49 protein-coding genes, 1 tRNA gene and 1 other RNA gene (2 of these 51 cut by a window edge) are annotated in these 57,671 nt (G+C 48.1%); 8 read left to right on the forward strand and 43 right to left on the reverse strand.

What is annotated here, in order from left to right; genetic code table 11:
- The 4 genes from WH45_RS20235 to WH45_RS20250 form a co-directional block, all read right to left on the reverse strand.
- A protein-coding gene (locus WH45_RS20235; protein ID WP_082097006.1) for a glycoside hydrolase family 3 protein crosses the window boundary here: on the reverse strand, positions 1–1,525 show its 5' portion. Its footprint begins 1,271 nt before the window's first position; 1,525 of the gene's 2,796 nt are visible here — the first part of the coding sequence; its start codon is at positions 1,523–1,525; the stop codon falls past the left edge of the window.
- A 723-nt stretch (positions 1,526–2,248) separates the two neighbouring features.
- Complete coding sequence (locus WH45_RS20240) at positions 2,249–4,630, reverse strand: polyprenyl synthetase family protein (RefSeq protein ID WP_046216237.1); 2,382 nt, start codon at positions 4,628–4,630, stop codon at positions 2,249–2,251.
- 320 nt (positions 4,631–4,950) lie between these two features.
- Positions 4,951–5,178, reverse strand: a complete 228-nt coding sequence (locus tag WH45_RS20245; protein WP_017814909.1) for a MerR family transcriptional regulator — start codon at positions 5,176–5,178, stop codon at positions 4,951–4,953.
- Between the two features lie 314 nt (positions 5,179–5,492).
- Complete coding sequence (locus WH45_RS20250) at positions 5,493–5,885, reverse strand: MerR family transcriptional regulator (RefSeq protein ID WP_046216238.1); 393 nt, start codon at positions 5,883–5,885, stop codon at positions 5,493–5,495.
- A 102-nt stretch (positions 5,886–5,987) separates the two neighbouring features.
- Here WH45_RS20250 and WH45_RS20255 point away from each other — a divergent pair, with 102 nt between their 5' ends.
- Entirely contained in the window at positions 5,988–6,875 is an 888-nt protein-coding gene (locus tag WH45_RS20255; protein ID WP_046216239.1) for an SDR family oxidoreductase, read from the forward strand.
- Positions 6,876–7,156: 281 nt separating this feature from the next.
- Here WH45_RS20255 and WH45_RS20260 read toward each other — a convergent pair whose 3' ends face one another.
- From WH45_RS20260 to WH45_RS20310, 11 genes are all read right to left on the reverse strand, one after another.
- On the reverse strand, positions 7,157–8,194 hold the full coding sequence (locus WH45_RS20260) for an SPFH domain-containing protein (RefSeq protein WP_046216240.1): 1,038 nt from the start codon (positions 8,192–8,194) through the stop codon (positions 7,157–7,159).
- 113 nt (positions 8,195–8,307) lie between these two features.
- The gene (locus WH45_RS20265) at positions 8,308–9,105 is read right to left on the reverse strand and encodes a TPM domain-containing protein (protein ID WP_407668043.1); all 798 of its coding nucleotides are present in this window, start codon (positions 9,103–9,105) and stop codon (positions 8,308–8,310) included.
- Positions 9,102–10,133 carry a TFIIB-type zinc ribbon-containing protein gene (locus tag WH45_RS20270; RefSeq protein ID WP_046216241.1) on the reverse strand — a complete coding sequence of 344 codons (1,032 nt, stop codon included), beginning with the start codon at positions 10,131–10,133 and terminating at the stop codon, positions 9,102–9,104. Before WH45_RS20270 ends, WH45_RS20265 begins: the two co-directional genes overlap by 4 nt.
- A 392-nt stretch (positions 10,134–10,525) precedes the next feature.
- Complete coding sequence (locus WH45_RS20275; RefSeq protein ID WP_046216242.1) at positions 10,526–11,227, reverse strand: PspA/IM30 family protein; 702 nt, start codon at positions 11,225–11,227, stop codon at positions 10,526–10,528.
- Between the two features lie 110 nt (positions 11,228–11,337).
- Positions 11,338–11,556 carry a hypothetical protein gene (locus WH45_RS20280; protein WP_046216243.1) on the reverse strand — a complete coding sequence of 73 codons (219 nt, stop codon included), beginning with the start codon at positions 11,554–11,556 and terminating at the stop codon, positions 11,338–11,340.
- A 332-nt stretch (positions 11,557–11,888) separates the two neighbouring features.
- Positions 11,889–12,974, reverse strand: a complete 1,086-nt coding sequence (locus tag WH45_RS20285; protein WP_046216244.1) for a winged helix DNA-binding domain-containing protein — start codon at positions 12,972–12,974, stop codon at positions 11,889–11,891.
- Positions 12,975–13,327: 353 nt separating this feature from the next.
- Positions 13,328–14,290, reverse strand: coding sequence for a helix-turn-helix transcriptional regulator (locus WH45_RS20290; RefSeq protein ID WP_046216245.1), 963 nt, complete (start codon positions 14,288–14,290; stop codon positions 13,328–13,330).
- 370 nt (positions 14,291–14,660) lie between these two features.
- Positions 14,661–15,905, reverse strand: a complete 1,245-nt coding sequence (locus WH45_RS20295) for a mechanosensitive ion channel family protein (RefSeq protein ID WP_046216246.1) — start codon at positions 15,903–15,905, stop codon at positions 14,661–14,663.
- A 203-nt stretch (positions 15,906–16,108) separates the two neighbouring features.
- Positions 16,109–16,687: a hypothetical protein gene (locus WH45_RS20300; RefSeq protein WP_046216247.1), complete on the reverse strand. Its 579-nt coding sequence runs from the start codon at positions 16,685–16,687 to the stop codon at positions 16,109–16,111.
- A gap of 33 nt (positions 16,688–16,720) precedes the next feature.
- A complete protein-coding gene (locus WH45_RS20305; RefSeq protein WP_046216248.1) occupies positions 16,721–16,912 on the reverse strand; it encodes a hypothetical protein in 192 nt (63 codons plus the stop codon).
- 35 nt (positions 16,913–16,947) lie between these two features.
- Positions 16,948–18,420, reverse strand: a complete 1,473-nt coding sequence (locus tag WH45_RS20310) for an amidase family protein (protein ID WP_046216249.1) — start codon at positions 18,418–18,420, stop codon at positions 16,948–16,950.
- A 440-nt stretch (positions 18,421–18,860) separates the two neighbouring features.
- On the opposite strand from WH45_RS20310, the gene WH45_RS20315 reads away from it, so the two are divergent.
- Positions 18,861–19,310: a hypothetical protein gene (locus WH45_RS20315; RefSeq protein WP_046216250.1), complete on the forward strand. Its 450-nt coding sequence runs from the start codon at positions 18,861–18,863 to the stop codon at positions 19,308–19,310.
- A gap of 31 nt (positions 19,311–19,341) precedes the next feature.
- On the opposite strand, the gene WH45_RS20320 is transcribed toward WH45_RS20315, so the two are convergent.
- From WH45_RS20320 to WH45_RS20385, 16 genes are all read right to left on the reverse strand, one after another.
- Positions 19,342–20,091, reverse strand: a complete 750-nt coding sequence (locus tag WH45_RS20320) for a phosphodiester glycosidase family protein (protein ID WP_046216251.1) — start codon at positions 20,089–20,091, stop codon at positions 19,342–19,344.
- Positions 20,092–20,543: 452 nt separating this feature from the next.
- Positions 20,544–21,704, reverse strand: a complete 1,161-nt coding sequence (locus WH45_RS20325; RefSeq protein ID WP_046216252.1) for a cobalamin-independent methionine synthase II family protein — start codon at positions 21,702–21,704, stop codon at positions 20,544–20,546.
- A gap of 359 nt (positions 21,705–22,063) precedes the next feature.
- On the reverse strand, positions 22,064–22,387 hold the full coding sequence (locus WH45_RS20330; RefSeq protein WP_046216253.1) for an RNA-binding domain-containing protein: 324 nt from the start codon (positions 22,385–22,387) through the stop codon (positions 22,064–22,066).
- A gap of 154 nt (positions 22,388–22,541) precedes the next feature.
- A complete protein-coding gene (locus WH45_RS20335) occupies positions 22,542–24,926 on the reverse strand; it encodes a S8 family peptidase (RefSeq protein ID WP_046216254.1) in 2,385 nt (794 codons plus the stop codon).
- Complete coding sequence (locus tag WH45_RS20340; RefSeq protein WP_046216255.1) at positions 24,916–26,034, reverse strand: AAA family ATPase; 1,119 nt, start codon at positions 26,032–26,034, stop codon at positions 24,916–24,918. The genes WH45_RS20335 and WH45_RS20340 overlap by 11 nt, the downstream gene beginning before the upstream one ends.
- A 359-nt stretch (positions 26,035–26,393) precedes the next feature.
- Positions 26,394–26,759: a transfer-messenger RNA gene (gene ssrA / locus WH45_RS23275) on the reverse strand.
- Positions 26,760–26,923: 164 nt separating this feature from the next.
- Positions 26,924–27,049: a hypothetical protein gene (locus WH45_RS24105; protein ID WP_268748581.1), complete on the reverse strand. Its 126-nt coding sequence runs from the start codon at positions 27,047–27,049 to the stop codon at positions 26,924–26,926.
- 102 nt (positions 27,050–27,151) lie between these two features.
- On the reverse strand, positions 27,152–27,634 hold the full coding sequence (gene smpB / locus WH45_RS20345) for an SsrA-binding protein SmpB (RefSeq protein ID WP_046216256.1): 483 nt from the start codon (positions 27,632–27,634) through the stop codon (positions 27,152–27,154).
- A gap of 309 nt (positions 27,635–27,943) precedes the next feature.
- A complete protein-coding gene (rnr, locus tag WH45_RS20350) occupies positions 27,944–30,607 on the reverse strand; it encodes a ribonuclease R (protein WP_046216257.1) in 2,664 nt (887 codons plus the stop codon).
- A gap of 628 nt (positions 30,608–31,235) precedes the next feature.
- On the reverse strand, positions 31,236–31,466 hold the full coding sequence (gene secG / locus WH45_RS20355) for a preprotein translocase subunit SecG (protein WP_046216258.1): 231 nt from the start codon (positions 31,464–31,466) through the stop codon (positions 31,236–31,238).
- Between the two features lie 334 nt (positions 31,467–31,800).
- Entirely contained in the window at positions 31,801–33,105 is a 1,305-nt protein-coding gene (eno, locus tag WH45_RS20360) for a phosphopyruvate hydratase (RefSeq protein ID WP_046216259.1), read from the reverse strand.
- A 291-nt stretch (positions 33,106–33,396) separates the two neighbouring features.
- Positions 33,397–34,938 (reverse strand): 2,3-bisphosphoglycerate-independent phosphoglycerate mutase, encoded by a 1,542-nt coding sequence (gene gpmI / locus WH45_RS20365; RefSeq protein ID WP_046216260.1) that lies wholly within the window; start codon positions 34,936–34,938, stop codon positions 33,397–33,399.
- Positions 34,939–35,691, reverse strand: a complete 753-nt coding sequence (gene tpiA / locus WH45_RS20370; RefSeq protein WP_046216261.1) for a triose-phosphate isomerase — start codon at positions 35,689–35,691, stop codon at positions 34,939–34,941.
- Positions 35,692–35,762: 71 nt separating this feature from the next.
- On the reverse strand, positions 35,763–36,944 hold the full coding sequence (locus tag WH45_RS20375) for a phosphoglycerate kinase (RefSeq protein WP_046216262.1): 1,182 nt from the start codon (positions 36,942–36,944) through the stop codon (positions 35,763–35,765).
- A gap of 268 nt (positions 36,945–37,212) precedes the next feature.
- Positions 37,213–38,217, reverse strand: a complete 1,005-nt coding sequence (gene gap / locus WH45_RS20380; protein ID WP_046216263.1) for a type I glyceraldehyde-3-phosphate dehydrogenase — start codon at positions 38,215–38,217, stop codon at positions 37,213–37,215.
- 170 nt (positions 38,218–38,387) lie between these two features.
- Complete coding sequence (locus WH45_RS20385) at positions 38,388–39,416, reverse strand: sugar-binding transcriptional regulator (RefSeq protein WP_046216264.1); 1,029 nt, start codon at positions 39,414–39,416, stop codon at positions 38,388–38,390.
- Positions 39,417–39,663: 247 nt separating this feature from the next.
- On the opposite strand from WH45_RS20385, the gene WH45_RS20390 reads away from it, so the two are divergent.
- Positions 39,664–39,738, forward strand: a tRNA-Arg gene (locus WH45_RS20390).
- Positions 39,739–40,111: 373 nt separating this feature from the next.
- Positions 40,112–40,708, forward strand: coding sequence for an ATP-dependent Clp endopeptidase proteolytic subunit ClpP (gene clpP, locus WH45_RS20395; protein ID WP_046216265.1), 597 nt, complete (start codon positions 40,112–40,114; stop codon positions 40,706–40,708).
- Between the two features lie 196 nt (positions 40,709–40,904).
- On the opposite strand, the gene WH45_RS20400 is transcribed toward clpP, so the two are convergent.
- Entirely contained in the window at positions 40,905–42,074 is a 1,170-nt protein-coding gene (locus WH45_RS20400; RefSeq protein WP_046216266.1) for a PdaC/SigV domain-containing protein, read from the reverse strand.
- A gap of 295 nt (positions 42,075–42,369) precedes the next feature.
- Positions 42,370–43,128 carry an SIMPL domain-containing protein gene (locus tag WH45_RS20405; protein ID WP_046216267.1) on the reverse strand — a complete coding sequence of 253 codons (759 nt, stop codon included), beginning with the start codon at positions 43,126–43,128 and terminating at the stop codon, positions 42,370–42,372.
- A 313-nt stretch (positions 43,129–43,441) separates the two neighbouring features.
- Here WH45_RS20405 and WH45_RS20410 point away from each other — a divergent pair, with 313 nt between their 5' ends.
- Entirely contained in the window at positions 43,442–43,909 is a 468-nt protein-coding gene (locus WH45_RS20410) for a stalk domain-containing protein (RefSeq protein WP_046216268.1), read from the forward strand.
- Positions 43,910–44,021: 112 nt separating this feature from the next.
- On the opposite strand, the gene WH45_RS20415 is transcribed toward WH45_RS20410, so the two are convergent.
- From WH45_RS20415 to WH45_RS20450, 8 genes are all read right to left on the reverse strand, one after another.
- Entirely contained in the window at positions 44,022–44,291 is a 270-nt protein-coding gene (locus WH45_RS20415) for an HPr family phosphocarrier protein (RefSeq protein WP_017814879.1), read from the reverse strand.
- 151 nt (positions 44,292–44,442) lie between these two features.
- Positions 44,443–45,381, reverse strand: coding sequence for a DNA-binding protein WhiA (gene whiA, locus WH45_RS20420; protein ID WP_046216269.1), 939 nt, complete (start codon positions 45,379–45,381; stop codon positions 44,443–44,445).
- 5 nt (positions 45,382–45,386) lie between these two features.
- The gene (locus WH45_RS20425; protein WP_046216270.1) at positions 45,387–46,379 is read right to left on the reverse strand and encodes a gluconeogenesis factor YvcK family protein; all 993 of its coding nucleotides are present in this window, start codon (positions 46,377–46,379) and stop codon (positions 45,387–45,389) included.
- 12 nt (positions 46,380–46,391) lie between these two features.
- Positions 46,392–47,285, reverse strand: coding sequence for an RNase adapter RapZ (gene rapZ / locus WH45_RS20430; RefSeq protein ID WP_017814876.1), 894 nt, complete (start codon positions 47,283–47,285; stop codon positions 46,392–46,394).
- A gap of 86 nt (positions 47,286–47,371) precedes the next feature.
- On the reverse strand, positions 47,372–48,322 hold the full coding sequence (locus WH45_RS20435; protein ID WP_046216271.1) for an ROK family glucokinase: 951 nt from the start codon (positions 48,320–48,322) through the stop codon (positions 47,372–47,374).
- Between the two features lie 404 nt (positions 48,323–48,726).
- On the reverse strand, positions 48,727–49,680 hold the full coding sequence (gene trxB / locus WH45_RS20440) for a thioredoxin-disulfide reductase (RefSeq protein WP_046216272.1): 954 nt from the start codon (positions 49,678–49,680) through the stop codon (positions 48,727–48,729).
- 52 nt (positions 49,681–49,732) lie between these two features.
- Positions 49,733–51,433 (reverse strand): tetratricopeptide repeat protein, encoded by a 1,701-nt coding sequence (locus WH45_RS20445; RefSeq protein WP_046216273.1) that lies wholly within the window; start codon positions 51,431–51,433, stop codon positions 49,733–49,735.
- 138 nt (positions 51,434–51,571) lie between these two features.
- Positions 51,572–52,519, reverse strand: coding sequence for a ribose-phosphate diphosphokinase (locus WH45_RS20450; protein ID WP_046216274.1), 948 nt, complete (start codon positions 52,517–52,519; stop codon positions 51,572–51,574).
- Between the two features lie 222 nt (positions 52,520–52,741).
- Here WH45_RS20450 and WH45_RS20455 point away from each other — a divergent pair, with 222 nt between their 5' ends.
- The 3 genes from WH45_RS20455 (at position 52,742) to WH45_RS20465 (ending at position 55,923) form a co-directional block, all read left to right on the forward strand.
- The gene (locus WH45_RS20455; RefSeq protein WP_052723886.1) at positions 52,742–53,263 is read left to right on the forward strand and encodes a MarR family winged helix-turn-helix transcriptional regulator; all 522 of its coding nucleotides are present in this window, start codon (positions 52,742–52,744) and stop codon (positions 53,261–53,263) included.
- Between the two features lie 115 nt (positions 53,264–53,378).
- Positions 53,379–54,689, forward strand: coding sequence for an HlyD family secretion protein (locus WH45_RS20460; protein ID WP_052723887.1), 1,311 nt, complete (start codon positions 53,379–53,381; stop codon positions 54,687–54,689).
- Entirely contained in the window at positions 54,673–55,923 is a 1,251-nt protein-coding gene (locus tag WH45_RS20465; protein WP_046216276.1) for an ABC transporter permease, read from the forward strand. The genes WH45_RS20460 and WH45_RS20465 overlap by 17 nt, the downstream gene beginning before the upstream one ends.
- Positions 55,924–56,151: 228 nt before the next feature.
- On the opposite strand, the gene hisJ is transcribed toward WH45_RS20465, so the two are convergent.
- Together hisJ and hisIE are read right to left on the reverse strand one after the other, a co-directional pair.
- Positions 56,152–56,976 carry a histidinol-phosphatase HisJ gene (hisJ, locus tag WH45_RS20470; protein WP_046216277.1) on the reverse strand — a complete coding sequence of 275 codons (825 nt, stop codon included), beginning with the start codon at positions 56,974–56,976 and terminating at the stop codon, positions 56,152–56,154.
- 24 nt (positions 56,977–57,000) lie between these two features.
- Positions 57,001–57,671, reverse strand: the 3' portion of a protein-coding gene (gene hisIE / locus WH45_RS20475; RefSeq protein ID WP_046216303.1) for a bifunctional phosphoribosyl-AMP cyclohydrolase/phosphoribosyl-ATP diphosphatase HisIE. Its footprint extends 37 nt past the window's final position; the window shows 671 of its 708 coding nt (coding positions 38–708); the start codon falls outside the window, past its right edge; the stop codon is at positions 57,001–57,003.

The raw sequence follows: 57,671 nt of genomic DNA on the forward strand, positions 1-57,671 counted from the left end.
GATCCTCGTCGCTCAGCTGGGCGATAAAGTCCTCCATGCTGACCTTTTGCTCCGCCACATCTCTCAGCTTGTAGCCCCGGTCTCCCGTCTGCTTCAACTGTACAGGCAGATTCTGCTGAACCCGTTCAGCCAGCGACACTTGCTGGCGCGGCACTTCGGTATATGTCACCTCATAGGTGCCATTGTCCAGACGGCGTCCCGGCTTGATCCGGTTAAAGGTCACGGTCGGCGCCATCGCTTCCTGCAGCTGCTCCACTACCTGCAGCTCGCTGAGCACATATCCGTCGCTATCGGCGAACGGAACAGCAACCAGCTCACGAATACTGGTGCCTGCATGGAAATGATAGGTACCTGCTTCCAGCACATACGCGTGCGTATGTCCGGTAATGCCGCTGTCGTCGTACGAAGCCATGCCATGCACCGGGAAAGCAATCACCAGCCGCTCCGATTCTCCCGGCTGCAGCAGCCCTGTTTTGCCAAAAGCAGCCAGCGAACGTACCGGCTGACCGAGCTGACCCTGTGGCGCTTCGTAGTAGATCTGCACGACTTCTTTGCCGACATAGGTCTGTCCGATATTAGTCACCTGTACCCCGATTTCGATAAATTCCTGTCCATCACGGCTAACCAGCTGCGCCTGCTCCGGCTGTACGTCAAACGACGTATATGACAATCCATAACCAAACGCATACTGTACCTTCTCCGGCGCAAATGTCTCAAAGTACCGGTAGCCCACATAGATGTCCTCTTCATATAGACTCTGGTGCTCGTTGCCATAGTTTTTCGTCGATGGATAATCATCGATGGAATACGCGATCGTATCCGGCAGTTTGCCGCTCGGCGTCACTTCCCCGACCAGCACGTCCGCGATCGCATTGCCGCCCTCCATACCCCCATGCCAGGAATAGATAACGGCTGAGATCGGATGGATATGACTCTTATCCTGTACCCAGCTCATGTCCACGATATTGGATACATTGAGTACGACAGCAGTCTGTTCAAAATGAGCCGTCACCTGCTTCAGCATATCCAGCTCTTCGTCCGTCAGACGGTAACTGCCCGGCGCATCCGCATTATCCTTGTCTTCCCCGGCGGTGCGTCCGATGACGATAATGGCTTTGGCCGACTGCTGTCTCGCCTGGGTGACTAGCTCCATGGTCAGCGGCATTTCCTTCTGGTGCCACGGCTCGGCTGCCCAGCCCCCACCACCGTTATCAAACGGATTCTCGCTAATCCACTGCTCGTATACCTGTGCCAGCTGCTCATTGACCGTGATGCCCGGCTTGCTGCGCAGCCCATCCAGCAGATTGGTCGTATACGCCACATTTACACTGCCACCTGATCCTGTACCACTGCGGTAATAATCGACCTGTACCCGGCCAAAAATCGAAACGCTTTCATCTTTCTGAATCGGCAGAGCCTGATTGTCATTTTGCAAAAGCACGGCGCCTTCGGCAGCAACCTTGCGGCTGAATTCAGCAAATCCCTCAAGTGGGACCCCGATTTGTGAAATGGTTGGTGTAGTCAATATATTCCCTCCTGAATCGTAAATGGTCTGGTGGCTGAGTGTCATGATGAGGATGATGTGCTGCATAATCTCTTCTACCATTATGTACGTAACGATTCGGAAAATGCAAAGGCTTACATGATAAATGGCTGGCTAGTTGTGGCTGATTTGTGAGCTGAATGGCAGTAGTTAGGGAAGGGGGCGGGTATAGCGACTCCCGCTCCGGGGAGGGATCATACCGGCGGCCTCCGGTTAAGAATGGATATTTTGAAATACCGCTGATCGCGGTGAATATCTATTCTTAAATGTCGGCCTATGGTATGATTCCCTCCCCTGCGCTCCGTGCGTTTTATTGCATGTCCTCTGTGTTCATACTTCGTATTTTATTGCCGTATACCGTATAAAATGATATACCACTTTGCACAGAATGCATACGCACAGAACGAAAGAAAGGAAATAAGGGAAATGGACGACCTTTAAGCCTGGAGATCTTCCTTCACTCCTACTATTCAAGATCTCCAGGCTTAACCGGAGGACATTCCCTTATTCCTTTCTGGAGTGGATGAAGCATCCCACCATACACATATTACTACACAGCACACTTTACTATTTCAGACTCAAAATAAAAAGGCACTGCAACAATAACAGTGCCTTTCATTCAAATACTTGGCTCCCATAACCATACAATTTACAGTATGCAGACAGTCTCCTGTTCAGCAGCAGACAGCCGTGGAAAATCATAATTTACCGATCGCGATGCACGATGTAATTGAGCAGATGCTTCAGGAAAGGTACTTCCTTCGGCAGGGTACGCAGCGCCTCGATAGCGCAGCAGTAGTGATTCCACATCTCTTTCTGGGCACCCTCTTCCCCGAGAATGGAGACGAAGGTGGAGTTGTTGTTCTGCGCGTCCTGACCGACCGGCTTGCCGATGACCCGTACATCGCCTCCGAGATCGAGCAGGTCGTCCTTGATCTGAAAGGCAATGCCGGCGTGGTAGGCGAATGTCTGGAGCACCTGAATCTCCTGGTCCCCGGCCCGGGCGAGCAGCGCAGGCATCACGAGCGAAGCTTCAAAGGCTACGCCGGTTTTGTAAAAGCAGATCGTATTCAGCTGCTCCAGCGTCAGCGCCTGACCGCGGGCTTCCAGGTCCATCGCCTGGCCGGTGCACAGTTGTTCCGCTTTTTCGGCAGAATATTGCATCAGATTCAGCACGGCTCTCGCGTCGAATCCATCCATCGAGGACTGCTCACGGATACTTTTCTGGATGAGGAACAGTCCGCTCAGCTCGGCAGTGGCGCTGTTGTGCACTTCATGCAGAGTTGCCCGGCCCCTGCGGGTCGGCGCATTATCCTGGGAAGGCAGATCGTCGAAGATCAGCGAAGCGGTATGCATATATTCGAGCGATCGCAGCAGCGGCATAAGCGCCTGTGCATCCAGTCCATAATGATGCACGCCCATCACCCAGGCGAGGATCGGGCGCAGCCTTTTGCCGGAGCCTTCGAGACTGTAGTTGGCTGCGTCGATGAGCCGTTCGTTCATCGGCAGCAGTCCCTGCTTTTTGTCCAGCAGCAGCGTGTCGTTGATCTGCTGCCTCACGGTCTGAAGAGTCTGCTGGAAGTGCTCCTGCTCTTCCCGATCCTGCTTGAGGCTGTTCAGCATCTGGTCGCGCAGCAGTTTGTCAAAGAAATCCACATCCTCTGCCTTGGACACCATCTGCTGGATCAGCCGGTTGAATGCCGGGATGCCTGCTGTCAGAATGCCCATGATCTCATCGTATTTGGCATCACCGAGACGAACGCGCGCACGCTTCAATCCATTAATCGCCCGGTCCAGAATCACTTCGCGGGTTCGATGGTCATTGCCGTATACATTGTGGATCAGATGGGCGATAACCGCCCAGTACAGTTCAAAAGGGTTGACCAGATCGCTGCGCTGGCTGTGGTATTTGAGATAATACGTATACGGCGTAACCGAGCCGGCTTCCATATCGTCGAACATATCGGCAAAATCATCGGCCAGCTGGTTATAAATGCCGTAGCAGAACGTCCGATAGTCGAATCCTTCATCTTCCGGGGCACCGATAATCGAACGGGCTACCAGCCGGGAGCAGGATGATTTAAGAATAACCGGGATGTACAGCTCTTCATTCGTATAGCGGTTATTATTCAGATCCCGTGTCCGATCGATATCCTGGGACTGGAAAAATACATACGATTGTTCAAAAAAGATCCGCTGCGTTCCCGGCTGCTGGCGGCTTTGGATATACTCAAATGCTTCCCGCAGCTCGGAATGGATATACCGGATCAGCTCCACATGATTGCCCGACCAGTCGCCCAGCTTGGGTACCGTGCCGGTCAGCAGCGCGGTGCGGATCAGGCGCGAATACTGCTCTTTCTCCTGCACGGTGAGCAGCGTGGAATCGAGAATATCATCCACAAAAGGATACGTCAGTCCGTACGAATAGCCGAGGCGCACCGCTTCATCCAGACGGCGGCTGCGCTCTGCCTGCGGCACGCTATCCTCCATCTCCTCGATCGCATGCAGCACGACGCCGACAATGATCTTGATCAGCTTGCGCTGCGCCTGCTCGGCACTCAGCTCTTCCGGAATATGAGCAGTGACATTCTTCAGCTTGTTCATCATCCAGATGATTGCCGGCTCAATGTTTTCCTTTTGCGCCCAGCGGTAGACGCCATCCATACTCATGAACATCATAATATCGCCCTGTGGACCGGCTTCGGGATTCACGAGCCGCTTGCGCAGGCTGGCGATCACTTCCTGAATCCGTGATTCCGTCTCCGGCGCATCCAGCGCACGGCCCAGATCGCGCATATAGATGTACGATACACTGCGGTTCAGATAGTTATCCAGTTTGCCGGTGATGTTCAGCCACTGGATGTACCGGTGGTAGTCTCTGGCATCCGGCGCTTTTTGGCGGGAAAAGCGGGACAGCCAGAAATTCAGCGGAATATGGTTCTTTTTCCAGAGGTGAAAATCATCGGTCAGGGACGATATATACGTCTTGGCATTCACCTGCTCGTACAATTGTGCAAAGTAGTCCGCAGCCTTCTGCTCAGCCAGCTGGTAACCGGTATCCGCGTAGTTTATAAATTTCTCATTCATCAGAAATCCCTCAAATTCTATTTAATAGTCATCCGGTACGTTTCCGAAGGGACATGTCAGTTAAGCGTTACTTGTTATATTTAATAATCAGGGATAATCGGGATGCAGAGGCCTGCTCCCATTCGGATGATTCGCATCATGTAGTGGAACATCGGCGTTCATATGTACAGGGTAATACGGGAAAACAGGAATGGGGTTACGAATTGCTCTCTTTCTCCCTCTATCGTCAGAAATGAGCCGGGAAATAAGCCGAAAATCAACAAAACCACCAACCGGACTGCGGCTGATGGTCTGATGGTGGTATGGGGTACCGATAACGGTTAGGCTTGCTTAACAATCTCATCTAATTCACTTTTGAGTAAAAGGTAGCGATGCACACTTCGCATGATCGGCACCTTGGTCAGCTTGTTTTTATCGACGTAGACCTTCATTTGATCTTTGGACATGCCCAGTAGAGCTCCCGCTTCCGAGACCGTTAATACTACTTCATTACTGGTCGCGTTAAAGGTTTCTTTCACTTTCAGATTCCAGTCCTTGAATACCTGCATAGATTGGCAACCCTTCCTATTCGCAGCCAAAAACGTTTCCTGACCGAATCATTCCATTATATCACATTTATGTTGTGTTTTTCTTCAAAATCTGCTGGATTTGAAGATTTTGTCGTTGATGCAGGAGGAATTTCGTTTCTATGTTTGCTTGGGTATGGGTAGCTTACACCGCTGCGAAAAGAGATTCTCCCACTTCCTCCGGTTAAGAATGGAGATCATGAATGACCGCCTGCAGCAGTCGATCTCCATTCTTAAATGTCGGGCGTTGGTAGAATTCTCTTTTCTTCGCTCTGTGCAGGGAGTGATCCCACATCTTAAACCCGGATCTGCTGTTCGTTCTCCATCCTTTCCCGATCTCTGAAAAATTCGATTTTATCATCCACTCTTCGCAGTGCGCGCTCCAGTTCCTTTTGCTGCTCCACGATCCGGGCGCGGTAAGTCTCCATAAATTCGCGGCGTACCCGGGCGGTGCTGGCCCCGCTGTCACCCATGGCGATGAACTGCTGCATTTCCTTAACCGGCAGTCCCATATCCCGAAAATACCTGATGATCTGAAACCATTTGATATCCGATTCCGTGTATTGGCGGTAGCCGTTGCCATCGCGCTGTATCCCGTGAACCAGACCCATCTGTTCGTAATAACGCAGCGTATGCACGCTCAGTCCTGTCTGCTCGGCAGCTTGTTTGCTTGAAAATATGGTCTCCATCTTTTTAGTATACTTCCGCAATTGGGGGATTGCTATAGAGTGAACTCTATACTTTATGCTGAACCGGTAAGCGAATTTCGATCCCCTAAGGAGGCTTTACCGATGAAAGTATTTGTGACAGGAGCAACAGGATTTGTAGGCACTGCGGTGCTGCAGGAATTGTTCAAGGCAGGGCATGAAGTGACCGGTCTCGCACGGTCGGACAAGGCCGCAGACCTGCTAAACGCAGCGGGCGTAGCCGTCCATAGAGGTTCACTTGAAGATACCGACAGTCTGCGCCAGGCGGCCAGGGAAGCGGACGGTATTATCCATCTCGGCTTTATCCATGACTTCTCCAATTATGCAGCGGCCAATGAGATTGACCGGCTGGCGATTGAAGCGATGGGCAGGGAGCTAGAAGGTACGGGCAAACCGATCATACTGACTTCGGGCGCGTTGATGCTCGCTCCAGGGCGTATCGGTACGGAAAAGGATGAGCCTTCTCCACATGCTATCCGGTATGCGGAAAAAGCCGTTCTCGCACTGGCTGAGCGTGGTGTACATGCATCCATGGTCCGACTGGCGCCTTCGGTACATGATGTGGGAGATTACGGATTTGTGCCGACTTTAATCGATATTGCACGCGCTAAGGGCGTATCCGCCTATATCGGTGATGGAAGCAACCGCTGGTGTGCGGTGCATCGTCTGGATGCGGCTGTGCTGTTCCGCAAGGCACTGGAAAAGGCAGTACCCGGTACGCGTCTGCACGGTGTGGATGAAGGAGAGATTCCGTTTCGCGATATTGCCGAAGTGATTGGGCAGAAGCTGAATCTGCCGGTCGTAAGCATTACTCCGGATGAAGCAGCCAATCATTTTGGCTGGATTCATTTCGCCGCGTCTGCTGATATGCCGATATCCAGTACGCTTACCCGTGAATGGATGGATTGGACACCGGCGCATCATGGTCTGATTGCGGATCTGGAGCAGGGACATTATTTTACTACCTCCTGATCGTTGTGATGTAGATGGGTATTCGATTTTCAGGGTTCGGATACAGGTTCAGATGATGGTATTCCTGCTGTGACCTTGTTATACAAAATGCACCCCTGCATGCTTATTCGTTAACCTGTACGGTTATGCAATGAGCATTTGCAGGGGTGCATTTATTTTATAATATACTATTTCGTCTACAAGCTGATTTCATTATTCGGTCTGTTTAACTCGCGACTGGATGGCAAAATTCTGGCTGCCATACCGCTGGCTGATCCATTGGTTTATTACTCTTTACTCTTTTAATCGGCCAGCTTGTATCCGCAGTTCGGACAGAATTTGGAACCTTCATTTTTGGCGCCGCAGTTCGGGCAGAAGTTGGGCTTGATTCCGCCTTCGGCAGATGGTGGAGTCGGCGCATTATTTTGCCCGCCACCCGTCTGCTGACCGGAAGAGGGATTTTGTCCTTGATTGGCATCGGACGAGTTCTGGTTGCTTCCATTCATGTTCTTCATCATTTCGTTTGCCATATTCATGCCCATCATCATGCCGGCCATATCGGCCGCCGTACCGCCGCCCTGCACTTTACCCGAAGCGATGCCGTCGGTCATGCTGACCTGCTGGTATTTCTGCATATTGCCGATCATCTCGTGGGAAGCGGTCTTGGTGATCATATCCTGAATCTCCTGCGGATAGTTGAAGCTCATCACCTGGAATCCGGTAATCCCGATCCCGATACTCATCATCTGCATATCCAGATCTTCACGAATACCATTCGCAATATCCGATGCATTGGCCTGCAGATTGAACATGTCCTTGCCTTCGCGGCTGATCCACTTCATGAGCAGCTGATCCAGCACGGCGGTGATACGGATTTTCACATCTTCTACCACATAGCTCTGCTTGATCCCGGCTACCTTGTCGATCAGGGCGACATAATCGCTGACTTTGAAATTAAACGTACCGTTCGCACGAATCGGCATCCCGCCCGGCAGCTGCGGCGTCGGAATCAGGATCGGACTCTGCGTTCCCCACCTCACCGTAAATTCCTTGGTATTCACGAACAGCACTTCCACCCGCATGCCGCTGTTGAAGCCAAATTTGAATCCTTTGAGCGTGGACAGGAACGGAATAATATCCGAATCCACATCAAAGGAACCTTCGTCCTTGAAAATGCCCTCCACTTTACCGTTATTCAGGAAAATGGCATCCTGACCGGAGCGGATGATCAGCTTGCTGCCTTTTTTGATCTCGCGGTTATTCCATTTCCAGAAAATCATATCGTCTCTGAATTCTTCCCATTCGACTACATTGGCAAACTGGTTTCTGAAAAATCCCATTGTATTCCTCATCCCTTCTGTTTGGATATTCATGTACACACCCTAGCTGCCTTGTTGGCTGGCTGCTTGCTATAGGTTCACTGTATATCTGGACTTTTGCCTTGAACGACTGATTAAAAGGAACCCCGGCTGCCGCTGTGCGAATGACCGCCGCTGCTCGTTCCTCCGCCGCCTCCGCTGCTGCTGCTCTTCTCGATTTTGCGCTTGCTAACGGTAGTATGCGTGTAATTATCGTAGCTGTCCAGCACGCCGGAGACGCTGGAATCTTCATAGGTGGCACGGCTGACCGTGATGACGCCGCCAGAGCGGTACGCCATGATCCAGACGATGATGCCGCCGATCGCTGCCGCTACCAGCAGCTGGAACCAGAACTGGAATAACAGATTGTCCGGAGTGGTCCCGAACTTGTATCCCATATAGTCATAAGAGAGCTGGATATACTTTTCAAAAGCAATGCCATAATTGCCCACTGCCAGATCCGGGGTAATCTTGTTACGAATCTTGTCCAGCCTGCTGTCATTCAATTCCTGCTCCGCCTTGCCAAAGCCGGCCAGGTAGATTTCCCGGTTGTACATATCCATGGTGAGGATGACTGCATTGCCATAAGGCTGGTTATATCCAAACGCTTTGCGGTCATACAGGTCCTCTGTCATCTTCACGACATCCCGGCCCTCCGGATTGTTGGTCGTATAAATAATAAAGTCGGTCTGGCGCTCTGGTGCATACTGTCTGGCCAGCCGGGTCAATGCCTCTTCTTCCTGTGGACGGAGCAGATTTGCCTGATCATAGATCAGCTTTTTCGATTCGGCTGCAGATGTGGCTGCTGCCGCTGTATGGGTAACCATCGGCAGAGCCAGACCCAGCAGCAGTACCATTGCCATCATGAAGAGAGGGATACGATAACTTCTCACAGGAAATCCCCTCCCAACGCCCAGGAGATGAACTTCATACCCAGCAGGGCAGCGGCGGTAATGCCTGCGAACCATGCGGTGATCTTGCCTTTGCTGAGCGGAGGCTTGCCGACGACTTTGCCGGTCTGTCCATTCATCGCGAACATGTAATTTTTTTGCTTAAAATCATAATTCACCAGCCAGACCGGCAGCAGGGCATAATCCGCCCGTCGCACCGTTGTATCCACCTGCTTGTCCGTATAGCTCACACTGCTGTATCCGGACAGTGACTGGGAGACTGAAGAGTCGATATACGGCTGCGTTTTCTCCTTGGCACGGGGAACCAGCTGCTCATCGTCATAGCTGTACTTCTCCGCAATATAACCGGCCAGATACGGGGTTTTGAATTCTTTTAACTGCTCGTATGGAAAAGGCTCCAGCTTGTCCATCAGCTCATCGTTCATCTTTTCCGAAGCATCCAGCGGCAGATTCACATAATCCAGCCGCAGCTTGCGGTACACATCGTAATGCTGGGTCTCCGTATATTGATAGTCTCCCTGCGTATAACTTCTTACCCTGGTCGCTTTGCCGTACACTTCAACCAGGTTATGTAATTCGTATAACCAGAAGGGCACGTAGATCCCCGTCATACTCTTGATCCGGTCTGCACTCATGAATCCGGCCGGTGTCAGCAGTCCATTGCGGCACCATTTCCGGAAGGCTTCTTCCGCCTGCGCCTTGCTGATCGCAAAAGGAATGACTGTATCCGGCGCCAGATCCCCGACCAGCCGGTCTCCCAGTACAACCGCCGATCCGCAAAAGCTGCACGTCGTCGCACTCGTCTCCGGCTCGGTCACAATATCTGCGCCGCAGCTCGGGCAGTGATACTGCTGCACTTCATTTTCGGTAAATACCTGCTTCTTCAGCGGGTCCGGCAGCTGTTCGATATTGTCCTGCCGTCCGCAGCTCGGACAGGACAGTGCTCCGGTCGCACTGTCAAACATCATGCTGCTGCCGCAGTTGGGGCATTTGTAGTCTATTACAGGCATTGGCTCACCTCACTGTTAACATATTTTCTCTTCGTTGCATGCTGCTGCTGTTCTCCTGGGGAGAATGGCCAGGGGGATGCAGCTGCCTTTATTTGTATCGGACAAATGGTGGGGATGGATAAATCCACAGGCGGCGATATTGCTTTACCCACTTCAGAAAGGAATAAGAGCACGTCCTCCGGTTAAGCCTGGAGATCCTTGAATAGGATATTGGAAATGGGGATCTCCAGGCTTAAATGTCGTCCTTTGCTCTTATTTCCTTTCTTGCGTTAGGTGCTGGGATATCAATCGTGTTTGTACATTGGCTGCTCATGGCGAGTTTTAATGTTCATTTTCTTTTCTGTCTCTTTATATGGAGAAGCAGTAATGTGCAAAGCTATGCATCCGGCAGATCAGTGGCTGCTGGCGTTTTGTTGTTTCAGGGAAGATAGTTCCTGTTCCGGTGTCACCTGGCTGGATGCGGGATCAGGTTGGGCGTTCATCCCCTTTTCCAGGCGGGCGATGAGGACGTCCAGGTCTTCTTCTTGGGAAGCGCCGCGCAGTTCGGCGAGTGCTTCTGCTTCGTTCAGTGCGATGGCTGCCTTATGTTCCATCGCCTGCAGGGCTTGCTCGGTGCTGCTGGCAGAGCCGTGATGACTGGCCTGCTGCTGGGCGTTGGCCTGAGCCATCTTGCTTTTGAGTTCGGTATAGCGTGCTTCCAGCTGGGCGAGGTCTTGCATGAGCTTGTCCTGCATCAGCTTCATTGTATCGGCTTTGGCAGAAGCTCGTTCATGGGCAGCCTGCAGATCGGCGTGCGCTGCGGTGAGGCTCGCTTTCTTTTGCAGAAATTGCAGTGCGTTCTGCTCTTCGCCGTTCTGAACGGATTTCTCGGCATAGCGTTGGAGCTTGGCGATCTCTGCACTGCTCTCGTTCAGCGCTCGCTGCGTCCGGCTCTGTTCGGCGAGAACCGCTGCTGTCTCTGCCTTGATCTGGCCAAGATCGCTGTTCATGCTGCTTAGATAGGTCTGCACATCCTTTTCCGGATCGTTTGAACGCTCCAGCAGGCTGTTTACGTTGGCTTTCATCACATCTCTGAATCGTGTCCATACACTCATCCTGTTCACCCCTTATCGAAAATCGTCAATTACACTATATTACACCAATTACGGCGCACAGGTTTCAGCTGCTTGACGAGATGCTTGCCATTGGGCTATTGATGCAAGGATCAGCTTTCTTCAGTAAGGGCTATTAATGATGTGAAAAACACATCGTACAAATCCCAGTCCAACTCGCTGCGCACATAATTCGTAATCTCGTTCAGCTGCTCCTCGCTGGCATATTCCAGGCAGGGACGTCCTTCGCTCCATAATACCCGGCAGGCAAACTTCTCTGTCACCTGCTGGATCACATAATCCTGTGATACATATTCTCGGCTGATCGCCATGGATGTATTCCTCCTTTTGGATTCTCCGAAAATAATTTCAGTATATTTTATTATTTTAAATTTGTAGAGACCATCTCTATATCATTTGTCACAGCAAGCAGCCAATCCAATCCATAATGAACGCCCTATTACAAATTACAAAACAGGCCCAAAAGCCACCTGTCCGATCCGGAACGGGCGCTTGGCCCGCGTAATATATAGTCGATAAAAGTAAAATAGACCCCCGATGAAGCGGGAGCCTTGCAGGAATAACGTGTATTTGGTTATTTGGAGTACGGAAGCGAATATGCAGCAAAATGGAGCGTCTTCCCAACCTATTTTCCATTGGGGAGTTACACTCTGTCTATATTCAACCCGGATAATGTCAGATTCATAAATTCGCTGTAGCGCCGAGCGGCCTCGTGAATCTCCTGCTCCCCGGTCTTTAGTTCCGTAAATGGATGAATGGAAATATCGACTTTTTCCTTTCGAATCTTCCGTCTCCATAAGCCGACAATTTCGCCGTCCACCACCAGCATTGGTGTGAATACAGCATTTTTTCCGGAAATTAGCGGACCGTATTCCTTTTTTACAAGGGCGCTTCTGTCCTTGTAGCCCAGCAAATATTCGTCATAGCCTGCCAGCAGATGAACAGCATCATCCGGCTCGGTTGCGACCGCATGATCTGCTCCCATCCAGTATTCCATATTTCCGTGCCTTTCCAAAAGGAGATTCATTCGAGCCGCTTCCACGCCTTTTCTGGCTTCTGCCATGGGCAGCCCTGACCACCATGCAAAATCGTACACCGTTGCCGGTCCATGTCCTGTAAAATAGCGTATCGCCAGCTCTTTCAGTGACTCTTCCATACTCCACTCCCGGACTTTGGGCAGCCATTCTTCCATCAGTACAAAGGTCTGCTGCTTGCCCTCCAGCGGACCCATACAGATCAGTCCACTATGGGCCAAATACAACAGCACGTTATAGCCCTGCCCATCTGCAGTGGCAATACCTTCATATTCCAGTAATTTCATCAGGTCCACCCGTCTCATCCGCTTGTGTTCTCTCAGCGCATCGTGGATGATCTTCTCGGCCAGCATCATTTGCTTGAATTTCAGCTCCTGCTGCTCCAACTTGCCCCGGAGTCTGGACCAAATACGGGACGCCAGCAGCCCAAGCATCCAGCGGGCATCGGCGGCAGGCACAAAATGCAGTGTGCCGCGCATTGGCCACGTCAGTACAATTTCCCGGTTGGTTATAGCCTGTTCGACAGCTGTGACATCGGCGTTGTGCGTACGTGACCCGATCGCCCACAGCGCCTGGGCATAATCCTGGGCCTGCACGGCGCCCAGCCTTTGCACTACCTCGGCAGCTGTGTTTTCCTTTGACCCGGTAATACACTGAGTGCGCAGGCGGCGATAAGTAATCTCTTTATTTTCCACATGTTCCTCTCCAATCTTCCCTACTATTTCCCTCTGGTGCAGGCGGTATGTACGAGAATATATGTCTCTCTCCAGCTATCTTATGGACAGCCGCCAACAGATAGCGCTTCTACAGTTTCTTCTCCCTTCGCTTAGCGAGCTGGCAGCTGCTGCGGTTACGCTCGGCTTTGGTCTTCCGATCTGTTTTCATCATACAAAAACAACCCTGACAACTGTTTGTCAGGGTTGGATCGGACTTGGAAATAGTCTTTAAAATGTATAACGCTTCTGTCTGTGCACACTGTTATAACAGCTGTGTACACAGGAGTACCATAGAATAGAGGATTTGCCCCAAGCTTCAAAATAGAGCCTAGCTATGATTTCAAAGGCGCCGAATCATACAAAGCAGCGACCTTGCGGGCTTCTGCTGCGACTTTTTCAGCCAGTTCAGGCGGTGCCAATATCTGCGCCCGCGATCCAAAAGCGAGCAGTTGGAACTTCAGCCACGGTTCATCATACCACTGCGCCTGTATGTGCAGTGTTCCATCTTTTTGCTCGGTGACCGTATCCGGTCCAAACATATCTTCAGCGTATACACGGATCGAAGGATCAATGCGCAGCGTAATTTGTATATGGCTGCATGTATTCTCTGTATCGGACTGCTGCTTCCACGGGTACTGCAGTTCGGACAAGGAATGCGCCCGATAGGGAAAATGTTCTTCCAGCTGCTCCAGCCCTCGGATCCGACTAATACGAAATGTACGAAAATCGCTGCGTAATCTGCAGTAGCCGTACAGGTACCAGGTGAATCCTTTGAGAGCAATGATAAGGGGTTCCACGAGCCGCTCCTGCAGCTCCTGTTTGTTATTGCGGTAGGTCAACCGGATCAATTGTCTGGACCGTATAGCACTGCGTATCTGAGCCAGCATACTTTTCATATCGTTATTGGTGCCAAAGGGATTCAAATCGATCAGCAGATTCTCTTCGGCCTGTCCGCTCGCAGAACTGCCTCTGGCAATCAGTGCACCGACCTTATCCAGCAGCCCTTCCAGCTGCGGATCGCCCAGGCCGGTCTGTACCCCTCGCAGTCCGCTGACGATCGACATCAACTCTTCCAGTGTGAGCATCTGCCGGTCAATCCGGAACTGCTCCATAATCTCATACCCACCTGCTGCTCCAGGGTGGGATACGATCGGAATACCTGCTTGTCCGATTGTATCCAGATCACGGTATACCGTGCGCAGCGAGATCTCAAACCGCTCCGCCAATTCTGTCGCATTAACACGTTTGCGGCTTAACAGCAGCATGACAATAGCAAGAAGGCGATCTGTTTTCATAAGGATGGTTCCTCCTGTATGGGTTAACCTGCTGCGTGTATTTTAGCATAATTGGCAGACCGCGGCAGAGCTGCATCTGTTTATAACACTGGTAATAGCAGCGCAGATGATTGTATTTTGCAGAGCAATACGTTTTTGAGTGCAGTATATTTTTTAGACGAGTACATTTTCCAGACTATAAATCCCCCAGCAAAACAAATTTTTGAACAAAACAAATTTTTGAACAAAACAAATCTATGAACAAAAAAAGTACAGCATGAATCATCATGCTGTACTTTTGGCTTAGACTTATTACATTGATCATTCTATACAATGGAGACGCATATACAGGCACTCTTTACTTCATTACTTATCTGGTGTCTGTTCATCCTCACGGCAGCAACTTGTTTTCCTTCAATTGCACAATATCATGCCCCGTCGGATTCTGGAAAGGACGTAGTCCAAAGGTCGGCGCCACCGCAAAGATATGGTCGAAAATATCCGCCTGCAGCTTTTCGTAAATACTCCAGGTCGTATCATTACTAAAAGCGTAGATCTCCAGCGGAAGCCCGTTATCTCCTGGAGCCAGCTGCCGGACGATCAGGGTCATGTCCTTGTGAATCTGCGGATGGTTCCTCAGATACTGATGAATATACTCACGGAATACGCCGATATTGGTCAGCTGTCTGCCATTGACATTGCTGTCCCTGTTAATCTGGTGCTCTGCATTGTAAGCATCAATCTCTTCCAAGCGGACGGTAATATAATCCGCCAAATAATGAATTTTGCGGAATTCCGAGATCATCTCGTCACTGCAAAATCGGATGCTGCTTGTATCGATATGAATGCTGCGCTTGATCCGGCGCCCGCCCGATACCTGCATCCCGCGCCAGTTTTTGAACGAATCCGAGATCAGCGCGTAGCTCGGGATCATCGTAATCGTCTTATCAAAATTCATGACTTTGACCGTGTTCAAAGTAATATCGATCACGTCGCCATCCGCATCATACTTGGGCATCTCGATCCAGTCACCGACACGCACCATATCATTGGAGGACAACTGAATCCCCGCTACCAGCCCGAGGATAGAATCCTTGAAAATCAGCATGAGCACAGCAGATAATGCTCCCAGTCCGCTCAGAATAATCAGCGGATTCTGGCCGATCAGATTGGAGATCACTATAATGCCCCCGATGATGAACATGACGATCTTCACGACCTGAATATACCCTTTGATCGGCCGAATCTTGGAGATTTCAAAAGAACGATAGATCGTCTCAAACGCATTCAGCAGCGCATTCACAACAGTGATCATAATGATGATCATATACGTCATGGCAGCCTTCTCGATCAGTACCTGATAAGCCGGGAAAATGGGCGCAGAGAAGTAGATGATGATGGCCGGTACGAGATGGGAGAGATTGTGGAATACCCTTTTCTCGACGATGATATTATCCCACGTGTACCGGTTGTTGTTGACGATATGAATAATCGTACGCAGTACGATTTTTTTGGTAATAAAATTAGCAAGGATGCAGAGCAGGGCGATAAACAGCACCATGATGATATTTGCTGTATAAATGTTGGCAAGCCCGTTCACACCAAGGCTAACCAGCTGTTGTTTGATAAATTCCATTGCTTCCTCCTATCGCAGTACATACTAGCCTATTATTATAGAGGAGTTGGCGATAGGAAACAAAGTTTGGATAAAAGATAAAATGAATTGAACAAAAGTAGAGCATCCTGCGGTCATAACTACTCTCGCAAATAAACATCTTTCCAAGCGTTCTTACTTACTGTATACACGATCATGTCGCATGTTGTCATTCACCTTACAAATTAAATACCATGTTTCCAAATTATATATTGCAGCATATCCGAATCAAAATGTAATTTGGCTCCTTCTTTCTCAGATGGAAACAGACGGATACGTTCCACAATAAAAGCCTCTATATGATCCAGGGACAAGCAAATAAATCCTGGTATGTTCATTTCTGATTTTGTTACCAAAACCTTTCCCACTTCATGGAATTGTCCTTGCGATACGCACTGAGACTTGAGATATTCTGTATGCACTCGTACTTTATTTTCAGAAAAGAAACCTATTCTTTTTAAGCAATAAGCTATACGATCTTCTCTTTTAAGATGGATTTTTTCCAGACTTACTCTATTCCCTGATTTCACTTCACACATCAAACCAATATTGGTATTGGAGTTAAAATGTCTAAAAAGTGCCGCGTCATAATGCTGTCTCCCAACTTCTTCCGTTACAAACTTAGGACGTATTGCCAACAAGTCGGCATCTGCACTTTGGTTACTGTCGGATAAGCCCTGCCGATGTAACACAAAATTGGTGAGTGGAAAAAAGCCATTAAATCGCAAATACCAATAAACTAATTCTTCTGCAAAATTTTTCATTATCTCTTCCTTTTATACTAATACTTATTTAATTCACTCATGATATTCGACTTCTTCTCTTGTTCCGTTACCATTATAAATAAGTTCAAATGTATTGCCTTCCGCATCTTCTCGGATTCGCTTATTATTTTTCATGTAATACATAGAGGCACCTGATTCTTTTGCCTGCTTACGTGCATAGTCATAGGCTCTCTTCAATATTTCCTGTAGTTCTTCTCTTTTCACTACATTCAGCTCCTTGATTCCAGACTATGGACAGTCTACTTCAAAATAGGCGCTACTCGGTGCCCCGTAGCCTGCTCAAACCCAAATGCAATTCTGATCAAAGTCGGCTCACTCCATGCTGTTCCCACAAAAGATATCCCTTGCGGCCCCTTCGTAATATAGCCGCCGGGCGCAATCACGCCTTCCTCGGCATATCCTCCCGGAACCGTAATGATCGGATATCCTGCTCGGGCAGCCAGATCAGATCCTCCCTCGCTGCCGAGAAACAGAAGAGCGTCCAGCTGATGTTCATTCAGCGCATGATCGATTCCATGTTCCCCAGCCATTTCTTTGTTATACCTCAGGCTGTCCAGATATTCCTGTTCTGTCAGGGTGCCACTGGTTTCTTCTGCCCATATCAATGTACCCTGACCATACTTCAATGCTTTCTCTGCATGCTGTTCATTAAAAACAATTACTTCGGCTAGAGAATGAACAGGAATATGCTCAGGCAGCCGGCTCAGATAGTCGTTCAGCCCCTGCTTGAATTCATAGCGCATCACGTTCGCATCCCAATGGGCATCTTCACAGGGGAGATGCACCGGATCGATAATCGTCGCTCCTTGCTGGCGAAGCACATGTATCGCAGCTTCGATGACTTCCAATCTGTCTTTGTCGAGGTGCTGGTAATAATGCCGGGGGATGCCAATTCTAGCCTGTTTCAGAAATGCTGTATCCAGAGATGAGGTATATTTCCGATCCATATCTTCTGTACCGTGACTACTATGCTGCCATCCCCCTCTATCCACCAGAGCATCCAGCAAAATCGCCGCATCCGTTACTGTACGCGCCATCGGACCTGCCGAATCCTGGCTAAATGCGATTGGTACAATTCCATCCTGACGGATCAGACCTACTGTTGGCTTGATGCCGACTACGCTATTCTGGCTGGCAGGACTAATAATCGAGCCCGATGTCTCCGTACCAATCGCCGCCGCGCCAAAGTTTGCAGCAATAGCTGCTGCCGATCCCGAACTGGAGCCCCCCACGAACAGCTCACCCGGTCCATACGGATTCAGCGTTAGTCCACCACGTGAACTGTATCCCGCCCAGATATCAACAGACATAAAGCCAGCCCATTCCGTCATATTCGTCTTGCCCAGCAGAACCGCCCCAGCAGCCCGAAGCTGGGCGGCAACCATAGAATCTTGTGAAGCAAACGAGTGTGCAAGAGTAATCGAACCTGCACTTGTATGCATCTGGTCAGCTGTATCGATATTGTCTTTTAAAAGGATAGGGATACCATGCAGCATTCCTCTGCTGCCTGTTGCTTTTCTCTCCAGATCCAGCGCTCTGGCAATCTCCACTGCTTCCGGATTGATTTCCAGAACAGATCTAATTTTCCCGTCAAAAGTATGAATTCTATCTATGTACGCTTGCACAATCTTCTCCGAACTTGTCGATCCTGACTCCATCGCTTGCTGCAAAGCTTGAATATCTGCTTCTACTATCCATTTCTCTACATTCATGTAATCATCCTCCATATACCGGGGTATTCCACAGGCTGCTTGATAAATCCTTTAATAAGGCTACTTAAACTTTCTAACCCGTAAATAGTAAAAGAAACAATTGTGCAAGTCAGATATAGTGTTGCGATAAGTATACATCGGTTTGCAAAGATACTTATATCAAAGTTGAACAATTCAACAACAAAGCAGACACCCATTGATGTCTGTTTGTGTTGTTACATCTAAGAGAAAGACTATACTTCGTTCACTAATCTTCATCAACCTTTTGTTTTTCCCTCTTCACTAAAAAAATAACATTATATTAATGCTATTATTTTGGAATTATGAATATAATTCCCGCTGTCTTGCTATATTTTTCACAAAGAAAAATTGACATAATTTTTTTATTAAAGAAACTTTGTATCAATTTCTCTCGTCTAACTTATAGAAGGAGTGATGTAATGAATAAAAAAATAACTTTATTGATTGTATTTGTTTTATCTACGGTCGCTTTGTCAGGATGTAGTAATCCATCGACTACCTCCTCCTCAAATAACCAACCTGCATCCAGTACTAGTATTACAAAGCAAGATTCTCAACAAGCCATGTTAAACGAGTCTCAATATGCAGGAAGCGAACTTGAACTTATAAAACTGATTAACTTATCAACTCAATATACTAATGATCAGAATAAAGATGCGTATATGAAGCTTTTAACTTCTGATTCTCCCATACAAGGGATCATGGGAAAAGGAAAGATTACAAATGTAGAGATCAAACATATTGGTGATATAACTAAAAATCAAGCTTCTATCTCTGCAGATGTTACTTATGAAAATAATAACCCGACTTCTAAAATCTATACTTTTAAAAAACAAAATAACAAATGGTTATTAGCTGATTTTGATTAAAAAAGCTGCGCCATATAGGCGCAGCTTTTTCTTATATCCATTCAGTGGCACTTACACGAACCATGGAAAACACTTGTCTTGGGATACCTCCTGATGGATTATAATTAGTTGCTACTGGATTACCATTTCGAATAACTGCATATTTCATTTGAGTTGAAGAACCACCATCTAGCATTACCGCTAAATTACAGCCGCGAGCGATCATAAATTTACGTACAGTCCAAGCATCCGCACTATCAAACGCTACCAGCCAAATTTTTGAACCATCCCATCCAATAGCTGTTCTTTCATTCTTAGATCGAGGTGCGAAACGGAATGCATTTTGGGTTTCTGCAACAGCATTTGAACAATCTGTAGCATCACCGTTACCATTAATATCCGCATAATATTTATCTATGCTACCATAAGCAACATTTGGAAATAAACTATATCCACCAATAGCCCATTTTACATTACTAAGATTGGCTTCACTAGCATAATCTACAACTCCAGTAGTCACAGAAGAACCTCCGCCGTAACAAAAAATGGTTCCACGTTTTGTGGCAATTCCATTACACGCTTGTCCAGTGCGATTACCACCTGTTCGTACTGCAACTCCATTTTGCATAGCAATACCTGTTAATGCTGAGCCAGAAAAAAATGTTCCATTGACTCCAAAATAAGCTTGGTCAACTACTGCTTTAGCACCAATGTCTACAATTGAAATTGCAGCTAAGTCAGTTTTAATTGCGTGTACAACGCTTCCCTCATAGTTGTATTGAAGATGTTGGGCAGTTGTCATAAAAATCCTCCTAAAATTATTTTTAAATTATTAGGGATATTGCTAAAAGCAACGTATCCCGCGTCGCTTTCTAGCAATAATAATTTATAAGAGATTTTCACCTCTTACTATAAAGGAGAATTTATTGACCAAATCACAACCATAATTATAATTTTTCATTATTTTTTTAAATATGTACTTATAGTTTATACCGCTATTATTGTTTTGACTTAAAATAATTCCTAAGTAATTTATTACTTAAATGCTCATTGTTTAAATAATTTTAATAAAATAAGAGTCATCAGATTAAAATCTATTTCTATCAATATGTACACTTTATTTTTAAAATCATGAAGAAAGCTGCCAACCAAATTCCGGGTCAGCAGCTTTCTTCATTTTACATATAAGAGCAATACTGCATTACTTGGATCCATTGCAGCATACTACTATTATCCTTAAATTAATTAAACTATTTACTTCGCCCAGTACTGCTTCGCAATCCGCTTCCCCTGATCGATCTTCGCCCACTGCTCCGCTTCTGTCAGCTCGTTACCGCCATCACAGGACGCAAAGCCGCACTGGTGAGACAGCAGCAAACGATCCTTGTCGATAATACTCGACGCTTCATCCAGCAAGCGCAGTACACGCTCTTCATCATCCAGCGTGCTGGTCTTGGACGACAGCAGTCCCAGTACCACTTCCGTCTCCGGCTTGTCTTTGAACACAGCCAGCGCTTCCAGTGAACCTGCACGTTCGTCATCCCACTCCAGGAAGAAACGGTCGTATTTCAGCTGCTTCAGGAACAGGTTGGCGATCTTCACATACGAGCCGCCACCCATGTTACGGGAATCGTAGTTACCGCGGCAGTTGTGCGTCCACATTTTCAGACCGAGGCTGTGACCGTAGTCGATGATGATGTTGCTGATATCGATAAATTCCGCTGCCAGCTTCTGTACCTGCTCCTGATCGATATTCTCACCGGTATATGGAGAGTTCGGATTATCATCTGCAAACAGCTCCCACAGGCAGTCATCGAATTGTAGAATTTTACCGCCCGCTGCAGCAAACTCCTCCACGAATTCCTTGTACGCTTTGACCAGACCTGCTTTTAGCTCCTGCTGCGTCTGGTACACGGCATCTGCGCCACCAATATTATCCGACCAGGACAGCTCCCCGAAAATGTGGGATGGAGAAGGAACACACAGCTTGGTCTCCCGATCGCCAGCTTGCTCTTTCAGCTTTTTGAATACTTCGATAAAGTGGTGATTCTTGCCGCCCAGTTCACCGGTGATGCGCAGTCCGATATCTTTGCGCGTCTCGTACTTGGAGCTGCCGTCCGTATCACGGAAAAAGTATCCATGATCCGCAATATACCGCTCAATCCCCTGGAATCCCCACACAAAGTCCAGATGCCACATCGACTTGGAATACTCACCATCTGTGATGATCGACAGGTCATGCTGGATTTCCTTTTCGACCACAGATTGGATCGCTCGGTGTTCACACTCTTGGTAGCCATCGAATTCCTGGTAGAACGGGTATTGGATATCGTCACGGTGTTCGATTTGCGTTTTATATTCTAGCAGTTCCGCTGGACGCAGCAGGCTGCCTACGATTTGAAATTTATCACTCATTGTAAAGTCCCCCCTTGGTGTGAATTGTGCTTGGTTATAGTCTTTTGATTGTAGCATGAGGGGGATGGTTTTTACGTAAGCTTAAAAGTCATATCTGGTTATAGGTTGGGGCTATGGCAGAGTAGAATGAATTTGATAAGGCATCGTAAGCAGTAAGAATACTCACCTTCTGATCCATCTGATATGCTATTTAAAGTTTAAAACAAAATAATTATTGATACTGAGTATTTCCTTCTGCCTACAAATAAAAGCCTGCTTATTGGGCAGGCTTTTACTATAGAAATGAGCGAAGTAAAGCTCTTGCAGACATACATAATCCAAGTTTCGGAAGATCTGATAGTAATCTTCGCGGTACCTGCTCATCTATACTCAAGGAGCACAGACTCTAACCACTTAGGTACCAATTCAAAAGGTTTATAACTAAATTTTATTTCTGGCTCTATATTTTGTCGAACTAAGCTTTGGTAATCTGCATTATCTTTAAACTCATTTCGAGGAATACTAAAATACTCTCTCTTTCCATCTGATAGATGCATCACTCCAATAATTATGTATCTTTTACTAGCCTCAGTATTAGCGTTTGCCCTTGCTATAATATCTCTCAATAAGCTTTTAATATGATGATATTGTTCTCGCTTAAAGTCTACGTGAGTACCTTCATTTTCATAACGTATAATGTTCATTAATTCCACGTTATCATCCCTTTATTAATTTCCGCATTAAAATAGCTCACACCACGATCCAAAGGCAGATTAAATTAACTTATACCTGGCAACGAAACGTGCTATGAGCTTATGCATTATTTTCACCAAAGTAATTGAGTTACAAACATGAAAATTAACCTTGTACATCTCCATCAAGACGAATATCAATATTTTGAGCAAGTTTAATATTTCGATGGACGAAATTATTAACATCGAGAAGTTTAGATACCTCTTGATAAACAGGAACCGTTTTTTGAGGATCTCTGATCGTCAAAAGCATACAAAACTCTTGTGTTAAATCTGACCTTTCGTTTGCAGCAAGACGTTCAATATTTGAGCGAAATAATCCTTCAAGCTTCAAATACCAATTTTTTGGAGCTACTAAGAATTTCTCTTTGTTTGCACCAGTCATCTCTGTTAGATCGAGAGCATATTTTTTATTGGGATAAAATTTATCTCCGTATTTTACAAGCATCTTCTCGCGATTAGAGAATGCTTGCAATGATCCAACAGATTTCTTTTTGCTGAACAAATCAGACTTTAATAAATTCTTGGCTTTATCTTTCCCAAGTTCGTTTTTTATATTTGGCTTAGTAGTATCTCGAAGCGTTTTTGTATCATAGGTTCCAAACTTAACCTCTATGTTGGACTGGCAATACTCGGCTCCTTGTTGGCTGTCAAGTATAGGATTGCTCACTAATGTTAAAATCACCTGTCCATTGTAAAATCCTTGCTCGTCGATTAGAGACTCTGGATATGGAAAGTCCAAAATTTCTAAATACTCACCTTTACTTATACTATCTCGTAAAACAACAGTAATTTCATGGGGGTTGTTTAATAACATTGTTTCTGCGATTCCGGGTAACCCAAAACCCATATGGTTAAGTTTTTGATTAATTTCAAGATTGGAATCACCAGGATAAACCGCAGAATGAATCATAAGTGCTTTGATAAGAAGAGGATCAAAATCTTCTTCCAATTTCAACTGCAAGTCTGCTGCCACAGCTGAAACTCTGGGTGTGGAGAAGCTTGTTCCTACAGCCCGTTTGATTGAACCGTTCAATCCTAAAGAGTTTATGCCATTTACAGAAACGTTACCATCAGCAAATCCACAGTTCCCACCATAGTGAACCAATTCAGGCTTAATGATATAAGATGGTCCTGGACCGATTCGGCTAAAAGGAGAAGGCATATGAATATCCGAAAGGTCGCCTACATTTTGCGAATGAGCTATTGAGCCTACGGTTAGTGCTCGAACTGAATCTGCGCCTTTCGTAATTCGTCCAACCGGCTCTTTACATGAAAAGTTATTGCAGTTGCCGGCTGACTTAACGATAAGAACTTCATTCTCATCCTGTATATCGTCGAGTGCAATACCAAAATCCGAAAATTCGTTTGCATCGGCCTCATTACTGCTTCCCAAAGACATGTTCCAAACTTTAACCATGTCTTTATTATCCTCTATAGCTTCCCTTATACGTTCGACTAAATCAACCTCAGATATTCTCTCTTTTGAAGTGTCTGGAATCACAGTAGCGTCAAATAGTCGACACCCATCAACACCTGTAAAACGCCTCTTCTCTAAAATATCTCCAAAAGCAACAACCCCGCCAACAAAAGTTCCATGACCTTTATTGATATATTCTTTAGGGACACTGGAATGCGACTTACCAAGTATCCAAGGGTCTAATTGAGCATTTTTTTCTATTCCTGAATCAAGTATGCCTACTAGGGGATACTTCACGTTTGAGTCTGGTTTTGGAAACTCAAGGCTTTCGTCATTCAAAATACTATCTTCTACAATTTCGAACATTGGCATCGGGTCTATAGACAGGGTGCCATTGAAATCAGCAATAAGTTGAATTGCTTCTAACTCATCCACAATGATTTCATGAACAGTTAAAGTTTTGGAATAGCGTATAGACTTCTTTAATTCAATATGCTCACTTGAAAGGACTTTATTCTTAAATGCCTCTTCTACTCGAGAATTTGTCCGATAGTCTTTATAATCGAATAACTTAACTTTTAACACATATTTTTCGCCTTGCTCACTTAATCTTGATACATGATCTAAATTCACGTCAAATGCTGTAATTTCTTTGATAGCCGAAATTGCTCGAGCATTATTTTCATATCTTGAAATATTTCTTATGATTCCTTTGAATTCATTTGTATCATCGATTCTTATCAAGAGTTCATCATCGTTAGATAAACCGATAGCTTTTTCATATTCTTTTCTTTCAAACAGTTCAATAATCTCAGAGCGATGCGATTTAGCTAACGCCTCTTCTAGCATTTTGGCTTTGATAACAACTGGAATTGCTTGATACTCACTTGTTTTTTTGTCAACAATACTCTCAAGTGCGCTCAAGTCATTAATTAATGTCTGAGAACGAATTGCAAGTTCCTCTCCTCTGAGAACCCACGCAGGAAGATTACCACTTCCTCCTCCCTCTGTTTGTCTATCATCAGTCACTTCTCGCTTCTGAATAATTTTGATCAGATAATTATTCTCCATTTTTACTCTCTCCATTCGAAGATAAGTTATTTCTAACCTGTCGCAAAGAAATGCTCAAAAGACGAGCGATATCGTTTTGTCTTGCTCCATTGTTGTATAGAAATATAGTGGGAGTTACTTGATCTTCCTTATAATTTTTAAATAAATAAAGCTCATACAAAAAATCAATATAATCCAAATATTCTTTTTTCGACACAACTGCACTTTTGATTGTGTTGTAGCAAATCGTTCGGATATCTGAAGGAGCCAAATCTGCTAGAGCTTTTGCAGCTTTTCTTAACGCTTTTGAGTCATCTTTAAATGTGTACTTCATATTCTCTAGGTACAACCGAATTAATTGAATACGCATATCTTCATTTGGTCGAGGAACTTCAATAGTTACCGAAAACCTTCTCCAAACGGCTTCATCTAATAACTTTTCATGATTAGTCGCACAAATCAGTATATTGTTCTCCGCAAAAGAATCGATGTTTTGAAGGAGACTGTTGACTACCCGTTTAAGTTCTCCTACTTCATTTTCATCCGTTCTCGCTTTGGCGATTGCATCGAACTCATCTAAAAATAGAATACATGGTCTTTCCTTCGCATAGTCGAATATACGTCTTATATTCTTAGCAGTACTTCCAAGAAGTGAAGAAACCATACTGTCTAGTCTCGCTACGACCAAAGGAAGATTTAACTCTTGTGCAATAAGTTGAGCAATGCTTGTTTTTCCGCATCCAGGCGGACCATACAAAAGTAACGCCTCGGATAACTCGATCCCAAGTTCATTTAACTTACTCCTATTTTGAATAGTTCCTACATAATTTGCTAACTTTTGCTTTGTTACGTCAGATAAAACTAGTTCAATTTTGTCTTTTGCAGTCGGTAAAAATATATCGACCATATCCATTTGACTGTCCTGATCTGTCGGTTTTGATAAAAATTCATCCATATATACAGGATGTGCTGATTTGTCAGCTAATGCCCTTTTTATTCTTTCCGCATATCGAGTTTCTCCTTTCTCATTCAACTTTTCGATTAATAATCGTGAATAACTCTTCACTTTATCTTTATTCTTATCTAATCCACCTTCGATAATTTTCAGAACTTCATTTCCAAATTCCAACTCTAACACTTCCAATCACGTTTTAATCGATTTTATTTCAATTTTTGCTAAATAAATTACGTTTTTCGCGAAAATAATTGCGCTTTAACACGATATTATACCATTACAATAAATAAATCCACACCTTAATTTACAACAATTATTCATTCTATACTGTGCACTTTTCTAAGTTTTTCAGGTGTGTACATAGTCATTATTCTTTTCTTGATCTCAATCTTAATTACCACTTACAACATTAGAACTTCCTCTTATTCATAGTCAGCTATACCACAAACCCCACAACCACGTCTTTCAACCAACCGCTATAAATCCAAACAACACAAAAACGCCCACCAATTGGTGGACGTTTCTTGTAGTAAATATGGAGGCGAGGGGAGTCGAACCCCTGTCCGAAGATAACGCAACACAAGCTTCTACGGGTGTAGTCACAGATTTAATGTCACCCGAGTAGCGCCCTGTAACCGGCTCTACGTTGGGTCAGCCTGATTATCTTCTTCAGCACACCCCAGGCGGAGATGTGACAGCGTAGCCCACTAAGAGTTGGGCCCTCATCCTGGCACATGGGCGATGCGAGGCGAGAGCACGCTCACAGGTTATTAAGCTGCGAAAGCGTAGTTAGTTTGTTGTTTGCCGTTTAATAGGCTTTAGCGTTGATAAAGCGGACGCGTCCCCACTACCCGCTACTCATGCCCGACCTACCCCCGTCGAATCCAAAAAACGCCCCCTTGATAAAAAGGGATTGGATTAAGACGAATTCGAGAACATGAGTCTCGTTATTCGAAAACAATCATCCATGCAGTCTTTCCCTCCATAGAAAGGACTGCACCGGGCAAATTCATCGGCGATCCGGCACGTGGCCAGATGCTTTTGCATTTCCCATAGACTCTGATTATACCACATTTGGCTGCAAATGGGTAGCTGTACAGGCAGATTTCCTGTCGTTTCCAGCCAGCTGACAGGGAATACCAATCGGCTTGCTGCCGATCCGATCATCCTGCTGTACACCAGCTCTCACCAACAAGTCACCATCTGCCAAGAGAGTCATTTACCATATCGGTTATTACCCTCATTTCCGGGAATCTAACCTCTCACCAGCTACCCTATTCTTCTCTGCAGCCTAGCGGCTGATCTTCTGGCTGTCACGCACTGCGCGCTGGATATCCCGCTGGGCATCCCGCTTGGCGGCTGTTGCACGCTTGTCGTGCTGCTTCTTACCTTTACCGAGGCCGATCAGCAGCTTGGCGTAGCCGTTGCGGATATAGATCTTGAGCGGTACCAGCGTATAGCCGTCACGCTTGGATGCGCCGATCAGCTTGCTGATCTGCTCTTTGTGCAGCAGCAGCTTGCGCGTACGAGTCGGATCGGTCGGATTGCTACGGTTACCCTCTTCGAACGGGCTGATATGCATATTGTGCAGGAACACTTCTCCATTACGAATCGTGGAAAAGGCGTCACTGATATTCGCGCGTGCGCGGCGCAGCGACTTGATCTCGGTACCGGTCAGCACCATACCGGCTTCGTACGTATCCTCGATAAAGTAATCGTGGGAAGCTTTTTTGTTCTGTGCGAGTACTTTGCTTTCACCTTTTTTGGTCGCCATCTGTATTCCTCCTTTCCCGAAAAATGCCCTGTCACCGCAGGGGATTGTGGTCATTTATTGTAGCAAGCGATCCGGGGAAAAGCAAGAAGGCCGGGGCCTCGCTTACGGGTCCCGGCACTGCCTGCTTGCGGTCTGCTGCATGAGGCATCTCTACTTGCTGGATATGCCTCTCCCGTCTCTATTTTATCCTGTATGCCCATTGTCTGCATCTGTACCGGTGGGTGACCTTTGCCAGTCCGCTGCTCTCATCTTGGCAGAGCGGATCGTATGAAGCCGGTCCATGCCGGTACATATCACAGATGATGTGGCTTATTCCGGACTTTGTGTTGGGTTCTTTTTCTTGCGGCGGCGCGGGCGTCCTGCCGGTGCTCCTGCTTCTCCTGTAGGAGCTGCCGGACTCACGGCTGAACCCGGGCCTGCGTCGGTCGCTTTTTTCTTGCGGCCGCTGCCCTTTTTGTTGGAGACGACAGGACTGTCATATCCACCCTTACCGGAGCCAAAGGCAAAGCTGCGGCCCTGACCGCCGCCACTGGATGACGGGGAAGAGAAACCGATGCCTTTATCTTTTTTCCGTTTGCGCTTGCCTGCTGCGGCTGTTTCTCCTGCTGCCGGGTTAGCTGCAGCAGATGCCGCTGGTGCTGCTTTGGCCGACTTGTCTGTTTTAGGACCTCTGGCGGCTTTGGCTGCCTTGCCGAAGCGCTCGGCTTTTTTGGCGTTTTTGTTCTTGCCTCTGCCACCGCGCTTCTCACCATTCGGGGCACCCTGTGCTCCGCGTCCGCCACGGTCACCACCGCCGCGTGCTCCGCGATCTCCACCCGTACGGCGATTGCTTTTCGGCATATCGGTCAGTTCAAAGTCGATCGTATGATCGTCCATATTGACGTTGGCGACGCGAATGGTCACGCTGTCCCCGATACGGAATACGCGGGAAGTACGCTCCCCGAGCAGTACCATATGCTGATCGTCGAAATGATAATAATCGTCGGTCAGCATACCGAGGCGGATCAGACCCTCAACCGTATTTTCCAGTTCGATAAACATACCGAACCCGGTCACACTGCTGATAATGCCTTCGAATTCTTCGCCGACTTTGTCCAGCATGTATTCGGCTTTCTTCAGCTGATCCGTATCACGCTCGGCATCTACCGCTACGCGCTCGCGCTCGGAAGACTGCTGGGCGATGTCCGGCATCCGGCTCTCCAGATAAGCCTGACGCTCCGGTGTAAGTCCGCTGCCGCCATTCTCGATCACTTCACGGATGACCCGGTGAATGACCAGATCGGGATAACGACGGATCGGGGAAGTGAAGTGGCTATAGTACTCGGCTGCCAGACCAAAGTGACCGGTGCTGTCTGCGGAATACTTGGCCTGCTTCATTGACCGCAGCATCATGGTGCTGATCACGGTCTCTTCCTTCTCGCCCTTGATCTGCTCCAACAGCTGCTGAAGTGCCCGCGGGTGGATCAAATTGCCTGTTCCTTTGACCGCATGGCCAAAGTTCGCAGCAAACGCCAGGAAGCCCTGCAGCTTCTCCTGATCCGGGTTCTCGTGAATACGGTACAGGAATGGCACTTTGAGCCAGTGGAAGTGCTCAGCGACCGTCTCGTTGGCTGCCAGCATGAATTCCTCGATGATCTGCTCAGCGACCGAACGCTCACGCTTCACGATATCGATCGGCTTGCCTTTTTCATCCAGAATGATCTTGGACTCTTCAAAGTCAAAATCAACGGCGCCGCGGCGAATCCGCTTGTCACGCAGCTTCATGGCGAGCTCGCGCATCAGTCTGAAGTCGTCGATGAGCGGAGCATAACGTTCCAGCAGCTCCGGATCTTCATCTTCCAGAATGCGACGTACGTTTTTGTAGGTCATTCGTTCCTTGGTCTTGATCACACTGGTGAAGATGTCATGGCTGACTACCTTCATGTTCTCGTCGAACTCCATCTCACAGGAGAGCGTCAGACGATCTACCTGCGGATTCAGACTGCAGATCCCGTTGGACAGGCGATGCGGCAGCATCGGGATAACACGGTCTACCAGATAGACGCTGCAGCCGCGATTGTAGGCTTCATTGTCCAACATAGAACCTTCACGCACATAATAGCCGACATCGGCGATATGGACGCCCAGACGGTAGTTGCCGTTCTCCAGACGCTCGACGTTAACCGCATCATCCAGATCCTTGGCATCTTCGCCATCGATCGTCACGATATTTTTGCCGCGCAGATCGCGGCGTCCCTGCTGGATAATCTCTTCTTGGGTAATCTCATCCGGCGCAGCCTGCGCTTCATCCATTACTTCATCAGGGAAAGCTTCCGGCAGCTGATGCTTGCGGATAATGGAGATGATATCGACACCCGGATCATCCTTGTGTCCGAGTACCTCGATTACGCGTCCTTCAGCTGCTGCGCGGCCTTCCGGATAGTTGATAATCTCGGCGACAACCTTCTCTCCGTCCACCGCTCCACCAAAGGACTCTTTGGGGATAAAGATATCGCGGTTGATCCGCTTATCATCCGGCAGCACAAAAGCATACGTATCGAGTGCCTGGAACACACCTACGATTTTGGTGTTTTTACGAACGAGTACACGCACGACGACGCCTTCCATCCGTCCACCGGACGTATTGCGGGAAGTCACCTTCACCAGTACGGTATCTCCGTTCATGGCTGTGTTCAGGTCATTGGCATTAATATATACATCCCCATGCTCCCGGTCTTCCGGAATCAGGAAAGCAAAGCCCTTGGCGTGAGCCTGTACGCGTCCACGGACCAGGTCCATGCGCTCGGGTACGCCGTAAGCGTTCGCACTGTTCACAACGATATCGCCGGCATCTTCCAGCTTGTTGAGCAGCTTGACCAGTTCTTTGAAATCCGAGGCATCCTCAATCTGAAAATGCTCTTCCAGCTCCTGGTACGTCATGGGTTTATATGCGTCAGTACGCATGAATGTTAATAGTTGTTCTTCTGTAATCATTGGTTTCACCTCGGCCAACCGTCAGCAGTGATTATGTGCATCGGGTTCGTATGTAATCCTCATTTGCGATGCGATACAAGCGGATCTGTGTCGGTGATGAAGAAGATCAAACCCAGTCCGCTCACATGATCTCTGCCCTTTCCTCTTCAGGCGGTTCATGCTCTATTTAGTATACACATACCCTAGTATACACTAAATTAATCGAAACCCCTTATTTCCGATCAAATATTCAGTATGAGCCTGTTGTCCCGTAGTGTTACACGAGCCAACTCTGGCGTCCTTTTTTTCATAAATGACTTGCCCTCTTCACTGATGGACTGCCGAACAGTCATAGGCAGCTCGGCTCATTTAAACCATTCATTTATAAAAAAAGGCGGTCCATCTGTCACTCTCTCCTTGGTAAGGAGTGACGAATGGACCGCAAAAGGTCTTGCACATCATGGACTTCGGTCTTGCTTCAACTTACATGGGAATAATGGACAAGCTCGGGAACAGTTCCAAGTATAGCCCGGCTCTATGAACTCTTTATGAACAGACTGCATAAAAACAGCCCGTTACAGTGAAAAATAATCTTCACCATAATGAGCTGTTTTTGCAAAACTGAAGCGAGTCTTCATGACTTGCCTATTTATCTAAATACAGCAACCAGAACCGCCAGAATGAAGAAACCTGCTGCCAGACCGATCGTTACGCGCTGCAGTACCAATTCCATCCCGCGTGCTTTGGTTTTGCCGAAAAGCTGCTCAGCGCCGCCGGAGATGGCACCGGACAGGCCAGCACTTTTACCTTTTTGGAGTAATACAACGAGAATTAGACCAACGGAAAAAATAGTGAGCAAGATTTGCAAAGTTGTTTGCATGAATTCCACCTCCTAGAGCGAATGCGCCGAACATCTATAAATGGTATAAAATCACGAATCATGTTATAGAAACAGCATTTATAGTTTAGCATAAATTCGCGCCGTATAGCAATGGCTGGAAGCCGGAACGTATCTGAATGAGCAATAAAAAAAGCCAGCCACCTGCATATGCAGATGGCTGGCGGTGCGGTGATACGACTCTTTTTACGGCTAAGTAGCGGCCCAGACCGTTCGAGCGCCATATCACCGGCACGTATATTCAGTATAAACAGAGCAGTTGGCGCAGTCACTTTTGGCTGATATCAGCTAAAGATGCTGCGGACAGAAGCAATAATTACTTCGTCAGACCTCTGTGCTCAGTCAGGTTGTAGAAGGATTTCAGGCCATCGTACTTCGCCAGTTCACCCAGTTGATCTTCGATACGAAGCAATTGGTTGTACTTCGCGATACGGTCTGTACGGGAAGGAGCACCTGTTTTGATTTGACCAGCGTTAGTCGCTACAGCGATGTCAGCGATTGTGCTGTCTTCGGATTCACCGGAACGGTGAGAGATAACTGCTGTGTAACCAGCGCGTTTCGCCATTTCGATTGCATCGAATGTTTCTGTCAGAGTACCGATTTGGTTAACTTTGATCAGGATGGAGTTACCGATGTTTTCTTCGATACCACGGCCCAGACGTTCAGTGTTCGTTACGAACAGATCGTCACCAACCAGTTGAACTTTCTCACCCAGACGCTCGGTCAGCAGTTTCCAACCTTCCCAGTCGTCTTCGGAGCAGCCATCTTCGATGCTGATGATTGGGTATTTTTCTACCCATGAAGCCAGCAGGTCTACGAACTCAGCGGAAGTGTAAGATTTACCTTCGCCTGCCAGCTCGTATTTACCGTTTTTGTAGAACTCAGTGGAAGCTACGTCCATACCCAGGAATACGTCAACGCCTGGTTTGTAACCCGCTTTTTCGATTGCTTCAATGATGGAAGTCAGTGCTTCTTCATTGGAAGTGAAGTTAGGAGCGAAACCACCTTCGTCACCTACAGCTGTGTTCAGGCCTTTGCTGCTCAGTACGGATTTCAGGTTGTGGAAGATTTCAGCACCTGTACGCAGAGCTTCTTTGAAGCTAGTAGCGCCAGCAGGGATAACCATGAACTCTTGTACGTCAACGTTGTTGTCCGCGTGCTCACCACCGTTGATGATGTTCATCATTGGTACTGGCAGTTGTTTTGCGTTGAATCCGCCCAGGTAGATGTACAGTGGCAGGTCCAGAGCTTCTGCAGCAGCGCGTGCTACAGCCATGGATACAGCCAGGATTGCGTTAGCACCCAGTTTGCCTTTGTTAGGCGTTCCGTCCAGCTCGATCATTTTGCGGTCGATCAGCAGTTGATCTACAGCGTCCATGCCGATAACTTCTGGAGCGATAACTTCGTTTACGTTTTTAACAGCGTTCAGTACGCCTTTACCCAGGTAACGGGATTTGTCGCCATCGCGAAGCTCAACAGCTTCGTGTGCACCAGTGGAAGCACCGGATGGTACGATTGCGCGGCCCATTACGCCGGATTCCAGATATACTTCTACTTCAACAGTTGGGTTACCACGGGAGTCGAGGACTTCGCGTGCGTATACGTCAGAGATAATCGTCATGAGTAAAAAGTCTCCTTTTTAGGTAAGTAATTTGGATTTGTATGATCCTTGATTTATAAAATGAAGCCGAAAAACAGGCCCACTTCCTGCAAACCGGTCAGCAGGCGATATTTATCAGCGTCCATTACGGAATGGGATTCGATGACATGAGCTCGGTCATGATTGGTGCACACAGATTTCCTCGCGGCTGCAAGTGATCAGTTCACAGCCGTTCTCATCTGCTGATCCTGCACGCATGACACCTGCCTCGAATTCATTCGTATTACGGTGCTGCATCACACTGCAGCTGGTTTACTTGCGGCTGGAAATGATGGAAGTACCCGTCATTTCTGCCGGCTTGTCAATTTGCAGCAGGTCGAGGATCGTTGGAGCGATATCGCCCAGGATTCCGCCTTCACGCAGGATTACATTTTTGTCGGTTACGATAAATGGAACCGGATTGGTGGTATGGGAAGTCTGAGGACGTCCATTCTCATCAATTTCAGTCTCGGCGTTACCATGGTCAGCTGTAATCAGCGCCACGCCGCCTTTTGCCAGAATCGCTTCCACGACACGACCTACACATTCATCGGTTGTCTCGACCGCTTTGATCGTCGGCTCCAGCTTACCGGAGTGACCAACCATATCCGGGTTGGCAAAGTTCAGGATAATCGCATCCTGTCTTTCCGCTTCGATCTCGGCGATACAAGCATCCGCCACTTCACGCGCGCTCATCTCCGGCTGCAGGTCATAAGTGGCGACTTTAGGAGAGTTAATCAGAATACGAGTCTCGCCTTCCAGTTCCACATCACGTCCGCCGCTGAAGAAGAAAGTAACGTGCGGGTATTTTTCGGTCTCGGCAATACGAAGCTGTTTCTTGCCATTTTGTACAAGTACTTCACCCAGTGTGTTGTCGAGACTCTTCGGTCCGTAAGCTACATGTCCGTGAACCGTATCGCTGTATGTGGTGAGACATACATAATACAGATTCTTCGGATAATCGCCACGGTCGAAGCCTGCGAATTCAGGCTGTGTGAACGCCTGGGACAGCTGGATCGCACGGTCAGGACGGAAGTTCAGGAAGATTACGGAATCTCCATCGCCTACAGTTCCTACCGGTTGTCCGTCTGCATCGACGATCACGGAAGGTTCTACGAACTCGTCGTATACTTCCTGAGCATATGAAGACGTCACTACAGTCAGTGGATCTTTGAACTGAGGACCTTCACCGTAAGCAATCGCACGGAAAGCTTTTTCTACACGTTCCCACCGTTTGTCACGGTCCATCGCATAGTAACGTCCCTGTACGCTGGCAATTTTACCGATGCCTACGCTACTGATTTTCTCAGTCAGCTGTTCCATGTACTTTTTACCGCTGTCCGGCGATACATCACGTCCGTCCAGGAACACATGGATCAGTACATCTTCAAAGTTTTCTGCTTTTGCCATGTCGAGTGTAGCGAACAGATGGTCAATATGACTGTGTACGCCACCATCGGACAGCAGTGTAAATACATGAAGTTTTTTACCGCCGGATTTCGCATTTTCGAATGCGCCCTTCAGCACTTCATTTTGGAAAAATTCTCCGTCACGGATCGACTTGGAGATGCGGGTCAGATCCTGATATACGATGCGGCCTGCACCGATATTCAGGTGACCGACTTCCGAGTTACCCATCTGCCCTTCCGGCAGACCTACCGCTTCACCGCAAGCAGTGAGGGTAGTGTGAGGATATTCAGTCATGTAACGGTCGTAGTTCGGCTTCTTGGCCTGGGCAACACCGTTGCCTTCCATTTCTGCGCGAAGACCGAATCCGTCCATGATAATTAGAGCTACCGGTTTTGGTGCTGACATTTACTTCGCCCCCTCAACCAGCTGAATGTAAGACTCAGGCTGAAGACTGGCACCGCCGACGAGTGCACCGTCGATGTCGCTTTGTCCCATGTACTCCTTCACGTTCTCAGGCTTCACGCTGCCGCCGTATTGAATACGAACTGCGTTTGCCACTTCTTCGTTGTACAGGTCTTTCACTACGCCGCGGATGTAAGAGATAACTTCATTCGCATCAGCAGAAGTGGAAGATTTGCCTGTTCCGATCGCCCAGATTGGCTCGTAAGCGATAACGGTTGCTTTGGCTTGGTCTGCGCTCAGACCGGCAAATGCACCTTCGGTTTGTACTTTACATACATCCTTGGTTTGATCCGCTTCGCGCTCTTCGAGCTTCTCGCCCACACACACGATAGGAGTCAGACCGTGACGGAATGCTGCCTGTACTTTTTTGTTGACGATTTCGTCTGTCTCAGCAAAGTACTGACGACGCTCGGAGTGACCGATGATTACATAGTCCACACCCAGGTCTTTCAGCATTACGCCGCTGATTTCACCAGTGTATGCGCCGTTGTCTTCGAAATGAAGGTTTTGTGCGCCGATTTTGATGGAAGTGCCTTTTACAGCTTCAACCAGTGCAGGCAGGTTGGTGAATGGTGCGCAGATTACGCTCTCTACGCCTTCTACCTCTGCTTTGCCTTTGATGTCTTCGATGAATGCTTTGGCTTCCGGAACGGTTTTGAACATTTTCCAGTTGCCGGCAATGATTGGTGTTCTCACTGCTGGATCACTCCTTCTATTCCATACTTGCGGGCTCTGATTGCAGCCTGCATACTGCCTCTATTGTAAACTTATTTATCGTTGAGTGCCACAACGCCCGGAAGCTCTTTACCTTCCATGAATTCCAGGGAAGCGCCGCCGCCTGTAGAAATATGGTTCATTTTATCAGCCAGGTGGAACTTCTCAGCTGCTGCTGCGGAGTCACCGCCACCGATTACAGTGTATGCGTCTGTTGTTGCACAAGCTTCAGCGACTGCACGTGTACCATGGGAGAATGGTTCGATTTCGAATACGCCCATTGGTCCGTTCCATACAACCAGCTTGGAATTTTTGATTACATCTGCATAGATTTCACGAGTTTTCGGTCCGATGTCAATACCTTCCCAGTCTGCAGGAATGTTACCAACTTCAACGATTTGCGTGTTTGCATCTGCGCTGAAATCATCGGAGATTACGATATCTACCGGCAGGTAGAAGTTTTTGCCCAGGTTTTTCGCTTTTTCGATAAAGCCCAGTGCTACATCCAGTTTGCTTTCATCCAGCAGAGATTGGCCAACTTCATAACCCTGTGCTTTCATGAAAGTATAGGACAGACCGCCACCGATGATTACGTTGTCTGCCAGGTTCAGCAGGTTGTCGATTACATCGATTTTGTCTTTAACTTTGGAACCGCCGATGATCGCTGTGAAAGGACGCTCCGGATTGTTCAGGGCTTTGCCCAGTACATCCAGTTCTTTCTCCATCAGCAGACCGGATACAGCCGGCAGGTGGTGAGCGATACCTTCTGTGGAAGCATGAGCACGGTGAGCTGCGCCGAATGCATCATTTACGAACAGGTCAGCCAGTTCAGCAAACGATTTGGCCAGTTCAGCATCGTTTTTCTCTTCGCCTGGGTAGAAACGTACGTTTTCAAGTACCAGTACGTCGCCTTCCTTCATGTCAGCGATTTTTGCTTTTACTGCATCGCCGATCGCTTCGTCAGCTTTGGCTACCGGTTTGCCCAGCAGTTCGGACAGACGCTCAGCCGGAGCTGTCAGACGCATGGATTCAACCACTTCGCCTTTTGGACGGCCAAGGTGGCTCGCCAGCAGGATTTTAGCGCCTTTTTCGATCAGGTAGTTGATGGTTGGCAGTGTCTCGCGGATACGCTTGTCATCCGTAATTTTGCCATCTTCCATTGGTACGTTGAAATCGACACGTACAAATACCACTTTGCCAGCTACTTCTACATCACGTACACTTTTTTTGTTCATTCGTCGTTCCTCCATGTCCGTATTTTGAACAGATTGCCGGGGTCTGCACAGCGGTCCGAATAACCGATGGACATGATTTTCCCGGGATCATCCCGATCGTCTGCGTCAGCTGCTGCAGCCCGTATACAATCTATCAATAGTAAAATCAGGAACAGCTTATTGCCAACAACTACGGTAATCCGCCAGATGTTGACTTAGAAAAAGCGGAAACAAATGAGATCTGTTTCCGCTTTATGGAATTAATATTTATTCCAGCTGCTGTTTCGTATTAGGCTTTGTTTGCAAAGTACTCCAAAGTACGAACCAGTTGAGCTGTGTAGGACATTTCGTTGTCGTACCAAGCTACAGTTTTAACCAGCTGCTTGTCGCCAACTGTCAGAACGCGAGTTTGAGTCGCATCGAACAGGGAACCGAAAGTCATACCTTTGATGTCGGAAGATACGATTTCATCTTCAGTGTAGCCATAAGTTTCCGGATCGGAAGCTTCTTTCATAGCTGCGTTGATTTCTTCAACAGTTACGGATTTCTCCAGAACTGTTACCAGCTCAGTCAGGGAACCAGTAGCTACAGGCACACGTTGTGCTCCGCCATCCAGTTTACCTTTCAGTTCTGGAATAACCAGACCGATTGCTTTAGCAGCACCAGTTGTGTTAGGAATGATGTTTTCAGCCGCTGCACGAGCACGACGGAAGTCACCTTTGGAGTGTGGAGCATCCAGAGTGTTCTGGTCGCCAGTGTAAGCGTGGATTGTAGTCATCAGACCTTCAACAACGCCGAATTTGTCTTGCAGAGTTTTTGCCATAGGTGCCAGGCAGTTTGTTGTGCAAGATGCACCGGAGATAACTGTTTCAGTACCATCCAGGATTTCGTGGTTTACGTTGTAAACGATTGTTTTCATGTCGCCAGTTGCTGGAGCGGAGATAACAACGCGCTTAGCGCCTGCTTTCAGGTGAAGCTCAGCTTTTTCTTTTGTAGTGAAGAAGCCTGTGCACTCCAGTACGATGTCTACGCCAAGCTCGCCCCAAGGCAGTTCTTCAGGGTTGCGGTTAGCCAGAACTTTAACTTCTTTGCCGTTTACTTTGAAGAAACCATCATGTACTTCAACGTCTCCGTTGAATTTACCTTGAGTAGTGTCATATTTCAAAAGATGCGCCAGCATTTTAGCGTCAGTCAAATCGTTGATTGCTACTACTTCGATACCTGCTACGTCTTGAATACGACGGAAAGCAAGACGTCCGATACGTCCAAAACCGTTAATACCAACTTTAACCATGAGTTAATTCCTCCTAGAAATAAGTTTATGATTTATTCAATCAAGACATGACCCTCTCGAGCCTGTCAAGACAACAATAATAAGATGAAGCTTGTCTGCCTGCTGCCGGATAAGACAGTGCATGTCATGACACAGTCACAAGCATAACACTGATTCGTCCCGGGAAACCACTACAGCTCCTTGACGATCTCTCTGGCAGCGGCTTCGTCAATGACCAGGATATCTTCCTGACCGAATTTAAGTACAGCATGGATAGATTTTGCTTTGCTGCGTCCGCCTGCTATTCCAATGACGACTTCAGCGTTGGCGATATCCTCCAGCTGAAGTCCGAGTGTCAGCATATGATGCACAGTCTGACCCTCTTCATTGAAATAATGACCAAATGATTCGGCCACGGCTCCAGCGCTGCGGATCTCCTCTACCGTCTGTGGGTCCAGTCTCCGGCGCCGTACCATTTCCATCGCATCACCGATGCCATGAATAATGATTCTCGCCCGCCGGATAAAATCGACAATCTCACGGACATTCTGATCCTGATACAGCAGCTCGTAAGCATCTCTGCGCAGCAGATCAGGCACATGCAGCAGCCGGTACTGCGCACCTACACGCTTAGCCATGGTAGAGACGATGGAGTTAGCCTGGTACTCCATGTTCTCGCCCAGTCCGCCTCTTGCCGGTACGAACCAGGCATCCTTTAGAGGTGCCGGAAAGGTCGGGCTAAGCTGCTCTGCCACTTCGGCAAGCGTAAAGCCGCCGGTTACAGCCACAATATCATTTTCACGAATCACACTGAGCAGGGCTTTGGCGCCAGCTCTGCCAAGGTTCTGCTTGGTACTGGCTGATGTGTCACTATCTCCAGGTACAATAACAACCTGTCTTAGTCCATACACATCACGAATGCGATCTTCCAATACGGACAATCCGAGCAACTCTTCCATAATCGGTTCAAGTTCCTCCAGCAGCTCTCTGCCTGCTTCACTGATCCTCATCCCTGTACTCTCGATCTCGAGTAATCCCAGAGCTTTGAGCAGGTCGGTCTCAGCTCGCAGTACCCGTTCCGTCATATTGAGGGAAGTAGCGAGCGACCTTCGCCCGACCAGCCCCGTCAGCATGACCTGATGTAGGATGGTGTATCTTTTTTTCAGTACCTCAGTGAGATCGGGCAGAAGCTGCTCTTGTATTTCAAGTAATTTTCGCATGCTTTCCACTCCTGCAACTTGTCTCGCTCAGTGTAATTGGAAACCTAAATGAATCAGGCTAAGTACTATGGACTCAAAATGTCCCGGCATAACTTTTTAAGTCCCACGTCTATATTAACCAATTTTCGCGTTGGAAGCAAGTCTTTGCGACAACTAATTGTGGAAGGTATGCGTGATAAATATTATGGAAGCGCTGCTTGCTTTTTAGGTTTATTTCATCTATACTAATTCTTGCTGTTGCTTATCTGCGCCCGTGGTCCAATGGATATGACGTAGGCCTCCGAAGCCTGAGATCCAAGTTCGATTCTTGGCGGGCGCGCCATTTAATCTTTTTTGCAGCAGACATTCAGAGCTTCATCGTAATCCATATATATTATCGCATGATTAATTACATACTTTTTTTCGAATAATAGAACGCATAACCAGCCCAGGCTGGTTATTTTTGTATCTGCATATAGATATGATTGGCAGGCGGGACAGCATTTGTCCATAACTGGCAGCAAACAACCCTCTTCATCATTAACCCATTTTTTATCATTTCAGGCATTTTTACAGCTAATAGTTTGACCATCTTTGACTTTTAGTTTGAACTATCCTATAATGTGGTAAGAACAATTGAATTAATGATGTTGTTTGAAGTAATGATCCACTATATAATCACACTTATTATGATTGTAATCTAAGGAGGGTTTCTAGTGAGTTATATCCCAATGGTCGTTGAACAGAGCAGCCGTGGTGAACGTGCTTATGACATTTACTCCCGTCTGCTGAAAGACCGTATCATTTTCCTTGGTTCCGAAGTCAATGATATGGTAGCTAACGCAATTATTGCACAGATGCTGTTCCTGGAAGCTGAAGACCCTGAGAAAGATATCCACCTCTACATTAACAGCCCGGGCGGTTCCATTACTGCAGGTATGGCTATTTACGATACAATGCAATTTATCAAAGCCGATGTATCTACAATCTGTGTAGGTATGGCTGCAAGTATGGGCGCATTCCTGCTGAATGCCGGCGCCAAAGGCAAGCGTTTTGCACTGCCTAACAGCGAAGTGATGATTCACCAGCCGCTGGGGGGAGCTCAGGGCCAGGCAACGGATATTGAGATCCGTGCACGCCGCATCCTCAAAATGCGCGACAAGCTGAACAAAATTCTGGCTGAACGTACAGGACAGCCGCTGGAACGTATCGAAAAAGATACTGACCGTGACTATTTCATGACTGCGGCCGACGCTCAGGAATACGGGCTGATCGACAAAGTCATCGAAAAAACACCTCCGCAAGGAATCTAAGCCGGCTAACTGCCTGCCTACCCAAAGACCTCTGGATATTTACCCGGAGGTCTTTTTGTTTCATAAATAATGGTCTGCCTGTGATTCCATCTATCCACACTGAAAGAATAAACGAACATAGAAAAGAACCTGTTCCATCTCATAATGATGGAACAGGTTCTTCGTGCTTGCCTGTACGGGCTATTTGCTGTACAAATCAGGATTGGTAGGCAGACAGCGGGTTGGTACCGGATTTCAGCAATTGGCTGAATGTAAAGTCAATTTGGGGATTGCCTGCTGCGCCCGGTGCGATATCATACTTCTGGAAGAAGATTGTAAAGCCGCTATCAGTCAGATAGTAGTTGTCCAGATATTCGCTGGATTTTTTGCTCAGATCATTGAACTGCTCCAGGGAAAGTCCTTCGGTATTCGCATTTTTCTTGATATGAGTCTGAATCAGTTTTTGGATGTCCTGGCTGTAGTTCTTGTTGGACTTGAGCAGATCGGACAGCTGGATCGCTTTGCCGTCTTTGAGCGAGAATGTCATGCCGGTCAGTATGTTGTCTCCATGTGCTCCGCCCAGATATTGATAATCAGTCAGCAGGAAGCTGATTACGCCGTTACGGTTGTAAGTGACTTTGTAGCCGCCATCGATCTCGTAGAACATATCCTTGTTGGTCGGTGCGCCTGCTTCTTTGACCTGTTTTTGCATAGTGGTCAGGAATTTATCGTAGTGTGCTTTGAGCGCTTTGTTGATCGCTGTCTGAGCCGCTTCGTTCTCTACTCCGGATACTACCGGATAGACAATATTTACATTGGTATATTTGTTCTGGATCGAGGATTCCAGCTTGGCTCCGGTCACTTCCACATCATTCATGCCTGCAGCAGTCACATTAACCGTGCGTGTGGAGTTGTTCCACAGGGCACGGTAGCCAAAAGGCTCTGTAACAGCCTTGATCGCTACATAGGTGGTTCCTTTGACTACACTTGCATCGTAGCTGTCACCTACTGCACTGCCATTTAGACGCACAAATACACTGTCTTTGTCGTTCAAGTCATAGCTGACCTTGTTTTTGCCTTTGGTAATGGTTGCTGTATGTGCTTTGGAATCGTAGGTGATCGTTGCACCTACCGTTTTTGCTATGTCTTTGAGCGGGAGCAGTGTGCTGCCCGATTTGCTCAGCATACCTTTCGCGGAAATGGCTTTGCCTTCTACCTGTACATTAATCACGGACTTGGTCGATGAGGAAGTGCTCGCCGCGTAGGCGGATGATTGTGTAAGCGGCAGCGTGGTTGCTGTTCCTGCAGCCGTCAGGCTCGTCGCCAGTACGATCGCCGATAGTTTTTTGAGATAGGTTGTATTTTTCATGTTCTGATACTTGTCCATAATTGATCTCTCCTTCGAATAGGTCGATTGCAACAATGTTTAGTATACCGATAACCGGGTCATTTGAATTTACAAACAACTTAACAAGGATTTACAACATAGTCATGCGCGATGAATCAAAAGTAATAAAAGTGTAAACAAACTTCCCTGCCGGAAGAATGCAGGTATCCGGCAGAAAAGTTTCTATTTTCGGCACATCGCCGGTTTAATAAACTTCCGTTATACTGAAACGATGGGAGGGTTGGTCCGTATAATAGTTACAATACTGACGATTTTACCCTTTCGCATCCACAGCTTATTTCATAGCATATTGAACGTTAAGACTGATGTTCAATTCCACTGTCCCCGGTTCAATCTCAGTCTGTTTGTCGGAACGTGCAGATTCCATCGCACCGCTTTGGGCCATATATACCGGTGGAGCTTCAACACCCGCTTCACTTACGGATACCAGATCTCCCAGTGTACGATTTGCCGCTTTGGCAATAGATCCTGCTTTGGCTGCAGCGTCTGCCATCGCTTTTTGGATCACCTGGTCTTCATAGGTTTTGGGATTCTCCACATTGAAGCTTACCGAACCTACATTGTTTGCACCGGCTGCCGAAGCTTCATCCAGCAGTGCGCCGAGCTTATCCATATTGCGGTAGGTTACCTGCAGCGTATGATACGCCGTATAGCCTGTAACTTTTTGCTGATCTTTCGCGTTATAACTGTAGTTCGGCTGTACATAGAATTGCACGCTCTCTATATCCTTGGCTGCTATCGACCATTTGTTTTTTAGCAGATTGTTCAACTTGCTCATCTTCTGGGCATTGGCAGCCTGTGCCTTGGCTGCTGTAGCAGCTGTAGTCTGCACACCGACCGAGAGGTAAGCGACATCCGGTTTGACGGATAACTTGCCGTTACCGCTAACGTTGATTGTGCCTGCCATTGTGGTCATCGAAGTTGTCTCTGCAGCATAAGCGGTGGAAGCACCAGGCAGGCTGACGCCCATGCCTACACTTGTAAATACGGCTCCGGCTAACAGCAAGGACGCCATATAGTGATTTTTTTTCATAATATTCACCCTTTCTTGTTCATACTTAGTAAACGGATGTTTTGAACCGAATGTTGCATTGGGTAAATAGTAGAGAGGAGCTTGGTGACTAAAATGACCAGCAATTGAACCGGCGAGAGTCTGCGGGCAGCTCGCGAGCGTTTTCTTTATGTATATTGCTATTCCAGCTGGCAAAGGAGTTGAAATTTATACAGCTTCATCGTGACAACTGCTGTTATTTTACTTATAATCTCATATAATCCCATCCTCGAGATTCCGCATCATTACAGGGATTACAGGAGATAGGGATTACCAGAAAGAGGGGAGAGTCACCATGTTCAAAAACAAGTTTCTACGGAATTCCATTATGCTGCTGGCGGGTATTCTGGTGCTGAGCGCCCTGAGTCAACCTGTTACTGCATCTGCTGCTGCATCGCCGCGCCAGGTAAAGCTTGAATGGAATGGCACACGCCTTCCGGAGAACGGACTGTTGATTAATGGCAATACAATGATTCCGGTGGTACTCCTGCGTGATTCACTTGGAGTCACCCTGCGGTACGAACCCGCCGTTAAAACATATACACTGCTGCAGAATGATGACCAGCTGGATATGATTATGACCGCTTCCGGCGTTACCATGCGGCTGAACAATCATCAATGGAACGGACCAAGTGCACAGGTGGTCAATGGACGGATGTATATTCCGTTTACGGTGCTGCGTGATGGATTTGGCTATCAAAGTTCATGGAACGCCGTACAGCTCAAACTGAACTTTGCCAAAAAAGGGGTCTTTTTCGAATAGACGCCTGGCTTTGAGATAGCCGCCTGGTGAATAAGATGTTTTCCGGACATACCAAAAAACCGCCACAGATCCCTGTGACGGCCAACCTCTCATCTGTGGATGGGAGGTTTTTTTATTGGTTTTCCAATTCTTCTTTGCTAACCAGTCCTACTAAAGCGTTTACAGCCGATTCTGCGTCCGCACCCTCTGCGCTGATGTATACTTCAGTACCCGAACTGATGGCCAGACTCATAATGCCCATAATGCTTTTTGCATTAACTTTTTTATCGTCTTTTTCCACGAAAATTTCCGCGGAGTATTTATTCGCTTCCTGTACAAACAATGCTGCAGGTCGTGCGTGCAATCCCGTTTTCAGACGAACCACTACCGGGTGTTTTATCATGTGATTATTACCCCCTATAATACATATTCATTACAATTTATTAGTTTACTACACTGAAGCCCATTTTATGAACACTATATTCATCATACTACATTATTATAACATGCGCTTTAGCAGAAAAAAATAAAGCTTACCTGGTCGGTATAATATTTTAGACCAGGTGCTCATTACGTACGCGATCAGCCAGCTCGTCAATTTTGCGAAGCCGGTGATTGACCCCGGATTTGCTGACGCCGCCTTTGAGCATTTCGCCAACTTCCTTGAGGTTCATATCCGGGTGGGCCAGACGAATCTCCGCGACTTCACGCAGCTTGTCCGGCAGCTGTTCCAGTCCCAGATGACGCTGGATCAGACGGATATTATCGATCTGACGCACAGCGGCACCGATCGTTTTGTTGAGATTGGCGGTCTCGCAGTTGACGATCCGGTTCACGGAGTTACGCATATCCCGCATAATCCGGACATCCTCAAATTTGAACAGCGCCTGGTGTGCACCAATAATGCTGAGGAACTCGATAATTTTCTCGCCCTCTTTGATATATAAAATAAAGCCTTTTTTACGCTCGATACAACGCGCATTCAGCTCGAATTCATTCGCCAGATCAACCAGGGCCTGACACTGCTCCTCATACATCGAAGCAATTTCCAGATGATACGATGATCCTTCCGGATTGTTAACCGACCCTCCAGCCATAAAAGCGCCACGCAGATAAGCCCGTTTACAGCAATTTTTACTGACCATATCCTTGTTGATGCCCGGAGTAAACATAAAGCCTTCCGAGACGATTGTCAGCTTGCTCAGAATCGCCTGAACCCCGGCAGGGATACGAACGATATATACGTTATTCTTTTTGAGCCGCATCTTTTTGCGCACGAGCAGCTCCGTATGCACAGCAAAATGCTTTTTGATCAGGGAATAAATCCGTCTTGCGATTGCGGCATTTTCGGTGGAAATATCCAGGATCACTTTTTTGTTGGATACCTGGACCGATCCGTTCATCCGGATCAGCGCCGCCAGCTCCGCCAATTCACAGCAGTCGTCGGCTTCAACCATCGTTAGTTCCTTTTTCGTTTGCGCCGCAAATGACAATGGACTCACCCTTTCGCTAAAATATGTTTCTTCACCTGCTCATAAATATGATGACTCAGCTGATCCGCATCATGACGCAGATAGGTGCCGTACATCACCAGTTTGTCCGCAATAATTTTGTAGCCCAGGCTTTCTACCTTTTCTGCATCCAGATTGACAGGTTTGGCGCCTTTTTCCGCGTAGCGCTTTTGCACTTTGAGCGGAATCGGTTCGTTATTCACGAGCACATAGTCGAACAAACGGTGGCCTACATGCTCATAGATCGCTTCCAGATGGTCACTGACCGTATAGTTATCCGTCTCCCCCGGCTGGGTCATTACATTGCAGACAAACAGGCGCGGCGCCCGTGAAGTCAGAATCGCATCGACCAGCTTCGGTACGAGCAGATTCGGCAGCAGGCTGGTATAGAGACTGCCTGGACCGATCAGAATGGCATCTGCCTCTTGAATCGCACGTACAGCCTCTGGCAACGGCTCCACGTGGTCCGGTTCAAGAAAAATACGTTTGATTCGTTTACCCGCTTCGGGGATCTTGGATTCACCGGTGACGATCGTTCCGTCTTCCATCTCCGCATGCAGGATTACTGCCTGCTCGGCTGCGGGCAGAACAGCACCTCTCACTGCGAATACACGGCTCAGCTCCCGCACTGCCGTAACAAAGTCACCGGAGATGTCTGTCATCGCCGCAAGAATCAGGTTGCCCAGGCTGTGCCCGGCCAGACCTTCACCTTTTTGAAACCGGTATTTGAGCATCTCCGACATGAGCGGCTCCACATCCGCCAGTGCTGTCAGCACGTTGCGGATATCTCCGGGCGGCGGCATTTTCAGCTCATCCCTCAGAATTCCGGAACTCCCCCCGTCATCCGCTACCGTGACGATAGCAGTGATATCCAGCGGTTTTTCCTTGAGGCCTCTGAGCATAACGGACAGACCGGTGCCGCCACCCATAACAACAATACGGGGGCGAAGCACCGGCAGGCCCGGTTGTGAAATTGACATATCTTCCACTCCTTAATGCCGATCACGATCAGCATCACGATGACTGACTCGAACGGTTTCTGTCTCACTGGCCCCCAGCATACGACCCAGGTACTCGGAGATGGCTACCGAGCGGTGCTTGCCGCCGGTACAGCCGATGCCGATAATAACCTGGCTCTTGCCTTCATTGCGATAATGAGGAATGAGAAAATGCAGCATATCCAGCAGCTTGGTCAGAAAAGCCTGCGTCTCCGGCCATTTCATCACATATTCGTACACATCACTGTCCTGACCGGTATGCGGCCTCAAATGATCCACATAGTGCGGATTGGGCAGAAAACGTACATCAAAAATCAGGTCTGCATCAATCGGAATTCCATATTTAAACCCGAACGAGGTAACGTTAACAGATAACCGATTGCTCTCCAGATGAGAGAATCGGGAGATGATCTTTTCCTTGAGTTTGGCCGGCTTGCTGGTGCTTGTATCGATCACCTGTGTAGCTGATGTCTTCAGCTCGTCCAGCATTTTGCGTTCCAGACGGATTCCATCGAGCGGCATGCCGTCCGGTGCGAGCGGATGCCGGCGCCGGCTTTCCTTGTAGCGCTGAACGAGTACCGCATCGCTGGCATCCAGGAACAGAATCTCGGTATGGATCGTATAATGATTTTTCATATAGCTCAGGGACTCTGAAAGGGCAGGGAAAAATTCACGACCGCGCAGGTCGATCACGAGTGCCACCTTGCCGATTTTACCGTTTGACTGCTCGATCAGCTCGGCAAATTTGGGAATTAGAACAGGCGGCAGATTATCCACACAGAAAAAGCCAAGGTCCTCCAGGCTCTGTACCGCAATGGTCTTGCCTGCACCGGACATCCCTGTAATGATAACCATGGTGGATGTCGATGAATTTTCAGTATTGCTCATGCATAAGTCCCCTCCCTGTTAGATAGTATCATTCGATCCATTGATGCTGTGAAGATTAAAATATATATTCGTTCTCAGGATACGGCTCAGCGCAGCAGCAGACCTGCCGCACCTACGATACCGGCGTCGTTGCCCAGCTTGGCAGGGATAATCTCCACGCCCTGCTGCAGCGGCGAAGGCGTACATTCTGCGAACACTTCACGGATCTTGCTGAACAGAATATCTCCGGCTTTGGAGACACCTCCGCCAACGATAAAGCGCTCCGGGTTCAACGTAGTTGCCACGGATGCCATCGATTTGCCCAGATAAAAGGCTGCCCGGTTCACGATTCGGATGCTCACTTCGTCTCCGGCTTTGGCCGCGTCAAAAATGTCTTTAGCCGTGATCTTGTCTCTGATCGTCGACAGACTGGTTACGTCGCCGCGTTCGACCGCTTCCATAGCCATACGGATAATGCCGGTGGCGGAAGATACGGTCTCCAGACAGCCCATCTTGCCGCAGCCGCACTGGATCGCTTCCAGATCAGGCACAACGGAGATATGTCCAATTTCACCGGCGAGTCCGGAGAATCCCTGATAGATTTTGCCGTTGATAATAATGCCGCCGCCTACACCCGTACCGAGTGTATAGCAGACGCAATCGTTTACGCCTTTGCCAGCGCCGCTCCAGGCTTCGCCCAGGGCAGCCACATTGGCATCATTATCGATCACGATGGTCTTGCCGATACGTTCTTCCAGGATGGCGCGGATCGGTACATTGCGGAAACCAATATTCGGCGCCAACAGGATCACACCGGCACGCAGATCCGTGAAACCGGCTACACCTGCTCCTACCCCAACCAGTTGGTCCCAGGTATACGGTGACTGCTCTACAATATGCCGTACATATTTCTCGATATTATCGATAACCGCATCCGTACCCTTTTCCTTCTCGGTAGGGCCTTCATACGTATGAAGCAGTTCACCTTCCTGATTGCAAATACCAACCTTGATTGCAGTACCGCCAAGATCGACGCCGACATAAATTTTCTCAGACATATGACCGATCCACCTTTTCTACTCGAAATTTAATATATATCGATACGCGCTTTCTCTGCATCGTCTTATCCGCATCCATTGTAGTGAATTCATTCAGACCGGTGTACATGACTGAGCAGAACCATTACATTCCACTCCCATTGTATCACTTTCCCTGCTGCAAAGATTGGACAAAATGCGCTTATACACTAATTTATGGTATGGAAATACATGGTCTTTCCTGTAAAAAAGAGATATCAACCCGCGCTCGCTCCCCTGGGGAGAAGCCGTATTCTGACGTGAACGTTCGTATCCAACTATAAGCGAACGGACTCATCAGGTCAAGCGGTACCCTCGGGTCTGTTGTCTTGATCCTTCCCGTCAAAAAAGGGAGCCCAAACGGCTCCCTCCGTATTCGGTATCCATTACTTGTCGAGCGCTTCGCTCCAGTCGTGGATCATATGTCCTTCGAGGTATTTCTCACAGTCCATTGCAGCCATACAACCGCTGCCTGCTGCTGTAATCGCCTGACGATAACGTGTATCCTGAACGTCTCCACAGGCGAACACACCCGGTATGTTGGTCTCTGTTGTACCTGGCGTAACCAGAACATATCCGTGTCCATCCAGATGTACATGACCTTTGAGGAAATCGGTGTTTGGCGTATGGCCGATCGCCACGAACACGCCGTCCGCTTCGATCAGTTCTTCCTGACCGGTCTCGTTGTTCAGCACTTTCAGTCCTTTGACACCCATATCGCCTGCTACGACTTCCACCGGCTTGCGGTTCAGTGCCCAGCTGATTTTTGGATTGTCTTTGGCGCGATCCTGCATGATTTTGGAAGCACGCAGTTCCTCGCGGCGGTTGACTACGGTAACATTCGTAGCGAATCGCGTTAGGAAGCTCGCTTCCTCCATGGCAGAGTCACCGCCACCGACCACGACGATCTTTTTGTTGCGGAAAAAGAATCCGTCACAGGTCGCACATGTGCTTACACCGCGTCCTACATTATCCTGCTCACCCGGAATACCCAGGTAGCGAGCCGAAGCACCGGTGGAGATGATGATACTTTCCGCTTCCAGCTCGCCCATGCCTTCAACCTTGACTTTGAATGGACGCTCGGAAAAGTCGACCTGTTCCACCCAGCCGGACTTGAATTCCGCACCAAAGCGCTCGGCCTGCTTGCGCATATTATCCATCAGTTCCGGTCCCATGATTCCTTCGGGAAAGCCCGGAAAGTTCTCGATTTCGGTTGTAGTGGTCAGCTGGCCCCCTGGCTGCAGTCCCTCGATAACGAGCGGCTGCATGTTGGCGCGCGCCAGATAGATTGCTGCGGTAAGGCCCGCAGGTCCTGTTCCGATAATAATTGATTTGTACATACTCCCAAATACCTCCTTGTAATGGATGAACCACTGTCCACACAGTGGCCATTTACGATCCCTGCGTGCTCTCTGCCTGTGCATAGCGTACTTTTTGCTGTACATTGCATACCCTGCTGATTCGCCGGGCATATCTGCTGATAATGGAAGCAGACACCCCGTAACGCTGGGCCACTTCATCATATGTGAGTGGGAGACGATGTATTCGGGCTACCAGATACTCCAGTGCCGCTGCCCAGCCTTCCGGATGGTGAAGCTGCGGGAGCTCCGGGTATACCCTTTTAATAAATTCAATCCATAATGCTTCAACATCATGAGTGAATCCTGAATCATAGCGTATATGCGGCTGGACCGCAACCTGGTCAACAATTTGCTGCCAGTGCTCATCCCATAACGGCAGACTCATCCGTGCCGCTTCGATATCATCGATCAGCTGATCGGATGATAAGGACTGGTTAGCCGCCCACTGACGCAGCAGGCGCTCTGCCGCTATCCGCAGTTCTTCGGAGATTAACGGACGTGCTACATACTGACGCAGCGCCGTATGTACTTCACGATTTCCGTCCAGTACATAGGAATTCAGTGCTTGGAGCTGTTCGCTCTCCGTTCCATGATGAAGCATGTGCAGAAACTGCACTGAAGCCGGTTCAGACGATCTACCGACCGACTGTTCATGGGTATAGAAATATGGCATTTTCTGTACTCCGTACCGATAAGAAGGCGTCAACTTGCCCTGACGCAGCTCCTGCAGATGTGCCAGATAAAATGCCGGCACTTCCGCGCCGGACTCGAATCGTAAAATACGCTTCCACAGCTGTTCCGCTTCATCATATTTACCCATATAACAGGCTGCTGCCGCTGTATAATGATACAATTCCCAATGATTCATCAAATCATCATGTCGCAGCAGCCGCCGAAAATGATTGTATGCATACCGGTGTTCGCCCAGCATTGCCATTGTGGTCGCGAGCTTAAGCAGATGTTCCTGGTGTATCGGTGTGACCCGGCACAGCTGATCAAGCTGCTGTTGAAACTCGCTGGCTCCATGATACTGGCTCAGAATTGCCTGATTGCACAGCGCATGCAAATTATTCGGGTCCTGCTGCAGTACTGCGGTAATCTGCTCTGCTGCCAACTTTGTCATTCCCTGCTGATAATAGGCGACAGCCAGGTTATTGCGTGCAGCTGCCAGATCAGGCTGTTCATCGATCAGCTGCTTCAGCATCTCGCAGGCCGCTTCAAATTCCCCGCGTTCCAGCAGCTCATGTGCCTGCTCCTGACGATCGGCTGCCGGAACAGCCGCTGCCGGAATACTACCGGCAGTACGCCCCATTTCATGTAGAATCAGATCCATCATTTCCTCTGCTTCACTCGTAAACTGACCGTTCGGGTCCCGCTCCAGATATGTAAGCAGCTGCTGCTCGGCCTGTTCGAACTGTTCCATATTGGCATAATTGTTAGCCATATAAAAATGACACTCGACCATCAAAGGGTCTACCGTATCCATAATCGTCTGAAGCACTTGATTGGAGGCCTCATACTTGCCCATCTCCGATAATATGCCTGCCATATTGCAATGATTCACAGGATTATCCGGCTCGTATTCCACAGCCTTTTCAAAATATTTCAATGCCTTGTCGTAACGATAATGGTCTAATGAGCGGACAGCTCTTTCAAAAAAGAAATTGGCATCCAGCTTAAGCGTGATGACTTTCCGTTCGGTCTCTTCGACTTTTCGCTTGTAATCATTCACCGGACAAAGGCACCTCCTTTAATACATTCCACCTACAAAAATATAGTTATCGACGAAAAACATCAGCCAACAGTATAACATATCCTGCTCTTCCGCTAAAGTGACATAAGCAACTGTTCTATATCATAAGACCGGGTATCAAATCCCTGCATCGCTGAACATGGTAGCGATAGAACCGCCTTCCATAATGATCCGTACGGCATGAGCCAGCATCGGGGATACCGACAGTACGGTCAGCCGGTCCAGATGTCCTGGCGGCAGACTGATCGAATCCGTTACCACCAGTTCGCGAATATACGGATGATCCAGACGCTGCAGCGCCGCGCCGGAAAATAATCCATGCGTTGCGCAAACGATTGCCTCGCGGGCGCCACGTTCCTTGAGACTTTCGACAACATTGACGATAGTCGTGCCTGTATCGATCAGATCTTCAATAATAATCGGGGTTTTGCCTTCCACATCGCCGATCACATGAGTGATGACAGATTCGTTGTGGGCAGGTCTTTTCTTGATCATCATGGCAAATGGGGTATCCAGACGGTTGGCCAGCTTCTCGGCCATATAGGCACGTCCGGCGTCCGGCGAAACCACTACCGCGTCTTCTATCTGTTTACTTCGCAAATAGCCGCTGATCAGATCAAGCGCTGTCAAATGGTCAACCGGTATGTTAAAGAAGCCCTGAATCGCCGAGGCATGCAGATCAATCGTAATGATCCGGTCCGCACCAACCGTAGTAAGCACATCCGCAACCATTTTGGCAGAGATGGGTTCCCGGGGTGCCGACTTGCGCTCCTGACGGGCATATCCATAATACGGGATAATCAGATTAATCGTTCCGGCCGAAGCTCTTTTGGCCGCATCGATCATTACCATTAGTTCCACAAACAGCTCATTGATCGGATGAGACAGGGATTGTACCAGAAATACATCCATATTGCGGATGCTCTCCTCATAGTGTACATAGGTCTCTCCGCTTTTGAACTGGGATAGTTTGATTTTACCGAGCGGTACACCCAGACGTTCTGCAATCTGTGCACTCAGTTCGGGACTGGATGATCCTGAGAATATACGCATTTTTTCTTTCATAGGCCCTCCTGTAGATTGCCAGCTGACTTTACTTTATTTTAGCCTGCTTTGTGCCGATATCAAAGACAATTCTGTATTTCATTCAGGAATATATATGATGAATAATGTCGGCACAGCACGATTTTGCGAAAAATATGTTGAAATTTTCATAAAATTTTCTTGACCAAACTAGTTCGGCGCCGTACAATTATCTACATCGAAGACTTTAGAAAGGTGAATACAATGCCGAATATAGATTCATCAGGCTCCAAGATTACGCTGAAGGAATTGGACCGGCTCAGCGCACTGGCGCCTTTGTTTCCCGAGATCAATGTCGAATGCATGTTGACTTCCTTGCTGCTGATACGTACTTCTCATGATTTATATAATCAATCTTCTTCCTTGCTAATGGAGCGAGGGATCTCCCAGGGCAAGATGCGTATTCTTACCTCTCTGTTAATCCGCAAAAAACCACTTCTTCCTTCCGAACTGGCCAAATCTGCCGGTGTGACACGTTCCACAATGACCGGACTGATCAATGGTCTGGAAAAGGATGGACTGATCCGCCGCGGAGCCCATGAAGATCGCCGTATGACAGCCATCCATCTGACAGAGGAAGGCGAAGCTTTATTAATGGCTACATTGCCTGAATATGCACGTGTAGTCACTTCGGTCATGTCTCAATTGACGGAAGAGGAACAGGGAATGTTGCAGCAATTGCTGTACAAACTCCGTAAAGGAATTGAACATTCGGAATCGTCCTGACTTTTTTTGCATTAGTTGTTCGGCGCCGTACTATTTGGCGGCTAATAATATATATTTTATCAAATATCCCAAGGTATTTACTCATCGATTTTATTAGATAGGAGAGCATATCAAAGTGAAAATTGTAAAACTTATTCCGATTATTTTATTAATCGTTGCGCTGGGGGTTGGCGGTACGCTGCTCGCCATGCATGGCAAGGATGCCGTATCCATGGCCGCCTCGAAAAAAGAAGGGGTCCTGACGATCGATACCGTGAACGCCTCTTTTGAAGGGCAATCCGGCAAAATCAGTGCTGTCAAAGTCAAGGAAGAACAGCAGGTCAAAAAAGGGCAGACGCTGCTCGCTCTGGATACCCGTGATATCGATCTTCAGATCAAGGGTGTAAAAGAACAAATGTCCCAGATCGATGTTCAGATCAGTCAGGCACAGAGCCAATTGACCAGTCAGGCCCACAAGCTGGCTGAACAAAAAGCCAATGCCCAGCTGAATATCGAAGCTGCCAAAGTAGCCGAACAAAAAGTACTGACCGGCGCACGTCCGGAAGATATCCGCAGCCAGGAAATTGCTGTGGATTCCGCCAAGAAATCCGTTGAAGTCGCCAATAACGGCGTCACTTCCGCGCAGACAGCGGTTGAAGCGGCCCAGCAGACACTGGATTATGCCAAAACCAACTATGACCGGGCCAAAATGTTATTTGATAACGGTCTTGGTACACAGGCCAGTCTGGATACCGCACAGAACAGTGTAGACACTGCGACCAAGCAGGTGCAAAGTGCTCAGGATCAACTGAATTCTGCCATGAAGCAGGTTGAGGTAACCAGCAACCAGGTAAGTGCCCAGGAGACTGCCCTGCAGAAACTCCAAAACGGTGCAACCGCTGAAGAACGCCAGCAGGCTCATGTTCAGCTGGAACAGGCCCAACAGGCGCTGAAGCAGGTGGAACAGGGTCAGGAAGATATCGATAACGGCAAGTACAATATCGAACTGCTGAAAAAACAAAAAGATGCGCTGCAGGTAACGCTGGATGGTTATGAAGTTCAGAAGAGCCGCCGCGTGCTGACCGCTGCTGCCGATGGTAAAGTTACCCGTGTCGTACCAAAAGTAGGCGAGAACGTATCCGCCGGTACACCGGTTGTCGTGATTGAGACCGGCAAGCTGTACTATGACCTGTATGTAGGCGAAGAAAACATGAAAGCCTTCCAGGCCGGTGCCAAAGTATCGACCAACGTGATCTCTCTCGGCAAAAATATTAAAGGTACCGTACGCTACATCACTTCTGCGCCGCAATATGCCGCTCTGCGCATGAGCCGTGAAAAAGGTCAGTCTGACACGACTTCCTTTATCGTGCGTGTAGATGTGAAACGTACCCCTGACTTGCTGCCGGGAATGACGGTGGAGGTTCCAACCAATGAAAGCCATAATTGATGAGTTCAAACATATACTGAACGGCAAGTTCATTTTCATCATCCTGATTGCGCCGCTGATCATCTCAGCGGCCTTCGGGTATGTATTCAAAAACAACCAGCTGAACGAAGCGCCTGTCGCTGTGGTCGATATGGATCACAGTGCCTACAGTCAGCAGCTGATCCAGAAGCTGGATGCCGATCAGTATATTAATACCAGCTACATTACCTACAACTACATGGAACCGAACAGCTTCCTTTATAATGAAAAATATTTTGGTGTCATTTATCTGCCTGCCGGGCTGGAGAAAGCTCATGCTCAGGGAGCACAGACCAATATCGGACTGTACGTGGATACCTCGCTGTCTACGGCGACCACGTATCTGCGTACCGGTGTGACCGAAGTCATCGCTGCAGAGAACTCTGCCGCTGCCGCCAACAAGCTCGTAGGCATGGGTGTCAGCTCTGCACAGGCCAACAACTTCTCGACCGGCCTGAATCTGCAGACACGCCTGCTGTATAACCCGACCAACAACATGCTGATGAGTTCGGTTATCGGTTTTGTAAATACGGTATTCCTGTCCATTCTCGGTGGTGCGACACTGACCATCGTGCCGCGTCTGCGGGAACAGGGACTGCTCAAGGACATGCTGCGTCGTCCGCTGAGTCTGGTGCTGCGTATCGTGCCGTATGCACTCATTGCGACCTGCTCCATGTATCTCGTCATGGGCTGTCTCAAGCAGGTGGGCGGACTGCGATTTGAAGCAAACGTATATCAGCTGTGGATTCCATTCCTGATGTATGCGATCGCGCTGTCCCTGCTTTGTATGATGGTAGGCTGGAGCGCATCCAGTCCGGCCAAAGCTGCCGGCCGGATCACCATGATCCTGCTGCCGTCCTTTATCCTGAGTGGTGCACAGATCCCGGTCGCTCTACTGCCGCCGATTCTGCAAAATGTCAGCCATGCGCTGCCGCTGTCCTGGCATTTCAAATTCCTGCGCGGACTCGGATTCCGCGGCGGTGACCTGCATTACTTTATGCAGGAGATCGGTGGGTTCCTGATTTTGATCACTTCCATTCTCGTCGTCATCTTCCTGCTCATGCTCAATGAAATGCGGAAGATTCGCAAAGCGGAAAAAGAAGGTCTGCTTCATCTGGATGAGATTGATTCCACGGAGACGGTCATTACTTCCGATTCCGATTCGGCGCTTATCCTGCCCAAGGGTGACAAGCAGCCGGGTCCAAGTCACAGTTAATATACGACCCCTGCTGCTCGGATCAGATAGACAGCAGATCGATGGATATTCCGTTTACACATTTATATCCCAAAAGCCCACTGGCCAGTTCAACGGTCAGTGGGCTTTTTCTCGTCCATAATCAGGTGGTACGTGTATCTATCTGGCTATGCTGGAAATGCCTTTGCTGGATATTTCCATAATAAAAAGCTGCCTTGAAGCTGAGTAAACAACCTGACGACAGACTGTTCAGTCGTTCAGCGGTACCATCGTACGCTGCCGATTCTCAAATGTGGCAATCTCCTGTACACCCAGCTCGGTGAGCAGTGCCCTGGCTTCATCCAGATGATCGCTCAGCTTCAGCGGATCATGGGCATCCGAACCGAGAGTCAGCGGGATTCCCAGGGAAATCGCCTGTTCCACGATCCGGTGGGAAGGGAAGATTTCCTTGCATACTTTAGATAAGCCGGAGGAGTTCAGCTCCATGACCATATCGGCTTTTTTGACAGCCTGCAGGGCTGCATTTTCCAGAGCGATTCGTTCTTCTACCTGCTCTGGCTCCGGTACATAACCAAAGCGCTTGATCACATCCAGATGGCCGGTGATATCGTAGAATCCGGTCGCAGCAGCCTTCTGCACGGCATCATAGTACTGGCGATATACATCCAGCACCTGCTTGCCTTCCCAGTGATGCGTCTGGCGATGATCCGAGATATCCCACTCCCCCAGGAAATGCACAGAGCCAATCACATAGTCAAACGGATAGCTGTCCAGAATCTTGCTGATCACTTCTTCATAGCCTTCGATATAATCGGCTTCCAATCCTACCCGAATAGCGATCTGATCCCGGTATTTCTCCTTGAGCATCAGACACTCTTCCACATAGCGAGGCAGCTCATCCATCGGCATCGCCATTTCCGGATAATAAGCAGCCGGATCCACATGGATCAGCGGCAAATGATCGGACAATCCCAGCTGGGACAGCCCCAGCTGTATGCCCCGCTGCACATATTCTTCCAGCTCGCCTACGGCATGACCACACCGGGCATGATGAGTATGATAATCAATCAGCATCGCCGCTTCCTCCCTCGCCGTATATTAGTCTTTGCGCGGACGCTCATGACGGCGGTCCAGCTCGGCCAGCACATCATCCAGCGGCAGCTTGCGCTCTTGCAGCAGCACCAGCAGATGATAGATCAGATCGCTTACTTCATAGCGCAGCTCTTCGTTATCGCCGTTTTTGGCTGCGATAATCGTCTCGGCTGTTTCTTCGCCGACTTTTTTCAGAATCTTGTCGATGCCTTTCTCGAACAGATAGGTCGTGTAGGCCCCCTCCGGACGTTCACGCTCGCGATCAGCGATCATCTGCTCCAGCTCGGCCAGAATGGCGAACCGGTCGCTGCCGGATGCCGTATTGTTTTCATTTACCGCATCGTTTTGAAAAGTTGGCTTGTTGTCCACTGTATTCACCTCATTATAAAAGCAGCTTATTCTGCCTGTATGGCAGGCTGGTCCATTTGCATCCACTAACAGCAGCAACGTATCCCCGTCACAATCATAATGAAGCGACCGGATACGCTGGGTATTGCCTGATGTGCCGCCCTTGTGCCAGTATTCCTGGCGGGACCGGCTCCAAAACCAGGTCTCACCGGAATCCAGTGAGCGGCGCAGTGATTCGTTATTCATGTAGGCCATCATCAGCACCTGTTTGCTGCTGGCATCCTGCACGATCGCAGGGACGAGTCCGTTCTCATCCCATTTGATGGCAG

Source organism: Paenibacillus wulumuqiensis (genome assembly GCF_000971965.1).
GTDB lineage: Bacteria > Bacillota > Bacilli > Paenibacillales > Paenibacillaceae > Saccharibacillus > Saccharibacillus wulumuqiensis.

Excerpts from the sequence above, each read along its gene's own strand:
- WH45_RS20240 (WP_046216237.1), bottom strand. The coding sequence starts at position 4,630 with ATGAATGAGAAATTTATAAACTACGCGGATACCGGTTACCAGCTGGCT.
- WH45_RS20245 (WP_017814909.1), bottom strand. The coding sequence starts at position 5,178 with ATGCAGGTATTCAAGGACTGGAATCTGAAAGTGAAAGAAACCTTTAAC.
- WH45_RS20250 (WP_046216238.1), bottom strand. The coding sequence starts at position 5,885 with ATGGAGACCATATTTTCAAGCAAACAAGCTGCCGAGCAGACAGGACTG.
- WH45_RS20255 (WP_046216239.1), top strand. The coding sequence starts at position 5,988 with ATGAAAGTATTTGTGACAGGAGCAACAGGATTTGTAGGCACTGCGGTG.
- WH45_RS20260 (WP_046216240.1), bottom strand. The coding sequence starts at position 8,194 with ATGGGATTTTTCAGAAACCAGTTTGCCAATGTAGTCGAATGGGAAGAA.
- WH45_RS20270 (WP_046216241.1), bottom strand. The coding sequence starts at position 10,133 with ATGCCTGTAATAGACTACAAATGCCCCAACTGCGGCAGCAGCATGATG.
- WH45_RS20275 (WP_046216242.1), bottom strand. The coding sequence starts at position 11,227 with ATGAGTGTATGGACACGATTCAGAGATGTGATGAAAGCCAACGTAAAC.
- WH45_RS20280 (WP_046216243.1), bottom strand. The coding sequence starts at position 11,556 with ATGGCGATCAGCCGAGAATATGTATCACAGGATTATGTGATCCAGCAG.
- WH45_RS20290 (WP_046216245.1), bottom strand. The coding sequence starts at position 14,290 with ATGAAAACAGATCGCCTTCTTGCTATTGTCATGCTGCTGTTAAGCCGC.
- WH45_RS20295 (WP_046216246.1), bottom strand. The coding sequence starts at position 15,905 with ATGGAATTTATCAAACAACAGCTGGTTAGCCTTGGTGTGAACGGGCTT.
- WH45_RS20300 (WP_046216247.1), bottom strand. The coding sequence starts at position 16,687 with ATGAAAAATTTTGCAGAAGAATTAGTTTATTGGTATTTGCGATTTAAT.
- WH45_RS20310 (WP_046216249.1), bottom strand. The coding sequence starts at position 18,420 with ATGAATGTAGAGAAATGGATAGTAGAAGCAGATATTCAAGCTTTGCAG.
- WH45_RS20315 (WP_046216250.1), top strand. The coding sequence starts at position 18,861 with ATGAATAAAAAAATAACTTTATTGATTGTATTTGTTTTATCTACGGTC.
- WH45_RS20320 (WP_046216251.1), bottom strand. The coding sequence starts at position 20,091 with ATGACAACTGCCCAACATCTTCAATACAACTATGAGGGAAGCGTTGTA.
- WH45_RS20325 (WP_046216252.1), bottom strand. The coding sequence starts at position 21,704 with ATGAGTGATAAATTTCAAATCGTAGGCAGCCTGCTGCGTCCAGCGGAA.
- WH45_RS20330 (WP_046216253.1), bottom strand. The coding sequence starts at position 22,387 with ATGAACATTATACGTTATGAAAATGAAGGTACTCACGTAGACTTTAAG.
- WH45_RS20335 (WP_046216254.1), bottom strand. The coding sequence starts at position 24,926 with ATGGAGAATAATTATCTGATCAAAATTATTCAGAAGCGAGAAGTGACT.
- smpB (WP_046216256.1), bottom strand. The coding sequence starts at position 27,634 with ATGGCGACCAAAAAAGGTGAAAGCAAAGTACTCGCACAGAACAAAAAA.
- rnr (WP_046216257.1), bottom strand. The coding sequence starts at position 30,607 with ATGATTACAGAAGAACAACTATTAACATTCATGCGTACTGACGCATAT.
- secG (WP_046216258.1), bottom strand. The coding sequence starts at position 31,466 with ATGCAAACAACTTTGCAAATCTTGCTCACTATTTTTTCCGTTGGTCTA.
- eno (WP_046216259.1), bottom strand. The coding sequence starts at position 33,105 with ATGACGATTATCTCTGACGTATACGCACGCGAAGTCCTCGACTCCCGT.
- gpmI (WP_046216260.1), bottom strand. The coding sequence starts at position 34,938 with ATGTCAGCACCAAAACCGGTAGCTCTAATTATCATGGACGGATTCGGT.
- WH45_RS20375 (WP_046216262.1), bottom strand. The coding sequence starts at position 36,944 with ATGAACAAAAAAAGTGTACGTGATGTAGAAGTAGCTGGCAAAGTGGTA.
- gap (WP_046216263.1), bottom strand. The coding sequence starts at position 38,217 with ATGGTTAAAGTTGGTATTAACGGTTTTGGACGTATCGGACGTCTTGCT.
- WH45_RS20385 (WP_046216264.1), bottom strand. The coding sequence starts at position 39,416 with ATGCGAAAATTACTTGAAATACAAGAGCAGCTTCTGCCCGATCTCACT.
- WH45_RS20400 (WP_046216266.1), bottom strand. The coding sequence starts at position 42,074 with ATGGACAAGTATCAGAACATGAAAAATACAACCTATCTCAAAAAACTA.
- WH45_RS20405 (WP_046216267.1), bottom strand. The coding sequence starts at position 43,128 with ATGAAAAAAAATCACTATATGGCGTCCTTGCTGTTAGCCGGAGCCGTA.
- WH45_RS20410 (WP_046216268.1), top strand. The coding sequence starts at position 43,442 with ATGTTCAAAAACAAGTTTCTACGGAATTCCATTATGCTGCTGGCGGGT.
- WH45_RS20415 (WP_017814879.1), bottom strand. The coding sequence starts at position 44,291 with ATGATAAAACACCCGGTAGTGGTTCGTCTGAAAACGGGATTGCACGCA.
- WH45_RS20425 (WP_046216270.1), bottom strand. The coding sequence starts at position 46,379 with ATGTCAATTTCACAACCGGGCCTGCCGGTGCTTCGCCCCCGTATTGTT.
- rapZ (WP_017814876.1), bottom strand. The coding sequence starts at position 47,285 with ATGAGCAATACTGAAAATTCATCGACATCCACCATGGTTATCATTACA.
- WH45_RS20435 (WP_046216271.1), bottom strand. The coding sequence starts at position 48,322 with ATGTCTGAGAAAATTTATGTCGGCGTCGATCTTGGCGGTACTGCAATC.
- trxB (WP_046216272.1), bottom strand. The coding sequence starts at position 49,680 with ATGTACAAATCAATTATTATCGGAACAGGACCTGCGGGCCTTACCGCA.
- WH45_RS20450 (WP_046216274.1), bottom strand. The coding sequence starts at position 52,519 with ATGAAAGAAAAAATGCGTATATTCTCAGGATCATCCAGTCCCGAACTG.
- WH45_RS20455 (WP_052723886.1), top strand. The coding sequence starts at position 52,742 with ATGCCGAATATAGATTCATCAGGCTCCAAGATTACGCTGAAGGAATTG.
- WH45_RS20465 (WP_046216276.1), top strand. The coding sequence starts at position 54,673 with ATGAAAGCCATAATTGATGAGTTCAAACATATACTGAACGGCAAGTTC.
- hisJ (WP_046216277.1), bottom strand. The coding sequence starts at position 56,976 with ATGCTGATTGATTATCATACTCATCATGCCCGGTGTGGTCATGCCGTA.